The following is a 57,671-nucleotide window of genomic DNA, read 5'->3' on the forward strand; positions in this document are numbered from 1 at the left end:
CAGATAAAATAACTCAAACTCTAGAAAGCCTGTTGCAAAACAGTGCCTCTTCTACGGATTCAATGCAAGGCAGTGTTGCACTTATAGAACAATTGACCGCAATTAGTTCGCAAATGAAACAACAGATTAGTGTTATGACAGAGCAAGTAAGCTTAGCTGCTACGAGCTCAGAATCAGTTGCTCATGTAGTACAAAGCCAAGCGGCAAACACGCGTGCAATTGCACAAAACTCTCAAACATTGATTGAAAACCAAGCCAATGACAATGAAATGATTGAAAAATTAACTGAGCGCGTACAGTTAATTGACGTGAGTATCGATGTATTGGAGCAAGGTATTGCCAAATTTAAATAATGCCAAGTTAGGGGTTGTAATTGCAGCGATAGGGTGGGTATTCGCGGTGGTATTCGCTTTGTACCTTGCTTATCAGCAACAAACACAGGTTTTTGATCCTGATAACAAAATGGCTCAAACTGATTGGTTGCAATCTTTTCACGCTACGATGGGTATAAAATCAAAGGGTATCGAGTTAACCCATGCCGATACACTCTATATTGTTGATGAGAACAGCTGTGTATGTTCAACCCGTTCACAGCCTCATATTCAGAGCTTGTCAGAATATGCTCTAAATAATGGCATTCATGTTGTTAATTTAACGCCTACCCCAGCCCTTGCCAGACTCTTACCAGCACAACCTGCAGCTATCCTAGTATCAAAAGAGCAACAGCTTGTTTACGCCGGCCCATTATCAAAAGGTTTAGCATGCTCAAGCCAAAACGGCTTTGTGGAGCTAGTAATTGCAAACTTACGCGCAGGATTTAATAGTCGTTTTATTAACTCTGATGCCAAAGGCTGTTATTGCCAGATTAGTTGAGATAATCCGATAGTGAGTAATGCTTAGACAGTATTGAGCTAATTTATATGCAGGCACGATACTATGATCCAGTTATCGGGCGTTTTTATTCGAATGATCCTGTTGGATTCCGTGATGTGCATAGCTTTAATCGGTATGCTTATGCGAATAACAACCCTTATAAGTATACAGTTCCTGATGGCCAAGCAGCAGAAAGCTACTTAAATAGACCCGGCGGTGTATCCGTTGGTCAGCACAGAGCTGTGATGAGTAAAGCTGGTAGTATGGCAGTTTCTCGGCATTCAGGGGTAATGCTTTCTAAGGTTGCTGTCGAAATTGCTAGTGTTTTGAATGAATCGGCTAATTCACCAGATATTAATCCTGCTGATGTAGCAGGTAAGACACCAGATGAAATTGAAGGAGTTGCGAAAGAGCATGGTTTAGAGGCTAAAGGGCCAGATCCAAAAAATGGTAAAGGTGCTTATGTTGACCCATTAACAGGAAAACAAAGAATATTGATACATCCAAACGCAGACTGTGGTTCACACTGCCATGTTAACGATGCAGATGGGAATAGACTGGATATAGACGGGAATGTTGTCCCTCCAGAGTCACCTTCCACTAGATGATAAGAAAGTAGGTAGAGATTGATGCATGATTGGACATTTTTAGATATTAAATACTGTTGGTTAGAAAAAAAGTGTGTTCTTAGGTTTAAAAATCGGAATTCAGAGATAGAAGAAGTTTGTGGAAATGGTGTTACGCTTTTAAATATACCACATCAGGAAGAGTGGGGACCAAGTGTGAGTGTAAATGAAATAACCCTCTCAACAATTAATAATAAAGTTAATAAGCTTAGAGTAGAAATGCAATCTGGAGATATTATTACTATTCAAGCTATAAATTTTAGTGGGATTAAGAATAATTAATTACGTGGACAGTCACTCAAACTTGAAACCTTGAGTGGCTTTTCTAAGCTTTTAGTTCTTCAAAATCATTTCAAATTCTCAGCTCAAGGAGTGAACAATGCGGTTAGCAAGGAAGTAGCAAATCAGCTTGTCAGAAATGCGATTTTTTGACAATTTATTTTAAGTCCAATGCCTCACAACTCGCGGGGCTTTATTTTTTCTGGCTGTGGTGGCTTGGGATTTTGTTTTCAATGATCAGTGTTTCAATGAAAAAATCCGTTTGATGCCAAATTCAATTGGGTGATTTGCTCAGGACTGAAGCCGTGCCGAAGGAGTTGGAGGTCAATTATTTGCACTTGAGATTTTTGGCCTTCGCCAATAACTTGATAGAGATTGCCACTCACTGTAATGATTAACCTTTTATTAGGGAAAATCTTTTCAATCTTTGACAAATTACTTAACTCTTTAATTTATATTAAATTAATTATAAAGATGTACTTTAATTTGATGATTTAGGTTAATGGTTCAAAGTGATTGGAATGAGTTGGTCCAGTAACAGTGGATTCTTGACCTTCTCTAATTAGAATCCTTTCACAAAAAAGCTGTAATCTCCAATTATAGCTGGTAGGTTTGGAGGTCACGTTTCGTTTGATAATGAAAATAATTGGAGTGGTCTTGGCATTAAAATGGGGTGAGGTATTAATATGGGAGTTACTGTGGAGTTACCTCTTTTGGGTGTAGCTTATCAAGAGAGTAATGGTTGGATGTTTATCGGTGAGATGAAATGATAGATTATTTACTTAGTATTCTTATGATACTTTCATCGATTTTATTTTTAATTTTAATGGTTTTGTTTATTTTAGCTCCAAAATACGCAAAGAAAGAGCTTTTCACTAGTTATTACAGTGGAACAGGTGCTATTTATCATGGTTTTAAGCTGTTCAGAGTTAAATACTATCAGGAAGATAAAGTTTGGGCTTGTAAAGCCATTAAATACTCATCTTTAGCAGTCGTAGTAATATTTTTACTTATGGTTTTTTTAATTAAATTAAATTGAATTTTTATCAGCAAAGCTATAAGACAGGTTTTGATTATGCTTCGCGAATAATGATTAGCAATTCGGTCATTAGACAAGCCCAAATAACAAAATTGCCCAATTTGGGCTGAAGGGCGCTTTGGTTCTATAAGATTTGTTAGGTTAAACAGTAGTTGGTTATCCTTACAACTTTGAATCTAAAGCCTCGCACTCATGGATGAAGTGACCCCCAATAGTTGAACTATCCAATTACTGGGGTCTTTTTATGTTTAGATCTAGTACAGAATTAAAATTTTAGTATTTAACAAAATTTGGGCTCGATTGAACCCACCTTAACCATCTTGCACCTCTGGCCTATGCTGAGTGGCAAAGCATTAAATCTGGAGGAGTTCCATAAGATTCTGCACTTAGCGGTAGTGACTCTTCTCTGATTAGAATCCTTTCTCTAAATTCCTTAGCACTTTCTAAAAGAAAGGCCAAGCTATGCTTGGCCTTAATAGTAAGGAATGTAAAGGTAAAGCCTTATTGAATTTGACCTCTTAACTCACCGCTTGAGTTTGCGGGAGTATGCACATTTACATAGTGTCCACCCATGGCGAGTACTGAGAAAATATCAGCATTTATCATCGTGCCAGTGCTGGTCATCCAACGGTTCATATCGTTTTCATCTTGCTCTAGGGCAACAAGAACAGGGCCATTTTCACCTGCAACCCCTGTATGGATATGCGCGGCTGAGGCATCGCTCACACCGGAGGTTAAAACCTGCAGTTCTACGCTGTAATCAGTGGTGTTTATTAATGCATAGCCATCACCAAATGCGTCAGTCGTGACCGCTGGGACTTCTTGGGCTCCACTTAATGGGAAGGTAACAAATACATAGTTATCCGTTAAAATTTGACCACGTAGTTCACCGCTTGGGTGTGCTGGGGTATGAATATTAACGTAATGGCCGCCCGACGCGAGAATTGCGAATATATCTGCATTAATCATGGTGTTTTCAGGTGTTTCCCACAGGTTAACGTTATCTGCAGATTGCGCCAGTGCTGCAAGCACCTCACCATTCATGCCAATACGGCCTGTATGAATATGGGCTGCTGTGGCATCGCTCACGCCTTGGGTGAGTGCTCTTAATTCAAGGTGATAGTTATCCATATTGACAAGAGCATAACCGCTGCCCGATGCTGTAGTATCAACAGCGGGCACTTCTTGCATACCGCTTAAAGGAAAGGTCACAAGTTGGTAATTATCGGTTAGGATTTGTCCTCTAATTTCGCCACTTGCATTTGCTGGTGTATGAACATTGACATAGTGACCACCAGACGCAAGCACTGCGAATATATCTGCGTTAATCTGGGTGTTTTCAGGTGTCATCCATTTACTTGAATCGGTTGGTGATTGTTCAAGTGCAACAAGTACTTCGCCGTTTGTTCCAATTCGGCCTGTGTGAATGTGAGCACCAGTCGCGTCATCAACACCGGTCGTGTTAACACGCAGCTCTAGATTATAATCATTCATGTTGACGAGTGCATACGCTTCGCCGCTGGCATCGCTGTCAACCGCTGGTACTTCTTGAGCACCATTTAATTTAAAGCTGGTAAATGCATAGTTACTAGTAAGAATTTGACCACGCAATTCGCCACCTGTGTTTGTTGGTGTGTGAACATTCACATAATGGCCGCCTGATGCTAGTACGGTAAAAATATCAGCGTTGATCATGGTGTTGCTGGGTGTCATCCATACATTTGGATCATCCATTGATTGTTCTAACGCGACTAACACATCGCCATTTTCACCAATTCGACCGGTGTGAATGTGCGCCGCGCTTGCGTCATCTAAACCAGAAGTTATCACCGTGAGTTCCACACTGTAGTCAGTTGTGTCGACGAGGGCATAGCCATCACCTTCTGCTGTGGTGGTCACCATTGGGACTTCTTGAGAGCCGCTTAAATCAAAGGTAGCAACAGCGTAGTTATCTGTTAGTATTTGACCACGAATTTCACCGCCTGCAAATTCAGGTGTGTGTACATTGACATAATGCCCACCATCAAGCAGGACTGCTAACGTGTCACTGTCGATAGTGGTATCTTCTGGTACAACCCAATCAGTCATCACTTCATCGTCTTGTTCTAATGTGACAAACACATCACCATTAGAGCCTAACTTACCAGTGTGAATGTGAGCTGCTGTGGCGTCGTCTACACCCATGGTGACTGCTCGCAAGCGTAACTCTGTGCTCGCACTGTCGTACGAGGCGTATCCGTATCCCATGGCATCAGTGTCATTCATAGGTACTTGTTGGCTGCCGTTTAAGGCGAAAGTAATGATACTTGTTGTATCAGGAACGATTTGGGCGCGTAACTCGCCATTTGCAAATTCTTCGGTGTGAACATTGATATACCAATCACCATCCATTAAATCGGCTATTAAAGCTTCGTCAAGATCAGTAATAGCAACCTCGTACATGCCCTCACTTGTGGATTCAAAAGTGAATGCAACGTCGCCATTAGCACCTAAATCACCGTCATGAATATGAGCAGCACTAAACCCTTCGACTGCACTCGCATCAAGAGTTGCGCGGAACTGCATTAAGCTTTCATCTAGCTCTACGGTTGCTGTTGCTGTCTGCATAGAGGTATTCATAGGAACTTCTTGTTTACCGCTCAGCGTCACGGAATACGTTTTACTGGGGCTAAATTCCTGAACAGGAGGGGGAGTGATAATTTCTACGTTGTTGTCGTCGTTATCATCGCTGCATGCGCTGATGAACAATATACTGCTTAATAAGAGTAAATATCTCATCGTTGTTCCTTATATATTTTTTTATGTTCGGACGTTACGACGTGTCCATTTCAATTAGGAATACGGCGAGTAAATATAGAAGGATCAAAATAGTACAATAAAGTAAAAATAATAATGCTTTTTACTTAATTTTCATCAATGTCACACACTCACTTTATGAACGAGATGCTGGCTTATCTCGGCGGATATAAAATTGTTTGCGTTAATGAACATATTGCTGGCATTGGATGATGAGCGGTACATAAATAATCATCGCCACAACGAACAAAAAAGATAAAAATTTTCACTGTTCAAAGTTGCAGCTAACCTAGTAAAACATAAAGGGAAAATGGCAGCTGCATTTATTTCAATGTGGCTATGGCTAAAATTACAGCAAATATTGCTCATAATACTATTGCGAACTATTACCGTTTAGATTAATATGCATTTATTAAATGTAATTGAGAGTGGTTTGCATTCATGTATATTTGTTTATGCCATGGTGTAACGGATAAAAAAATCGAACAAACGATTGATAACGGCGCAATGACAATGCGTGAGCTATCAAAAGAGTTGCAGGTAGGTAGCCAGTGCGGCAAGTGCTGTGGTTGCTGTAAAAAAATCCTTAATCGTAAACTTATCGAAATCGCTGACATTACAGAGCAAGTCGCTTAATGTACTTGCTCTTCATTTAATTACTTCTTTTCTTTGCCCCTTACCCCTTGATTCCAGTTTTTATTTGCTTTTAAGCCTTTCATTTATTACGTTATATCTAAGTGTTATGTGTGTATCGTACGTGTTATTTGTTCGGTTTGGCGGATAAACCCGATGCGTGCAGCGTTAAAAGTTGCTGCTTGTAGCTGTACGGGAATATGCAATTGCACAATCAGACTAAATAACGAAACGTGTGCTTTGTTACAAACAAGGCTTTTTTGTCTCAAAACACATCATGTAATGTAGCGAACTGGTATCACCTGGTCATCATTGGTAGGGAACCATGATAATAAACTCTTTTAAAGCAACTTTTTGTGCAGTACTTATCTTTACTATAACGGGCTGTGCGCAGCTGCCTTCAAGGGAATCTATTCAACCAAGTTACGCTATTTCTGCTGATACACCGAGTACAATAGGAGAGGCTGTGGGTAGTAATCATCCTGGTTTGTCAGGGTTTTATCCTTTGGTAGATGGTGTCGATGCCTTCGTCGCAAGGCTTGCACTGATTGATTCTGCAGAGCACACCATTGATGTGCAGTATTATTTATACCATAGACAACAAACCACCATTTTATTTACCGCGTTTTTGCTGAAAGCGGCAGAGAGAGGTGTAAGGGTTCGCTTACTGCTTGATGACTTATCGCAAGCCGACAGTGAGCTTGATTTAGTAGCACTGGCTGTTCATCCTAATGTTGAGGTTAGGCTGTTTAACCCGTTCCCAAATCGACGGTTTAGGGCTCTTGGATTTATAACTAACTACAGCCAACTTTCTAGACGCATGCATAACAAGAGCTTTATCGTCGATAACCGTATTTTTATTACGGGGGGGCGTAATATTGGTAATGCTTACTTTTCAGCAGAAGATCATTCTGAATTTATCGATTTAGATGTCATGAGCGTGGGTGATATTGTGCCAGAAGCCTCAGATGCATTTGATTTATATTGGAATCACACACTTTCATACCCTGTTCAAGATTTACATGGTGAGCGTGATGAACAATCACTTATCGAGATAACCAAGACACTAGAAAATTATGTAGCAGACAATCAGCAAAGCAATTATGTTGAACAATTACGTGAAAGTGCCTTTGTAAATCGTTTGCTTAACGATGAAATAGAGTTTGACTGGCAGGAGTCGACCTTATTTTACGATCACCCAGATAAAGTAATGAATGATGTCGATGAAAAGTCGGCAAATATGTCGCCTTCATTGTTTAAAAAGATGGGAGAGCCAAAGCGCAAGGCTATTATTGTATCGCCGTATTTTATTCCTCGCGAGCAAGGTACGCAGTTATTAACCAGCTGGGTTAAAAAGGGCGTTGATGTTACTGTGCTGACTAATTCGCTGGCTGCTACGGATGTGTCTGCTGTGCATGCGGGCTATAAAAAATACCGTGCTGACTTAGTGCGTGGCGGTGTTAAATTGTGGGAACTAAAACCAAGTGACCTAGTGGCAATTAAACGAAAAGCAGGCCGAAAGGTTACCGGATCATCACAGGCAAGTCTGCACGCAAAAACGATGACATTTGATGATGAAAAAATCTTCGTTGGTACCATGAATCTTGACCCGCGATCACTTGATTTAAATACCGAAATGGGCGTACTAATAGACAGTGAAAAGTTGAGCGGCTTTTTAGCCCACTGGGTTGATAAAAAGATGCCTGAGTATGCGTGGAAAGTTGAGTTAAAAAGCCCAGATGATGACGAACTAATTTGGCTTGATACCATAAGTAATCAGCAATTTGATGAAGAGCCACAAACCTCGTCTTGGCGGCGTTTTCAAGTATGGTTTATCTCTTTATTTCCTATCGAAGACGAGCTTTAACGTTATTTATTCCTAAGCCCAACTTTTTAGTTGGGCTTTTTATTTTAATCCTTTAGGTTTAACTATTTTGCTATAAAAAATCGAAATTGAGCGTACACGTGTAAGTTCAATATATTCAAGTGCTTAGCGTGCAAGGAAAAAATAAATATAAAAAAATGTTAAAAAAACTGGTTGGACCAATTGATCTATTGTGCAATTTATGACGTAATGTAGGTATTACTGTCTGGTCGGATGAGTTTATTATGAGCTTACGTACAAAATTAAAAAAAGTATTACCTAGTATTTCAATTACAGAACAAGAAGCGTTAGATGCAGGTGATGTTTGGTTAGAAGGTTCAATCTACCAAGGTAAACCTGACTTCGATGCACTTCGTGATGTACCCGCTGCAAAGCTGAGCGCCGAAGAGCAAGCGTTTTTAGATGGCCCTGTTAAAGAATTATTATCGATGATTGATGATTCTGAAATCCAAAATGGCGTTCATCTTCCTGATTACATTCTTGATTTCTTGAAAAAAGAGCGTTTTTTCTCGCTTATTATTCCTAAGTCATTTGGTGGTTTAGAGTTCAGCCCTTATGCAAACTCAACAATTGTTGGCACGATTGCAACGAAGAGTTCTGCGGTCGCGGTTACGGTTATGGTGCCTAATTCATTAGGCCCAGGTGAGCTATTACTGCACTTTGGTACTAAAGAGCAACAAGATCATTACTTACCTCGCCTTGCGAATGGTCGTGATATTCCATGCTTTGCGTTAACGAGCCCTGAAGCGGGTTCTGATGCCGGTGGCATTCCAGATATTGGTGTTGTTAAACGTGGTCAATTTAATGGTGAAGAAGTTTTAGGCTTAGAGATCACATGGGACAAACGTTACATTACGCTTGCACCCATTGCGACTGTATTAGGCTTAGCGTTTAAAGTTGTTGACCCTGATGGTTTACTAGGTGGCAAAGAAAACCTAGGTATTACCTGTGCGCTTATTCCTAAAGATCACCCAGGTGTTGAACTTGGTAATCGTCATGACCCAATGGGCATCCGTTTTTATAACGGGACTACTCGTGGCGAAAAAGTATTCGTGCCAATGGATTTCATCATTGGTGGTCAAAAGAATATTGGTCGTGGTTGGCAGATGCTGGTGAGCTGTTTAGGTGCTGGCCGTGGTATTTCGCTTCCAGCGCTAGGTGTTAGCTCGTCACAAGTGGCATTTAAAGGGGCTTCTGAATACGCTGCTGTTCGTGAACAGTTTGGTTTAGCGATTGGTCAATTTGAAGGTATCCAAGAGAAACTAGCTGATATTGCAGGTAAAACATACCTACAAGAAGCTATGCGCGTACTAACAACTGAAGGTTTAGGCATGGGCTTAAAACCATCGGTTGTGACTGCAATTGCAAAGTACCACATGACTGAAATTGGCCGTGATGTGCTCGATTCAGCAATGGATATTCAAGCAGGTAAAGCGATTCAAAATGGTCCGCAAAATACATTAGCTAGTGGCTATGTTGCTCAACCGATTGCTATTACGGTTGAAGGTGCGAACATTCTTACCCGTAACCTAATGATTTTTGGACAAGGTGTAATGCGTTGTCACCCATATCTGCAATCTATGGTTGAGTCTATTCATAGTGAAGACAAAAACGCAGATAAAGAATTTAACCGTATTTTACGTAAAACAGTGGGCTACAGTGTCGCGAACAGCTTACGTGCATTCCGCTTAGGTGTATTACCATTTACAGCAGGTGCTAAGTCGTCGTTACCAGAAGTTCGTGATTACGAAAAAGCGGCACAAAAGCTGTCGGCTAAGTTAGCTGTTTATGCTGATTTCTCGTTACTTGTGTTAGGTGGCAAGCTTAAACAAGCAGAAATGCTATCTGCACGCTTAGGTGATGTAATGAGTTTCTTATACGCTGCCATGGCATCAATTAAGTACTACGAGCAAAAAGTAGCAAGCAGTGAACGCGAGCAAGCTGCGCCGTATTTCCACTATGCAACACGCTTTGCACTGCAAAGTGCTGAAGAAGCACTGCACAAGTTCTTAGATAACTTCCCTGCAAGTGGTACGCGTAAGTTCATGCGTTTCATCACCATGAATTATTCGATGAAAATGCCGAAAATTAGCGATGATCTAATTCGTGAGCTAGCAACACAAGCACAAATGGATACTGCGTTTAAGGCACAAATCACGCACTTAGTAACGCCAATTGAAGGTGATGGTCATTACATCAACGAGCAGGCTTACAAAGCGAAAATGGCATGTCTTGAACTACTTGCAAAAGTGAAGAAAGCATTGCGTGCTAAAACAATCAAACCGGGCGTTCGTTTTGCAGAAACACTTGATAACGCACTTGTTGCTAACGTGATTAATGAGCAAGAATATGCGCAATTAATCGATTACAACAAGAAACGCGAAAAAGCTATTCGCGTTGACGAGTTCGATTTTGATATGAACTTGCTAGACGATAATGCAAAGCCAGTTAACCCACTTAAAAGTGTGGTAAACGAGTAAGTCATTCAACAATGCAAGTCCTCAGCAGTTTTAGGACTTTATCTTTAAAAACCCGTGTTTAACACGGGTTTTTTATTGCCTAAAAATAGACCGTAATTAAGCGAATGGAATAACTCAACATAGCCATAGTACAAAATGTACAACAGACCTTCATTATGAACCCCAAGCAGATATACTTTGGATTGGATGAATATTTTCAGTTGCATCAGTCTTAAGTAAGTACGATTGTGGAAAAAGACCTCAACCCGTGATGTGTTGTGTTTATCTTCATTACTAGCTTTACCTAAAAACATTAAAACCTATAAATGATATGACATTAAAACCTATAAATGATATGACATTAAAACCTATAAATGATATAACTCTAAAACCTAGCGGTGAAGTTAATAACGGGTAAGTATTGTATGTAATGGTTGGAGCGAACATGAATGACATATCACACAAACTGGCAGCTTCGCTTGAGCAATTACAACAGCTTCAGGAGTCAGGAGTTGTAGCCATTCAGTCAAAGCAACTTAGTCGAGTGCATCGAGAGCGGCTCTTGAAGCATGGGTTTATTCGCGAAGTTATTCGAGGCTGGTACATACCGGCTATGCCAGATGAAAAGCCGGGCGACAGTACATCTTGGTATACTTCTTTCTGGGATTTTTGCGGTGCATATTTATCGGAACGTTTCGATAATGCCTGGTGTCTGTCACCTGAGCAGTCGATCAGCCTACATATCGGCGATAGAACCGTGCCTCAGCAATTGCTGGTACGTTCGCCTAAAGGCAACAATAAACCCACCGCTTTTTTACACAATACCTCTATTTTCGATGTTAGGTTAAATTTACCTGATGTTGAGTATATTAAAAACGTAGCAGGACTAAACGTATACAGCTTGGCTTCAGCACTGGTTTATTGCTCGGCTAACCAATTTAAAAATGCACCCATCTTAATGCGTACAGCCTTATCAATGGTGACAGATGCATCAGACGTATTGTCTGTTTTACTTGCCGGTAATCACAGCGTGATTGCAGGCAGATTAGTGGGGGCTTTTAGAAATATTGGCCGCGACCTAATTGCTGACAATATCTTAAAAGGTATGCAGGCAGCCGATTTGAAAGTGCAAGAAGAAGACCCATTCGCCGAGAATTTACAGGTGAGTTTTGGTCGTCGTGATGTATCGCCCTATGTTAATCGCATGCGGTTAATGTGGGCGCAAATGCGTGAAAGTGTTATTGCGCACTTCCCTGAACAACCACACCGAACCATCGACATCGAAACCTACATGGCAGAAGTAGAAGACAAGTACGTTACCGACGCCTACCACTCACTGTCTATTGAAGGCTATCGAGTGACGCGTGAACTAATTGAACTTGTTCGTTCAGGTTACTGGCAAATTGATGGTTCAGACGAGAGTAAAAAGCACCTAGATACCATGGCTGCTAAAGGTTACTGGGATGCGTTCCAAGAAGTTAAAAAAGCCGTTTTAGCAGTATTAGAAGGTAAGAACTCTGGTGACGTATTGGAACAGACGCACAGTGATTGGTACCTTGCCTTATTTGGCCCAAGTGTTGCGGCCGGTATTATTAAACAATCGGACTTAGCTGGTTACCGATCAGGGCCTGTTTATATTCGCCAGTCTATGCATACTCCCCCTAATCGAGATGCGGTACGCGATATGATGCCGACATTTTTCGATTTACTCGCAGAGGAGGGTAATGCAGCAGTCAGAGTTGTAATGGGGCACTTCATTTTCGTTTACATCCACCCTTACTTTGATGGTAACGGCAGAATGGGCAGGTTCATTATGAATTTAATGATGGCCTCTGGTGGTTACCCATGGACTGTTGTACCTATGGAGCGACGAGACGAGTATCTGCAAGTATTAGAAGCTGCTAGCGTTGGTGAAGATATTGTACCATTTACCAAATTTTTAGCCTCGTTACTATAAATCTATTAAGTACATTAAAGGTCAGATGTTTTCCACTCTTAAAGGTTCGTAAAGCTGCACTATCCATATGAACGGTCGGGTGTACGATTATAACCTTGGGCGTTGATTCTTTTGTAGATGAAGGCTCACAGAGAGTTAATCCGCGTTCCTATATTGCGTACAATCCGCTATCCGGAACTAACCCAACCGATCGTGTTCCATAAAAAGAAACAATAGAAGTCACTAAAGGTAAACAAGTTTTCTAAGATAATGACGATAACAATCATGTTAGTGCTGGAGATTCATAAGCCGACCCTCGCTTTATGCTTAATGACTTATGGTAGAAAAATATGTATTAAAAACATATCAAATGCGTGGATCTAATCCTGAGTTTTTCAGGTCAAATACGCTTATTTTTTTAATGAGTGTGATCAGTGTAAAAAGTTCAGCTTAGGGATGCAATATTGTGCCCGAAAGGGATATCACCTACCATTGCCCATAGATTTTTCGTTAAAATATGACTGTATGAACGTAAGGCAATTTGTTAAAAAGCACTTTCCTGATATTAAAGACATAGAGCACGCAGCCTCTGTATGGAGTGATTGTGGCGAAATTATTCGCTGTAAACTTAACGGTGAGGCATGTGTCATAAAAGCCATAGAAGTCCCTAAGCAAATTAATCATAGTCGAATCACGCAAAGTGAGTTTGCATTAGCAAGAAAGCGGCAATCATATTTAGTCGAATTTAATTGGTATCAGCAGTTTAGTGGACAGTTACCGCTTGAGGCTGCAGCCATTCCCTGCTTAAACGCGGTGCAAGAAAATAACCAGCAAGCACTCTTATTTGCTGATTTTACTGCGTGTGGTTATCAACAAGCCCAAGCAAGCTCTGCTCATATTGATGCGATTCTTAGATGGTTAGCGCATTTTCATGCTGTTAATTTAAGTAGCACTGCTGAGGGGCTTTGGCCGCAAGGTAGCTATTGGCACTTAGCGACTCGTCCAGATGAGTATGCGCGAATGACACATTCAAGCCTAAAAGTTGAAGCAGAAAATATCGATACAGCACTTAAGCATTGTGTATATCAAACGCTCATACATGGCGATGCGAAACTTGCTAATTTTGCCATAAAGCCACACACTAATTGTGTATATGGCTATGACTTTCAATACGTTGGAAAGGGTGTCGGTATTATTGATGTTATGTACTTTTTAGGTAGTTGCTTAAGTGATAAGGCGCTCCATACCGATGCCAGCGCATATTTAGACCAGTATTACGATGAGCTCGCCTTAGCTCTAAAACGTTATAAACCGAATATCAGTGCGGCAGATGTGATTGCTAGCTGGGATGAACTCTGGGCATATGCTTGGGCTGATTTTTACCGCTTTTTAGCTGGGTGGAGTCCCGAGCATTTAAAAATTAATCGCTATATGCAAAGTCAGTTTAACTATTATCTCACTAAAAAAGGAATGTAATGAATAAGCCAATTCGTTTTGCCATAATTGGGTGTGGCGCAGTAACCGAAGTTAAAAGTGGTCCCGCGTATCAACAAACCGATGGCATTGAGCTGGTGGGCGTGACGCGTCGAGATTTAAACAAAGCTCGCGACTATGCACAGCGTCATCATGTGCCCAAGGTGTTTGCAAGCCCCAGTGAGTTAATAAACGATGCACAGGTTGATGCCGTATACATTGCAACGCCGCCCGACAGCCATAAAACGTTTGCACTTGAAGTGGCGGCGGCTGGCAAACCCTGTTGTATCGAAAAACCCTTAGCGCCTAGCTATGAAGACAGTTTAGCCATTGTTGAAGCATTCAAAGAGGCAAAACAGCCTTTATTTGTTGCTTATTATCGTCGTTCGTTGCCACGTTTTAATAAAGTGAAATCGCTTATTGAAAGTGGCGCAATTGGTAAAGTGCGTCATGTAAGTTGGCATTTGAGCAAACCAGCAAGTGCTTTGGACTTATCTAGAGAATATAACTGGCGAACTGATAAACAGATTGCACGTGGCGGTTACTTTGATGACTTAGCAAGCCATGGTCTTGATTTGTTAGCGTATTTATTAGGTGATTTTGAAAAAGTACACGGTTTTTGTGCTAATCAACAAGGGCTTTATTCCGCTTTTGATGCTATTACCGCGCACTGGTATCATAAATCGGGTATTACGGGCTCTGGCAGTTGGAACTTTGCGTGTGCGAACCGCTTTGACGACGTTATTATTTATGGCAGTGAGGGTGAAATATGTTTTAGTGTGTTTGACGAAAAACCTATCGAGCTAAACAACACACAGGGTATACGCCAACTATCTATTGAAAACCCAACTCATATACAGCAATTTCATGTAGAAAATATGGCTCAATTTTTTGATTTGGGCGCGCCTCATCCCTCAACCGGTGTAACCGCTTTACACACCAGCTGGGTAATGGAACAAATTTTAATGTCTTAATTTTTATAGGCGGCATTAAAAGCATCAACAATCAACGTATTGTCGGGTGCAGGAAATAATTCCATGAGCCTTGTACTAATGAGAGTCTTTATTTTCTCTGTTTGCAATGCGTGTTCAAATAATGCAATGGCCTGTTTACCTTGCGGCGAGGGCGAACAGGCTATGTAACCAAATGCAGCAGGCTCAGAGGGTTCAATCGTTAAGTAACGGATTTTATCAATACCATGAGCGCGTTGATAACGGTGAATGAACATTGATTTATATTCAAAAATAGCGTCAATTTTATTTTCAAAAAGCATGTAGCCAAGCTGAATTGCATTGGCAGCCCCATCTACTTTAAAAAAATGTTCTTCGTGTCGTTTTATAAAATCATCGATTTTAGCAGAGTAAGACCGCCGACTCGTCACGCCAATGGTGAGGTCATAATAATTTACGGCGTCGGTTAATGAAATCGAGTTGGGTAAGGTTGGTTTGTTGAATACAATCAGTTTGTTTTCGGGAAAGGCCATCAGAGGATACCGAGTAAAAATGGCACTCGCTTCTCGTTCAGGTGTTTTAAGCTTGTTGAGTAAACAGACATCGGGAAGTTGACTAAGTTGTTTCCAGTCTTGTAATTGGCTGCCAGGTACAAACTGTAAGCTGATTTTATTGCCCAACTCAGTGGCCGCCGCTAACACGAATTCAGTTGCCTCATTCTCGGGACTGCCGTCTGCTTGTGGAATAAAGTCAGTCATTATTTTTACATGCAATGGCTCAGAATTAACCGGCACAGCATAAATACATAATAAAAGAATCGTTGCGTATAGTTTCATGCCATTCTGATGCCCAATTTTATTAAATGAATTGTTAAGCGGAAGTAGCCGATGTTGTTGCAAAGCGCTTAATAGACCCTGCCTACTGTTTAATATTAGACCAGTTAAAGAAATTAATGCAATGAAGGGGGATTTTTTGCAGTCGAGTTGTCTATTATGCGCTAAAATAGGCGTAATTTATTTCTTTTAGGTTCTACTTATGTCTATCCATGTAATTACTCACCCGTTAGTTCAACACAAACTTGGCCTTATGCGCGCAGAAGGTATTAGTACTAAAAGTTTTCGTGAATTAGCGTCTGAAGTGGGGACCCTGCTTACCTACGAAGCGACTAAAAATTTACCACTAGAAAATGTGCAAATCACGGGGTGGGATGGCTCTCCCTTAGAAGTTGAGCATATCAAAGGTAAAAAAATTACAGTTGTGCCTATTTTGCGTGCTGGGCTTGGTATGATGGATGGTGTTATGCAGTTATTACCTGCTGCAAAAGTGAGTGTTGTTGGCTTGCAACGCAACGAAGAAACCTTAGAACCCGTTCCGTACTTTGAAAAATTAGTTGGCAAGATTGATGAGCGTTTAAGTCTCGTAATTGATCCAATGCTTGCGACAGGTGGTTCAATGATTGCCACTATCGATATGCTTAAAAAAGCAGGTTGTAAAGATATTAAAGTCATTGTTCTCGTTGCAGCACCCGAAGGTGTTGAGAAAACATTGGCAGCTCACCCAGATGTTGAAATCTTTACGGCTTCATTAGACAGTCACTTAAATGAAAAAGGATATATCATTCCAGGCTTAGGAGATGCCGGCGACAAAATTTTTGGCACAGTTTAGGTAAATAGCGTGGAAAATCATCAAACATTTTCGTTAAAAACTATTTTAACGGGGGCGCAAATGCTATTTGTCGCATTTGGCGCGTTGGTACTTGTCCCTTTACTGACGGGGCTTGACCCTAATGTTGCGCTATTCACCGCAGGCTTAGGCACTTTGTTGTTCCATTTTGTGACTAAAGGCCAAGTTCCCATTTTTTTAGCTTCGTCATTTGCGTTTATTGCTCCTATTATCGCTTCAGTGCAAATGTGGGGTATTCCAGCCACAATGGGTGGCTTGATGGTAGCAGGGTTCTGCTATTTAATTTTAAGCTTAGTTGTTAAGTTTAAAGGTGTTAGCGCCTTAGAAAAAGTGTTGCCGCCAGTGGTGGTTGGTCCTGTCATCATGGTGATAGGGTTAGCACTTGCGCCTGTGGCTGTAAACATGGCCATGGGCAAGGCTGGTGATGGCAGTGCGCAGTTAGTGCCTTACGAGCAAGCTATTTGGGTGTCGGGTTTATCTTTGCTCGTCACACTTATTTTTGCTGTGTGGGGCAAAGGTGTTTTTAAGCTTATTCCTATTCTGGCTGGGGTTGTTGCTGGTTATGTTGCGTCTTTATACATTGGTATTGTGCAGTTTAATGCAGTAATAGAAGCCAATTGGTTTGCTGTGCCTGCGTTCACGTATCCAGAGTTTAAATGGCAAGCTATTTTGTTTATGGTGCCAGTTGCTATTGCGCCTGCAATAGAACACATTGGCGACATGATGGCTATTAGCCAAGTAACGGGTAAAGATTACTTAAAAAAACCGGGGTTACACCGCACCTTATTAGGTGATGGTTTGGCAACGTCTGCGGCATCCATTTTCGGTGGACCACCGAATACCACTTACTCTGAAGTGACAGGGGCAGTGATGCTGACACGAAACTTTAATCCGCGTGTGATGTTGTGGACAGCGATTATTGCTATTGTGCTGGCCTTTGTAGCAAAAATGGGCGCGGGTTTGCAGACCATTCCTGTGCCAGTGATGGGCGGTATTATGATCTTGCTGTTTGGCTCTATTGCGGTAGTTGGTTTGAATACCTTGGTTAAATCGGGAGAAGATCTGACAGCCCCACGCAACCTAACGATTATCGCACTTATATTAGTGTTTGGTATTGGTGGTATGCATATTGGTGGTAATGAGTTTAGCCTACAAGGTGTAAGCTTATGTGCCATTCTCGGTATTATTTTAAATGCCGTGCTCCCCAAAGCAGTGCAGACTGAGCAATAGCATGTAAAAAATGATGTGAATTTGCACCAAAAAAGCGCATTTAATATGCGCTTTTTTTGTAACCTCATAAAAAGTAAGGAATTATAAAACTGGTCTACTAACTGCATTTATCTCTATGTCATACTGGTAGGAGCGATTATGCAAGAGGCAAATGTTGTGGATATAACCCCGTTTTTAGCGAAACATCAGTTACCACTTAAATATCAATATTTAAGTGAACAATTCTTTATACCCCTCGCGCACGATGTGTTAAGCGCAAAAATGGCTGGGCAGCCGATGCTGGTGGCGATTAATGGCTGTCAGGGCTCTGGTAAAACAACCCTTGCTGATTTTCTTGTGACGTGGGTCAACAGCAATACAGAGTTTAATAGTGTTTCCTTGTCTATTGATGACTTTTATCTTAGTCATGCAGCACGAGCCGAGTTGGCCGAAGACGTACACCCACTCTTTGCAACGAGAGGGGTCCCCGGTACTCACGATATAAAGTTAATGGAACAAACCTTATCGGCGTTAATGGCTGGCAAAAAGAATGTGCCTTTACCACAATTCGACAAGCTCACTGATGACCCTGTCGCAAAAGAACACTGGCCAACTAACCAAAAGCCGGTCGATATCATATTTTTTGAAGGATGGTGCGTTGCCAGTACTGCGCAGCAGCCATATCAGCTGCAAACACCTATCAATGACTTAGAACAACACGAGGATGCTGATGGCGTTTGGCGGCGTTGTGTGAACAGCTGTTTAGCGAATGAATATCAGAATGTATTTGCTATGGCTGATTACACCATTATGTTAAAAGCACCATCGTTTGAAGATGTGTATGCATGGCGTTTAGAGCAAGAACACAAGTTAATTGCTAAAAATGGATTAGGTAAAGGCACATTTGATGAAATAACACTGAGGCGCTTTATATCTCATTTTGAACGAATCACCCGTGAAAACTTAGCGACGCTCGCACATGATGTTGATGCCTTATTATTACTTGATAGCCAACGCGATATTACAAAAATGCAGTTGTTGGCAGATAAAATTTCACAACCACTTATTTTTACCGATTTAGACGGCACTTTGCTTGATCACGATAGTTACGAATGTGACGTTATAAAACCTTTTTTAGCTGAGCTGAACGACACGGGTATTAACGTTATTTTTAATACGAGTAAAACATTTGCTGAGGTTATAGATATTCAAGCGGGCCTTGAACATCACCAGCCCTTTATTGTTGAGAATGGGGCGGCAGTGTATATTCCCAAAAACTACTTTGCAGTAAAACCAATTGGTTGTGACGAATATCACGGGTTTTGGCGGTATGCTCTCACACAAAGCTGCGATAAATTACACGATGACCTTAATCAGCATGCAAGCCAGTTTAGTCATTGTGTGCGTTTATTTAGTCAGTTTTCAGCCCAAGAAATTGCTGAACTTACTGGTTTACCCCTCGATAAAAGCGAACTGGCTTTACAGCGTCAATATTCAGATCCTATTTGTTTTTCAGGCAGTGATACACAGCGACAACAATTTATAGACATTATGTCGTCACTCGATTACGAGGTGTTGGTTGGCGGTCGTTTTATTCATATTACGAAAGGGACAAATAAGGGATTAGCGCAAAAGTGGTTATTAAATCAATTTAAAAAAGCATATCGCAACCCCTTTACCGTTATTGCTTTGGGCGACAGTCAAAATGATGTTGCCATGCTAAAAGCGGCAGATACCGCCGTTCTTATCAAGAACCCGGGCAGTCAAGTGCAAGCACACATATTACAAAAAGCGTGGCAGCTCAGTGATAAACCCGCCCCTGAGGGCTGGGTTCAAGAAGTCTCGGCATTAAGCATTATTAAAGCGCATTTAGCAGCAAAAAAGGAGCAATCTCATGGCTGATTTTTATCAAAATGGCATCATAACTACGCTACACAATATTGCTGATCGACCAGTAGAAGAACTAGAAAAAGAGTTAATTAGCTTTTCAAAGCAACGGCCTATGGGGCTTATTTTACCCTCGTTATACAGTGAGCTTGAAGGACCCGCGCTGCAAAACATCATTGCTGAACTAAAGCATGTACCTTACCTTTCACAAATCACCATTGGTTTAGACCGTGCCGATGAAAGCCAATATCGCCATGCTTTACAATTTTTTGCTGAGCTTGACCAACACCACAAGGTGCTTTGGAACGATGGTCCGCGTTTACAAGCGCTCGATAAAGAGTTGCAAAAATTGGGCGTCGCGCCAAGAGAACTCGGTAAAGGTCGCAATGTTTGGTACTGCATGGGATATAAACTTGCAACGGCAAAAGTTGAATCTATCGCGTTACACGACTGTGATATTTTAACTTACGACAGAGCATTACTGGCTCGACTTATTTACCCCGTTGCACACCCGCGCTTTAACTATGAGTTCTGTAAAGGATTTTATCCGCGCACTGCTGAGGGGAAAATAAACGGCCGAGTGTCACGATTATTGGTCACGCCACTGCTGCGCTCGTTTAAAACTATTTTAGGTAGCAGTGACTATCTTGAATACATGGACTCGTTTCGTTACCCACTTGCTGGTGAATTCTCGTTTCGCCGTGATGTACTGAACGACATTCGTATTCCAAGTGATTGGGGTCTTGAAATTGGTGTGTTATCAGAAATGTATCGTAACTACTCACATAATCGGTTATGTCAGGTTGATATTGCTGATAATTACGACCATAAACACCAAGATTTATCGTTGGGTAATCAAGCTGCTGGCTTGTCAAAAATGTCGATTGATATCACTAAAGCTTTGTTTAGAAAGCTAGCAACGCAAGGCGTAACGTTTACCTCTGAGACTATTCGCTCTCTAAAAGCGACCTATTATCGCATTGCGCTGGATTTTATCGAAACGTATCACAACGATGCGCTAATGAATGGCCTAACGCTTGATATTCACCAAGAAGAAAAAGCCGTTGAGATGTTTGCGCAAAATATAATGAATGCGGGACAACACTTCTTAGAAAATCCAATGGAAGCCCCCTTTGTGCCAAGCTGGAACCGGGTTGCATCGGCGATGCCCGATGTATTTGCGCGCTTAGAAGAAGCCGTAGAGCTTGATAATAAAGACTATATTTAACGGAGAAGACACGTGACATTAGAGCTACTCCAACAACGAGTTATACAGCATTTAACGTGTATCTACGGCGAAGTTGATCTTAATACAACCCTAGAACAACTCGCTGATAGATTGATTAACACCATGCAATGCGATGATCCTGTTCGAGACCCAACGCCACACAAAAACCGTTGGGACGAACAAGATATGATTTTAATTGCGTACGGTGATTCGATTATTCGCCATGCAAACACGGAGGAAGCAGTGGCAAAACCAGAAGAGCCGCCATTGCATACGTTACATCGCTTTGTTAAAAATCAATGCTTACCAGAACTTAACGCATTGCATATTCTGCCATTTTACCCTTACAGCTCCGATGAAGGGTTTGCGGTGATGAACTATGTGCAAGTGAATGAAGCGCTCGGTAACTGGCAGCATATCCGCGATATTTCAGCCGATGTCAGGCTGATGGCTGATTTAGTTATTAACCACTGTTCTAGTCGTAGCGTGTGGTTTGAAAACTTTATTCAAGGCAAAGAGCCGGGCAGGGAGTATTTTAAAACAGCAAACCCCACCGATGAGTTAATTCAAGTTGTTCGTCCGCGAACATCGCCACTTTTACAAGCAGTAGAAACGAAAGATGGTTTGCAGCATGTGTGGTGTACGTTTAGCCACGATCAAGTTGACTTTGATTTTGCTAATCCCGATGTTTTAAATGAATTTGTCGCTATAATTCGCCATTATTTAGACAATGGTGTGCGTATTTTTCGCCTTGATGCGGTGGCTTTTTTATGGAAAAAGCTCAATACCCGCTGTATTAATTTACCTGAAACGCATGAAGTGATCAGGTTACTTCGTACCCTTGTAGAGCATGTTGAACCTAATGTGATTATTATCACCGAAACCAACATTCCTAACCGCGAAAATCTGTCGTACTTTGGTAATGCCAACGAAGCACATTGTATTTATAACTTTTCATTGCCACCTTTGTTATTGCACACATTACTCAGTGGTAATAGCACCGCATTAAAACACTGGATGATGAGTATGCCACCGGCGCAGCAAGGCACGGCTTATTTTAATTTTATTGCGTCACACGATGGCATAGGGCTGCGGCCTGTCGAAGGCTTGCTCGATCAAACCCAAATAGCTGAAATGGTCAGTACAACAGCAAAATACGGTGGCAAGGTGTCTTTGCGAACGGCTCCAGATGGTACAAATACGCCGTACGAGTTAAATATTGCGTTGTTTGATGCTTTGCAAGGAACGCATCGAGGGCCAGATAAATGGGGCATTGCACGGTTTCTATGTGCTCACGCAATTATGTTCGCTCTTGAAGGCATACCAGGGCTTTATATTCATAGCTTACTCGGGACAACCAATGACTATGAACGCTTTGAAAACAGCCAACATAATAGAGCTATTAATCGTCACCGTTGGCAAGAGTCAGATTTACTAGCAAAACTGAGTAATGAAAATGCCCATCATCGTACTGTGTTTAAAGCGATGAAAAACTTGATGGCTATTCGTAAGGCGCAAAGCGCATTTCACCCTAATGCGACGCAATATACGTTACATTTAAGTGAGGGGTTATTTGGTTTTTGGCGACAAAGTATTAACCGTTCACAAAGCATGTTTTGTGTTTATAACATTAGTGATGAGACGCAAACTCTCACTCTTGCAGACTTAAATTTGATAGGTACCGAGCAGTGGCGAGATTTAATAAGCGGGGAGCAAATTACTGAGCAAACACAAACATTGTCGCTGACTCCATATCAAGCAGTTTGGCTCAGCAATAAATAATCCTATCATCAAGATAATACAAGTCTTATCGTTAACAAGTAAGCCCATCAGGTGGGGTTGCTTGTTAACAAGTAACTTACAGTTATCGTAAATTACTCCCTTATTGCACACCAGATTATCATTCCAGCTTAATTTTCAATGAAATAGTCTTAGAAATTAAATCTTATTTAATCTAATTTACCGTTTTTAGCAAAAAGTAAAGTTAACAATATTTACAATATAAAAGATAACTATTATCATTTGGTTTTATTTTTAGGTGCACTTTACGATGAACAAAGCAGTACTTTCTCTCGCGGTGTCATTGGCTTTGACTCCACTTTATAGTGTTGCGAATGATGACATTCAAGCCCAACTCGAAAAACTTCAACAACAACTCCTTGAACAACAAAAAGCGATTGATTACTTAAAAAGTCAATTAGATGCGAAAAACACCCAGCAAGTTGCAGTGCAGCAAAAAGCCCCAGTTGTTACTGAGCAAGCAACCCCAATTGCTTCAGTCGCAAGCAAAAAAGACTCAAAACTTACTTTTAAAAGCTATGGTACTTTGCTTTACAAAAGTGACGAAGTGTTTGCCAACGTTCAAGATACTTCACCAGAGCGCCGCGCCACTACAGACTTAGAGCGAGTTGTCACTGAGTTTGAATATGAAATTGATGATAAGTGGAAAGTCGAATTTGAACTTGAGTATGAGCATGGCGGTACAGGTACCACGCTTGAATACGATGGCTTTGAAGAATTTGGCGAATTTGAATCAGAAGTTGAAGCGGGTGGTGAAGTCATTGTCGAAAAGCTGCAACTAGAATATGAATATAACCCTAACTTTACTGTCAAGTTTGGTCATATATATGTTCCGGTAGGCTTAGGCACAGACTTAAACAAGCCTGATCAATACTTTACCACGACTCGCCACTGGGGTGAGGCAACCATGATCCCGCAAGTTTGGCACGAAACTGGAGTTAACTTAATTTCTCGTTGGTCTGACTTTACACTGCAAACATTGGTGACGACAGGTCTTAACTCTGAATACTTCCGTTCGACTAATTGGGTCGCGGGTGGTGCACAGCAACGCTTTGAAGAAAATACCGCAGATGATTTAGCGCTCACATTACGCCTTGATTATGGCAATGTTAAAGCTGGTAAAGGTTTTGGTGTTAGTTACTATACGGCAAACACATCAGATAACCGTCGCAATCAGGGCAAACTCGATGAGGATGGAAACGTATCTATCCTCGGGTTACATGGTGCATGGACGTTAGATGATCTTGTGTTTCGTGGTCAGTACTTATATGGCGAGTTAGAAGACTCAGTTGCTATCACTGCTGCGAATAAAACAACACCGGGCCTGCGTCCGGGAAGCTTTGCACAGCTTGGTAGCAAAGCAGAATCTGCATTTGTAGAAGCCGCTTATAATATGCAGGGGCTGTTTGATTTATCTTCGCCGCTTTATGTATTTACCTCGTTTGATTATGCCAACCCAATGCTTGAAGTGGCCAGTGGTGCGGCTATCCATCGTTACGACATTCGTGAGCTTAACTTTGGTTTAAATTACCTTCCAAACAAAAACTTAATTCTAAAACTTCAGGGCGGTCAACGTTATTACGCACAAGACGATATCGATGACACTACTCACTTTAGCGCCTCTCTTGGCTATAAATTTTCTACAGAACTATAAAGGAATCTTGGGATGAAAACTGTATTAAACAGCATTACAGCTGTCATTTTAGCGTCAACACTTGTTGCATGTGGTTCGTCTTCTTCGGACGATTCTTCAGATACAAGCACACCTGTTACTGAAGTAACAGGCTTTAGCTATGACGCAACAGATTTAATTGAAAACATAACTGAGCAAGTGATTGTAGATGGTTATGAAATGCTAAACAGCAAGGCGGCTGTTTTACATAATGCGACACTGACATTATTAGAAAACAAAAACGAAGCCGCGCTGCTTGCTGCTCAACAAGCATGGAAAGATGCACGTGTATTCTGGGAGCAAGGTGAGTCGCATATCTTTGGTCCTGTTGATAGCTTATCAATTGATCCACACCTTGATACTTGGCCACTGAATACAGCTGATTTAGAAGCACTACTTGCAAGTAACACAACGTTCTCGGCTGATAATGTAAAGAACTTTGAAGATGGTGTACAAGGTTTCCACACTATGGAGTTCTTATTATTCGGTAATGGCGTTGAAGATAACGATAAGTCAATTGATGAAATGACTGTGCGTGAAATGGAATACCTAATTGCATGTGCTGAAGTATTCAATATTCATACACAAAGCCTTGTTGATGCATGGGGTATATCAGCAAATGCGGATGATGAACCTGCTTATAAAGATTATTTATTAACGCCGGGTAATGATAAATACTCATCTGAGTTAGGTGTTATTGAAGAGTTAGTCAATGGTGTTATCGGTATTGTTGATGAGGTAGGTAACGGTAAAATTGCAGAACCATTTGGTACTAGCAAAGACACAGCTGACACATCATTGGTTGAATCACAATATAGCTGGAACTCATTAACCGACTTTAGCAACAACATTGTTGGTGTACAAAATGTGTTTTTAGGCACATTCAGCGATGAAAACGACAGCCCAGGCCTAAAAGCATTCATTACTGCCGGTGACGCTGAGCTAGCAGCGAAAGTTGAAACTCAAATTACAGCAGCGATTGCAGCGATTGATGCCATTGCAGGTGCAGATGATATGCCATTTAGACAAGCGATTAAGGATGATGCAGGTCGCGTTCGAATTCAAACAGCGATTGATGCGTTAGGTGAATTACAAGCGACCCTTGAAGAAGAAGTAGTGCCACTTATCAAAGAGTGGAATTTATAATCGCTGGGGAAGCATTTGCTTCCCCTCTTTGCAAGATACCGTCATGAATGTAAAAGCAATTAAACCAATTCTATTTGCTTTCACAGCCTTATCTTTAGTGGCATGTGGAAGTAAAACCAGCGATAAAAGCGCGACCGAAACGACCACACCACCACCGACAAGTAGCGAAACGGATCCAAATTATATTGATGTCGTTGCGTTGGCAGGTGATGCGACAGCCCTCGATACCAATAATTCAGGCCATGGTTTCTCTACACCTATGCCTAATTTAAGTGATTCAGAACGCGATATTCACTTAACTGGCGATGCTAATTTTGAAACATCCTTTACGACAGCCCCGAATGATGCACACCCGGAACTCGATGGTTTAGGGCCAGTTTTTAATAACAATAACTGTAATGCTTGTCACCAACGAGATGGTCGCCCAAGTACTATTGTTCCAACCGGTGAACAGCAAACTGTGAAGTTAGCGAATGATGCTGGGATCTTTTTACGCGTTAGCTTAGCCGATGGCGTGTGTGAAATGCCAAGTAATATCAATGATTTTTGTCAGGTTACAGGCGTTGAAGGGTTTGGGGATCAACTCTTTCACCGGGGGATTTTACAAGCCCGTGAAGACTGGCAAACGCATAATTTTGGTGGCCAAGCTGATGTATATCTAAGCTATGATTACACGGAGTTTAGCTACCCAGATGGCAGTACTGTCACGTTGAAAAAGCCGATATTTACTATCGATAATGCATGGGACTCACCTGAAAACTTCAGTTTAAGTGCCCTTGCCAATGAAGATGTACGTTTTAGTGCCCGTAATGGTATGCCTGTCTTTGGTCTTGGATTGCTTGAAGCGATTGAAGAGCAAGATATTCTAGCGCTTGAAGATGTCGATGATGCCGACAACGATGGAATTTCTGGTAAAGCAAACTGGGTATTTGATGCTGTTAAGGCTCAAGCGGGTGATGAAAACCCTGTATCACTTGGACGATTTGGTTGGAAAGCCAGTACACCATCAGTCAGACAGCAATCTCTGGGTGCACTGCGTGGTGACATGGGGGTAACGAACTCATTGTTCCCTGAAGAAAGCATTGCCAATACATTAATGCACGAAAGTTATTTATCTCGTACTAACTATCAAGATACTGGTTCTGATGAGCAAGGATTGCCAGAAGCCAGTGATGAGTTTGCTGATACGGTCGTGTTTTACGCAGAAACACTTGCTGTGCCAGCACGTCGTAATGTAGCAGACGAAGGTGTTAAAGCCGGTGCACGTTTATTCGATGATTTAAACTGTACTGGTTGCCATACGCCTCGTTTTGTAACCGCAAATGGTGCCGCTTTATTACTGGGCGGTGTTGCAGCGCCTGCGGCAGTAAAAGGGCAAGAAATTTGGCCATTTACCGACATGTTGTTGCATGACATGGGTGAAGAGCTCGCAGACAAACGTCGTGATTTTATGGCAACAGGCCGTGAGTGGAAAACGCGTCCGCTTTGGGGGATTGGTTTAACGAAAACAGTTAACCCTGCCGCTGGTTTCTTACATGATGGCCGTGCAGCAACGCTTGAAGAAGCTATTTTATGGCATGGCGGCGAAGCTGAAAAAAGTAAGCGTGAATTTACTGAGCTTTCAAGTGTTAAACGTCAGCAATTAATCAGTTTTTTACAATCACTATAGCTTTTAACCTCTTTTAAAAATGCACTGTAAATGCCCTTTACAGTGCATTTTCGCTTGCTTCATTCATTAATGATTCAATGCTGAATAAAAGGGGGGTCTTGTGCTCTTTACTAAATACTTTAAAGTTAATTGCTAGGGTGTTGCTATGAATTTGCTCAACTAACTTCAAGGTTTTTTGTGTGTGAGGTCTAAAAATAGCAATTTTTTGATGTAAAACCTTGTGCTCATAATTTGCCAAAATAGCATGAATATTGATCATTGCCAGTGCACCAAGTGTTACATGCCCACCGATGCACACATCTATTTTTTCAGCTGCGGCTCTGAGTGGCCAGTTTATTGCGCCAACGAGCACATCGGTGCGTCGTTTTTTTTCATTTAATGCGCGAATGGCTCCTAATGCCATCGCATCATTAGCGCTCCAAATAACCTGAATATCTGGATGATGAGTTAATAGACCTAAGCTTTGTCGGTATGCTTGTGGCGATGACCAATTAGCAACACCTTGTGCTGCAATGTTTACTTGTGCATGTTGAGCAGTAAACGCTTCAAGCCCTGTTTTACGATCCAGAGCGGCAGGGGTCGTGTGATCACCATTAATAGCATAAATACTGGCAGGTAGTTGGGCTTTAGAAATGAGCTGTTTTGCCAGTAAGTGTCCCGCTTGAACGTTATCTGGCACAACACTGCCAGCAATGTTAATCCCTTTGTTTTTGAGAGCGCGTAGTTCGTTGTCAGTTGGACGATTAAGTAAAAAGTAAATAGGGGTACTAAAAGCCGGTAAATTTAAAAGTTGCTTTGTCAATACGCCTTTTTCATCTACAAGAACAAGCATATCGGGTGATTGTTTTACTGCATCAGCCACTAATTCTTTCATCAGTATATGATTTCTATTTGCATAATGAATGGTCAAGTTCAGATCAAAATCTTCGGCTGCATCGCGCATTAACTGTGAAACTTCATACCAAAACGGACCGGTAACATTGGTGTTTGCATGCCCCGGATTGATAAATATAACGTTGTATTGTGCATAGGTGCTCGGTAAGAAAGTCAGCAAAGCAATGAATAGCACGGTTTTTAACATAATATTTTATAAATTAAAGAGTGAGAGTTAATCGATTATACAGTTAATACCAGAGGGTTACGACCCACTCTTTGGCTTAAATGGAGGCTAGGTTTCACTCTTTTTAAAGCGTATAATTGGCACATTATTCTTAAATAGGGCTCAACATGAAAACGCTTTTTGTGTGCTTTTTGACACTTTTTTCTCTTAGTAGCATGGCAGATGCACCACTGGATCTTGAAGCTAATATGAAAAATATGGGGCTGGCTTATAAAAACTCAGTGCGCGCTACTGATCTAGACTCTTTTAATACAGCCCTCGATGAGTTTATTCATCTACTAGAGAAAGCAAAAAAGGCTGATTTTAAACAGCATGAAAGTGAATCTTTAGAGGGACTTGATAAAGTTATTCAGCAAGCAATATCCGCGAAGCAGCTTGCAGAAGTACAGGGGTTAGAAGCTGCAAAAGCCCCCCTTAAGTCAATTGATCAATTACGAAAAAAATACCATGAACTTCATGAGCCACCAGGTTTTTGGGAGTTATTATTTGGTAAATAAAAAGGTGCTAAAGCACCTTTTTTAACGTTTCTTTTTACCCTGAACGGCTTTAAAACGCGGGTTTTCTTTATTGATCACATAAAGACGCCCTTTGCGTTTTACTATTTGACATCCAGAACGAGTTTTAGCGCTTTTTAAAGAACTCAGTACTTTCATTTTTGGTCCGTATTAGGCGGTTATTTGCTTGCTAGGTTTTTGAAGCGACGGTTAAATGCGGCGACACGACCATCACTTGCCACCGCTTTTTGTTTACCGGTGTAAAATGGGTGCGAGTCACTTGATACATCAATTGGTACATAAGGATATGTTTTACCTTCTAGCGCGATTGTCCGTGATGTTTTAATTGTTGAACCAATTATAAAGTAGCTGTCTGCGGCTGTATCGTGAAAAGCCACTTGTTGGTAATCCGGGTGAATGTTAGGTTTCATCTCTTTAACTTATGTTATGTGATAATGTATCAATTATAATAAAGTAAATATAGGGAATGTTCAAGATAAAAACAATTCTTATTTATGTATGCTAAATAGCATTAAAAATAAGCAGTGTGAGCAATCCTTAAGCAGTTGAATTCAAAAAACTGGCTATTGTCTTGAAGGCTGTTATAACTAGGTATACGCGCTTATACAAAGAGAAGGAGTAAGGCAGTGAACGATGAAATTCAAACTGAGCAGTTAGACCAAAATGTAATGAATACGCTTCGTGATAAGGATCATTCTACACTTGCACACCGCGTCGATACGTTATTATTTAGCCATAACGATATCATTGAACTGTTAGCGCAGTATCTTGCTTTGAGTGAACAAGAAGACGATGAACGTTTTGATACTTGGTTTGATAACTTAACGAAAGAACAGCATACGGTAGTGAAAACCTTTGAAGTGTATCGTGGTCAATATGAGCACCTAGATTAGACTTTTAATCACATTTTAATGTATGACTTAAAATATAAAATGCATTGCTAGCCCAGCTTAAAAACTGTTTGTTTTCCTCACTCTCATGGTGATAGGCATGTTTAGTAATGCTTAGTTACTACTCATTATCTCGCCCAAAAAGTTGACTAATTTTAAAACCCACCTTGAAACTTTATATTTTGGCCTCAGTGAAGTAAGTAAGCTCATCATACCAATTTGCAGTAATACTTAATCATTTTGAGCTGCTAAATCTGAGATTAGCTGCGTCAAAATAGCGCTCTTAATTAAGCAAATTGGTATAACCAATACTTCAAAAGGAGAGGTTATGTCACACCATGTTATTGAAATGCCTGATTTAGGTATCGGTACGTTTCGCCTAGAAGGAAAAACAGCTTACAATTCAGTGAAAATGGCACTCGATATCGGTTTTAGACACATCGACACGGCGCAAATTTATGGTAATGAGGAGCACGTCGGTAAAGCGATAAAAGACAGCTCTGTGCCTCGTAGTGAGATTTTTATTACAACCAAGGTTTGGAATGACAAACTTAACAGCGCTCAGTTTATTGAGAGCGTAAAGCAGAGTTTAGAAAAGCTTCAACTCGATTATGTTGATTTATTACTTATTCACTGGCCTTCTGCGTCTAACGGAGAAAAAATGAGTGAATACTTAACCGAGCTCAAAAAAGTAAAAGAGCTGGGTTTAGCAAAACACATTGGTGTTTCAAACTTCACAATTGCTAATCTAAAAGAGGCCATGCAGACCCTTGACGCGAGGGAAATATTTACTAATCAAATTGAAGTACACCCTTATCTGACGAACACGAAGTTACGCGCTTTTTGTCAGCAACAGGGTATTCATGTTACGGCTTATATGCCATTTGCCGTGGGTGAAGTGCTAAAAGACGACGTGATTGTTGATATAGCTAAAAAGCATGATGCGAGCCCTGCTCAAGTTGTCCTTGCGTGGATAAATGCACATAAGATGACGACGATTCCATCATCAACGAAGCGAGAAAATTTAGCGGACAATTTTGATGATTCCGTAAAACTTGATCACGAGGATTTAGACAGAATTGATGCGCTTGACAAACATAAGCGCCTAGCCAATCCTGATTTTGCACCTGATTGGGATTATTAAAGTAAAAAAGCCGCCTTAATGGCGGCTTTACTCTTCTAGCACTTACTATTTCAACATGTAGGCACGCATGGTAATTTGCTCTGCTGAGCTTGAACCATAGTCTGAGATCACTGTTCGAATGTGAACAAACTCACCTGTATTCCCTGTATTTGGAATTGTGGCTGTCCATTCACCATCCACTTGTTCTACTTTCGCATCTTGCCAGTTCTCTGTTGAGAATTTTTCTGACACAGGGCAGTAGATGTAAGCAGGCACCGATTCAATGGTACATTCTTTACCGTATGCATATTGGAATTGCACATTCGCTAATGCAACGTCGCCGACGCCATCAAGTAGCCCTGTGAGCTTCACTTTTGCTTCTTCACCTACTGACATTGTGTTGTTGATGTCAACAGGTAAATCAATCATAGGTACAAGTACGGGTTGCACACCTTGTTGGTACTCGTTAGCAGTAAAGGTGTAATAACCTAGGTACAGTGAACCAAGGCTATCATTTACAGGTGAACGCTCGCCAACACCACGTGCATATGAACGCATTCCTAGAGTAATTTGATGATCGCCCGGCTCAAGTGTTAATGCCCCTTCTGTAGGAGATGCAGGCTCACCATTTAAAGTTAAGCCAAACGCTGAGCTGCCAATATAACCAAAAATACCATCGTGATTAGCTGCATCGCCAAACGAGGCAAGGTTAAAATGAAGCACGTTGGTATCACGCGTGATAATAGGCGCGCCACTGCTACCTAAAGCACCGCCACGTGGACCTTTGAACCATGAGGTCGTCTCTTGTGCACCTTCAGTCATTGCTCTTGGCCCATCAAAATAAGCCCCAGCGCTTTCAATTTTATGGTTAGGCATGACAATATTTGTCCAGCCATTTTTGGCTGTCGCGGTGTAATACTCGTCACGTACTTGTGGAAGCATGATCAATTGTGTGCTGCCCGTTGAGTAAAACTCTCCCGTACTGTTGGTCATTGCCATGACATCGGTCCATGCAGGACGCTCATCATTTTGTGAGTGATACGTCGCCGTAATCTTATGCATTTTGTGTTCGGCAATATTAATTTGACCAGACTGAATATGGCCATCAGTAATGTGGTTGATTGAATAAGCATAAGGTGAACGCTCAGCAGCAACACCTGACCAAGTAATAATATTATTACCCGCTTCAATCTCGGCCATTAGCGCTTCGCCTTCTTCAGAGCTAATACCAATAACAGGCACTTTTGGTGTGCCAGTCACGGTGCCTTTGTATCGGCCTTCACGCCCCGGACGATAAAAAATAACACCCGTAGCGCCATGCTTCATTGCATTCCCGACCATGTAATTGGTTAGGTAGTTAGGGTTTGCGATTAAAGCAATTTTGCCATCAAGATCAAATTGGCTCCAGTCGGTACTATAACCGGCATCACCAACAGGTAATACTTCTGCTGAACCTTCACCATGGAACGATAATGCAAGGCCTTGTTTGATGTAATCAAACTCGACACCATTTTGCATTTTTACAGTGGTTTCTGGTGCAACTGCACGGGTTGTAATAAATGAGCGAAAACGACTGTCATGACCTTGTGACCAAGCATACATATCATTTACATAGTCAGGCGCCATCTCGATAGCTGCTAACTTGGCTGATTTTTCATCATCAAGTGCGTATGTAAAACCGAATGAGTAACCTTGTGGATCAAGGGGTTGTTCTGCTTTAAAGGTCACTTGTTGTGCATTACGCGCATCAAAGTTAATTTCAGTCGCGCCATCTACTTTTTTGTTAAGCACTGCCATTTGTGCCGCTGACTCAACAAGTCCCGAGTTAGAGTCAGGGTTATCAAACGTCATGATATTTGCGATTAAAGTATAATAACCCGCAGGTACATTGATATCGGCTTTACCGTTATTTAATCTAACGATACTGCCCCAATCATCTTCTTCATTAATTAAATAAAGTTTTGATGGTGACGTTGCATTGTGCCCCCAGCGGTCTGTTAGGTTAACGGTTAAATTAACCTGAGGCTGGTCAATCCAGAATGATACAGGCACAGTAACTTGTTGGTCTAAATTACTGACCGTTGTACCAGTGATACGGCCTGTAATGGCACCGTAAGCACCGTTATTAAGTGCAACACTTGGGTCAATCCACATAGGTACTTGTGCTTCGCCATTCGCTGGAACAGTCACTGATTTTGCATCTAAGCCAGCAAGTGTTGCTGGAAGTTGCGTTTTACCGTCTTCGCCAAGTAGGTCTAATTTTAGTTTCAGCGTAATGTCGGTATCAGACGTGTTTGTTAAGGTTACGTGTGTATGCGTAAGCTCATCATTGATAGCGTTTTGGAAAAAGCCAAGCTCTCTATTTGCGGGTGCTACAATAGCTTGTGAAATTGCGCGGTCAACGTTCATTGCGCCGGCACCTTGCTCAAGCACGTGTGAATCACCGCTAAATACGGATGATGTAAGCACGTCTTTTAACTCTTTTGGTGTTAAGTCACCGCGCGCCTGCATAACCAGAGCTGCACCGCCAGCAACATGTGGTGCAGCCATAGAGGTACCCGAATAAACACGATAGGCTGTTTCGCCTAATCCACCTGATGCTGCAGCAACAACAGATACGCCTTGCGAAGCGATATCAGGCTTTGCTGAATGACCATCAGGTGACGGGCCGCGTGATGAAAACGACGCTGTATTGCCTTCACGGTCTATTGCACCAACAGTCAGTGCGCTTGGGGCACAACCGGGTGAACCGATCGTTTCGCGCGTAAAGCTGTTACCAGCAGAAATAACAAATAATGCTTTGTCGCTAAGTGCCTCAACCATGTCTACAAGTGGGCCACTACACGTTGTAGCTGTACCACCTAAAGACATATTAACGATGTCGGCATTTTCAGAAAGCACAGCCCACTGCATACCACTTAATATACCGTATGTTGAACCAGAACCCACATTACTAAGTACTTTGCCTATGATGAGATCCGAAGCGGGTGCAACACCCACCCATTTACCATCTGATTCATGACCATTCCCCGCAACCGTTGAAGCAGTGTGAGTTCCGTGACCATTAATATCATCAACGCCATTGCTTGAATAAGTAAAATCGCGAGATGCAATTACGCGACCCTGTAGGTCTGGGTGTTCAATGTCGTAACCCGTATCAAGCACTGCGACTTTAATGCCTGCACCATTATAATTAATAGCTGATTGACCATAAGCGCCCGTTAATGGCACCGTTGGGGTCAGCGTATTGGCGCTGCTTACTTTGTGAGCATGGACAACGGCATCTAGCCAAATACCTTCAACATTTGCTTCAGCAATAAGAGACTGCCATGTTTTAGCGGCGTTTTCTTTTGTGATGGCAAAGGCAGCACTGTCGATTAGTTCAATTTCACCTGTTAATGACATGCCAGACAATGCTTTAGGCACGGCGCTGCCGGCTAACGTCCCGTCTCGGTATTCAACAATAACGGGTAAAGCATTAGTAGACGCATCGTCGTAACCCGATTCATACAATTTGTTGATGTTGAAAAGTTCTAAATCAATTGCCTGTGAATCAACAAATGCTTGCGCATGAGCAGGGACTACATACGTATTATTTCCCCGTTTAAAAATACTGGTGAAGGCATCAGAGCCATCAGCATTTAGCAGACGAATACCGCCTAATTGGCCATCTTTATTAACAATGGCAGACACTTTATCGCCTGTTATTAACGTAAATGTTAGGGCATCAGCGGATGTTTTATTTGTAAAAGCAGTGTTTTGTGCCGCTACTGGTTGCGCTAAGCTCAAACCGAGCATAGCCAAGTAGGTCGCTTTTAATCGACCCAGCCTTGGAAAAGGTTTCATCTATTTATCCTTTATTATGATGTGATTAGTTTGAATAGAGGAGTTATTACAAGGGTGTCAAAACTGCAAAAATGACAAAAGAAATAACTCAACTACATCAATCTAACGACTAAAAAGATGAAAACCTACAAAACAAATGTACCAAAGTGTATTAACCAAAATGTAACAATGTATACATTGTTGCAACCTTGTTCAGGTGTTCAGTTACCCTTCATTTTCAGAAGAGGAAAGGGAGTGTTTGTCTCTATTTTACCGATAAATCGTATTTAGCAACCACGCTATCAATGTAACGATAGCGAAGCGTATTTTTACCTTCGTTGCCTGTACCATGACTCAATGCGCGGTTCATTAGCTTTAATGCTTTATGAAGAGCTTGGCGTTCATCAGCAGATAAGCCCGTTTTAGTGCGTAGTTCGGTGATATCATCAATAAGTAATTTGGCGACATCAAGCTGAACAGCTTCCTCTACTAAGCCATTTTGGGTCAAGACACCATATTTACTGCACAAGAATTGTTGCCACACTTGTTGTAAATGCTCGTCAATTTCAGCGCCAAATAATTCTTCATCTATTGCAAAGCCTTGCTCAGTGAGCTTACTTAATTGTGCCGAATAATGTTGGGCAAAATAATTAAAAGCTTGGCATGATGAGTTAATATCATGTTTGATGATTAGCTGACCCCAACTTGCGGCACCGCGAGGGTAGTAGTCTTGGTATTCTTCGCATTGGTAAATGCCAGAATAAGAGCTGCACTCTAATTGGCTTTGCAAGCAATAACTCGGCTTTGGAAATAGACTACTTTGCTGCCATGCTCCCAGTGTATCTTCATCAATCGAGAGGGTTTGACACAGCTCTTCTGTGGTATAAAAGTAGGTTGCCAAGAATTTAGAAAGTTGCATTATCAGTCACTCACAATAAATACTGTTTATTTGTACAGTATTTAATTTTGTCTTAACTTTGTCCATTTCACAAGTTTTTTATTTATTACGTTACATTACTCGGAAATTGCCTGTGTTTATGATACAACTAGCGCAAATTTTCCAAACATTAAAATAGTTATGCGTAGCCTAGAAACAATTAAACAAGCAAGCTTGATCACTGCAATTAAAACGCCTTACCTAAGCAACGGTGAAATTGATCTTGCCTGCTATGATGACCTTGTTGAACAACAAATCGCAGCGGGTGTTGACGGTATTATTGTAGGTGGTACAACCGGCGAAGGCCAACTAATGAATTGGGAAGAGCACTTGATGCTTATTGCACACAGTGTCAGTAAATTCTCATCTCGTTTACTTATTGTGGGTAACACAGGTAGCAATAACACGCGCGAAGCTATCAAAGCGACAGAATATGGTTTTGCAACGGGAATGGACGCAGCATTGCAAATTAACCCGTATTATGGACGTACTTCATTGGCTGGAGTAAAAGAGCACTTTAAGCGTTTACTTGATATTGGCCCAGCATTTATCTACAACGTAGCAGGGCGCACAGGGCAAGATTTAACCCCAGATATTATTGAACCGTTAGCGCAGCACGAAAACTTTATTGGTGTTAAAGAGTGTGGTGGCAATGAGCGTATTGCACATTACGAAAAACAAGGTATTGCATGCTGGTCAGGTAATGATGATGAAAGCCATGATGCGCGTCATATTTATAACGCACACGGTGTTATTTCAGTGACATCTAACTTGATCCCAGGTTTGTTTCGTCAATTAATGGACGAAAAAAATGATGCATTAAACACCAAGCTACAGCCATTAATGAACTGGTTGTTTTGTGAGCCAAACCCAATCGCAATAAACACAGCATTAATGATGACGGGAGCCGTCAATCCGGTATTCCGCTTACCCTACGTACCGTTATCACCTGCACAACAAGAAGTGGGTTTAGGCTATATTAATGAACTAAATGTTGCTGACATTGTGGGAGATAAAGCTCAACTTTTAGCCGAAAAGGATGTTATTTTACGCTAAAAATGAATTGGCGCTTAATTTTGGATACATTTAAGCGCCAACGTTTTACTTTTTTGTTGCTAATGGGTAAAATTAGCAATCGTTTGGCGTTATAAGAATAAAAGTTGTGAAATTTGTTGTTAATAATTTGTGTTTATGGGTTGCACCCGAGCAGCAAATAGCAGAACTAGGCCAACATACATACTGCGACCTCGACCTCAGTTGGGTTGCACCTATGCAACGGCGAAGACTCAGCCCTTTTATGAAAATGGCCTTGCATACTTTGCAACAAGCACAAGCTGAACATTCACACATTGCTATCAATTTTTCTTCTCGTCATGGTGATCTGCCAAAGACGGCCCATTTGTTACATGCGCTTGTTGAAGAAGAGCCGCTGTCACCTACAGCGTTTGGGCTCAGTGTGCATAATGCTGCGACCGGTATTTTTTCAATTATTAAAAATAACACCGCGCCTATGAATGCGATTGCCGGTGGTCAAGACAGTGTAATAAGCAATCTGATCGATGGGTACGCCCGTATTCAATCTGGTATCGAAAATTGTATTTTAGTAGCGCACACTGAAAGTGTGCTGCCTGAAGAGTATTTACCTTTTGCAGATGAGAAGCAAATCGATCACAGTGTGGCTTTTGTATTATCTCCTTACGTTGAAGGCGAATCTTATTTTGAGTTAACTAAATTATCGGGCAGCACTGATGCCGGTAATACGGACTCAGTTTTACCTTTCAGCATCCAATTAGCACAGGCTTTATCAAGCAAGGAATCCAGTGCACTACTTTCACATCAACAATCAGCTTGGATGCTTCAACATTATGGTGGCTAAACTTTTTCAGCGACTCAATCAAATTTGGCGCATTATCGCAACAGGGTTTTGTTTTGCTGTGTTTGGTGTCGGTGGTGTCGTTTTAACGTTGTTGGTGTTGCCACTTCAGCGAGTGCTAGAACCGTGTAAGCACAAGCAAAAACAAAAAGCGCGTATCACCGTACATTATAGTTTTAAATTTTTTGTTGCTCTGATGCACTACATGGGCGTTATCCATTTTTCTGTTGAAGATAAACAGCGCTTTAGTCAGTTAAAAGGCCAGCTAGTATTGGCAAATCACCCCTCTTTAATTGATGTTGTTGTGCTTATTTCGGTGATTAAACATGCCGATTGTGTGGTGAAGGCGCATTTATTTAAAAACCCATTTATGCGCGGTGTTATAAAAGGGACTGGGTACATTAGCAACGAAGATCCTCAGGAGTTATTAAATGAGTGCGAAGCATCATTGGCTGCGGGCAATAACCTGATAATATTTCCAGAAGGCACGCGAACAACGCCAGGTGATCCCCTTAAGTTTAAACGAGGAGCGGCAAACATAGCTGCGCGCTGCAAAGCACCGATTACATCTGTCATGATCAATATGAAACCAAGTACGTTAACGAAAGACACACCTTGGTATCGTGTTGCTCCTACAAAAGCTCATTTTACTATGCGCTTTGCAAAGCACGCCTTTACAGGCGATAAATTTTATAATAACGAACAACCTGCAATGCAAGCACGCCAACTAACCCGTGATTTACAGCATTACTTTTCAGAGGAACTCAGGCACCTATGACTGAACTAAAGAACCAAATAAAACAACTAATCATTAGCAGCTTAGATCTTGAAGATATTACCGTGGATGATATTGAAAATGATCAACCTCTTTTTGTTGATGGTTTAGGCTTAGACAGCATTGATGCTCTTGAACTTGGTCTTGCAATTAAGAAAGAGTTCAACGTAAAAATTGATGCCAACTCAGAACAAACAAAAGCACATTTTGCATCTGTTGATGCACTCGCTAATTTTATAAACCAACACACATCATAATACAGACTTAGAAGTAGGAAAAAGCATGAAAACCGCTGCTGATATTTACAACGTTTTACAGGGCATTTTAGTTGATGAATTTGAAATTGACGCTGATGACATCAGTTTAGATGCACACCTTTATCAAGATTTAGATCTTGATAGTATTGATGCCGTTGATTTAGTAGTGAAATTGCGTGAAATCACGGGCAAGAAAATTGAACCTGATGCGTTTAAGCAAGTGCGTACAGTTCAAGATGTTGTAAATGAAGTAGAAAAGCTCGTTTCTTAAGCTATAAAGTACACCATATGCTTAAAGCAATCGCCACAACATTGGTCTTAGTGTGCTTATCGTTATACCCATTTATTGTGTATTTTGGATTACAGCATGTTTCGATTAAGCAGGTAAGCTTAATTTTAATCGCATTACTTGCGATAAGGTTAATGTTGAGCCAAAAATTGACAAGCACAATGCCTTGGCTCAAACCTGCGTCATTTTTGGCAATTGTGGCGCTTGCGACTACGCCGTTTTTTAATAGCGAATTAGGCTTAAGATTATACCCTGTGATCATTAACACCGTGATGGCGATTACATTTATCTACTCATTGCGACAGGGGCCAACAGTGATTGAAAGTTTCGCCCGTTTAAAAGAGCCCGATCTAGATAGTAAGGGAGTAAGGTACACGCGCCAAGTGACTAAAATTTGGAGCGTTTTCTTTCTTTTAAACGGCACGGTTGCGCTCTACACCAGTCTATTCGCGTCATTATCAGTGTGGACACTTTACAATGGCTTGGTTGCCTATCTCTTGATAGCTATTTTGATGCTAGTGGAATGGCTAGTTAGACAAAAGGTAAAAAATAATGGTGGCGAGTAACCTACAGTTTCACCCAGATTCAGCGTTTGTTGTTGCAGAAAAACACATAACCCGTGAGCAGTTTTTTGCTGATATCAGTGCGTTTCAACATAAATTAGCTGGATTAAAACCTACCAGCCATGTGGTGTTGTTTCACCCAGATACGTATCAATTTGCTGTGCGTCTATTTGCTCTCGCCTGCAGCGGGCACAATGTTATTTTGCCGCCAAATGGTCAGCCGGAAACGTTGCGCCTCCTGTTAGCGCAGTCGCCTATTTTTGCGGGTGATGCACGTGAATTAGACACCCGCATTGTGTTTAATAATCTTGAGTTAAGCCAACAGCACACTCACAGCCGTTTGCCACGCTTACAGTGGCCAACGAAAACCGCCGTTATTTTTTATACTTCGGGCTCTTCAGGGCAATCTAAGCCAGTAGTGAAGCCATGGCGGGTACTCAACCGTGAGTTATCGGTTCTGTCTATGGCGTTTGATTTGCCAAGCCAGTTTACATTTTTGGCGACAGTTTCTCATCAGCATATTTATGGTCTGTTATTTCGTTTACTCTGGCCACTTGTAAAAGGGCAGGTTATTGACAGTGAACAAATTCAATATCCAGAACACATAGCGCAAAAGTTGCAGCATATTCAGCATGCTGTGCTTGTATCAAGCCCCGCGCAGTTAGGCAGATTGTGCATGGATAATGTACTGATACCAGAGCGCGCAAGGTTGACATGGTTATTTTCATCGGGTGGTCCTTTAAATAACGAACAAGCCGAAATGTTGTGTGAGCAACTTGCACGACCGGTAACACAAGTGTTTGGCAGTACTGAAACGGGGGGAATTGCTTATCGGCAAGTCACTCAAGCCGCTGTTGATGTACCTTGGCAGCCTTTTAATGGTAACCATTTGTCAGTTAACCATGAAGGACGCTTAATGCTTGACTCATCTATTCTAGAACATGCGAACTACCCATTAGATGACAGAGCTATTGTGCATAGTAATGGGCAATTTAAGCTCCTTGGGCGTATTGATAGAACCATTAAAATAGAAGAAAAACGCTTAAACCTTGATGAGCTAGAATGCTTTTTACTCAGTCACGAGTGGGTGAAAGAGGCTAAGCTGGTTGTTCTGCCAAGCAAACGAGTTCAAATTGGGGCTGTCGTTGTGCTCACGGATAAGGCCAGTCATGAACTTGAAGAACATGGTAAATTAGTCATAAATCGTACCCTGCAAGCGTATTTGTCAAACCGATTTGAGCGTGTTTGTTTACCTCGCAAGTGGCGCTATATCGATGCATTACCTTTTAACAGTCAAGCAAAGTTGAGTTTAAAAACACTGGAGCAGTATTTTGCCAAGCCTGAATAAAGTCACCCCACAGGTGGCGGTTTTATCGCAAACAGAGCACCGCGTTAGTCTAGCGTTAACGATTACGGCTGATTTAGATTATTTTCGAGGGCACTTCCCTGATGCTCCCATTTTAGCTGGGGTTGTGCAGTTAGATTGGGCTGTGAAATATGCGCAGCAGTACCTTGGGTTTGGTCCACAGGTGCAAGATTTAGAAGTGTTAAAGTTTCAGGTCGTCACCACGCCAAATATGACCGTAAATTTAACCCTTGAGCGCAACGCTAAAGGCAAATGTGTATTTAGTTATCAATCAGATAAAGGCCAGCATGCGTCTGGTCGAATTGTGTTTTGCGAATAAACAATGAATCAATTTTGTATTGTCATTCCTAATTATAACCACACCCATGCTATCGCAACCGTGATTTTAGAACTCAATGCATTAAAACTACCGATTATTATGGTGAATGATGGGAGTTGCGATGATGCAAAACAAGTGTTTGCGTCTTTACAGCAACAATATGACGATTTAACGGTACTTACACACGCAGAAAATCAGGGCAAAGGCGGCGCCGTACAAACTGGGTTGTTATATGCGCATGAACACGGCTTTAGTCATGCAATTCAGGTGGATGCTGATGGTCAGCATTCACTAGACGATATTGCTAAACTCATTGAGTTAAGTAATAACGAGCCAAACAATGTAATCAGTGGTTGTCCAATATATGACAGCTCAGTACCAAAACATCGTTACTTGAGTCGATACATCACTCACTTTTGGGTGTGGGTTGAAACATTGAGCTTTGATATTGTCGATTCAATGTGTGGTTTTAGGGTGTACCCACTCACCGCAGTAAAGCAATTAATGGCAAAGCAAGCGCTTGGCAAACGCATGGACTTTGATATTGAAATATTGGTCAGACTTTACTGGCAAGGTGTCAAGGTTACCTTCTTACCCACTCAAGTTATTTACCCCGAAAACGGCGTTTCTCACTTTCGCGCTTTACATGATAATTTGGGGATTTCATGGCTTCACACGCGTTTGTTCTTTGGCATGCTGTTACGTTCGCCCCTACTTATTTGGCGAAAGGTGGTGGGTTAATGGCTGCAAAGCACTGGTCAAAAATGCAAGAGCGCGGCAATCGACTGGGTATGCAAATATTGTTATTTAGCTACCGTATACTGGGTCGAAAAGGGCTCTGGGTTATCCTTTTTCCTGTGGTGTTTTATTTATTTTTAACAGGTAAAACCGCGCGCCGCGCATCCTATGCCTTTTTAACGCAAGTACGCAAAGTTAATGGTAATGACAAAGTAGTGACGTGGCGAGACAGCTTTCGACACTTTCGTTGTTTTGCGGACAGCGCCTTTGACAAAATCGATGCGTGGCTTGCGCGTATACCCCAAAGTAATATTTCTTATACCAATGAGGCGTTGTTCATAGAGCTTGATGAACACGCGCAAGGTGCCATTTTTATTGGTTCACACTTGGGTAATTTAGAGGTGTGCCGCGCTTTAAGTCAGCACCGCTCAAGTAAAGTGATTAATGTATTGGTATTTACGCATCATGCCGTGGAATTTAATAAACTTTTAAAAAGTATCAATCCAGATGTCGCAATTAACCTAATTCAAGTGACAGACTTAGGCCCTGATATGGCAATAATGCTTAAAGATAAAGTTGAGCAAGGCGAAATAGTTGTTATTGTGGGCGATAGAACCAGTACGACAACAGCGGGGCGTGTCATCGAGGCCGATTTTTTAGAAAAACCAGCTCCTTTTTCTCAAGGTCCATTTATTCTAGCTGCGTTATTAGATTGCCCTGTTTTTCATTTGTTTTGTTTAAAAGATAAGACGGCCGATGGCAAAGTATTTTATCGTGTTATTTTTGAAAAATACGCTGATAAACTTGTTCTACCGCGTAAAACAAGGCAACAGACATTACACAAGATTGTCAGCGATTATGCTCAAAGGCTAAGCTATTACGCTGCCGCATACCCATATCAATGGTTTAATTTTTATGACTTTTGGCAAAATGACGAGCACGTGTCTCGCGACCAAAACAAGGAGAACTAAGGTGCCAGAGCACTCTACTACAACATTTGGCAAGCAACGTTTATCTATCGAAGATATTGTTCATATTGCGTTAGAGCAAGGAGCTGTCGCGTTAACTTCAGACAATCAATTTGCCAAGAAAATCGACAGTGCTGTAGCATTTTTAGACAAGCTTTTGGAAGATGATGGCGTTATATATGGCGTAACTACGGGCTACGGCGATTCTGTGACCGTTAAAGTGCCGCTTGATTTGGTGAATGAATTACCTCTTCATCTTACTCGTTTTCATGGTTGCGGTATGGGAAGTATGTTTACCCCTGAGCAAGGACGTGCCATTTTAGCCACGCGATTAGCGTCACTTTCACAAGGGTATTCAGGTGTTAGCTGGGACATGCTTAACCTGCTAAAAGACTTTTTAAATCACAATATCGTACCGGTTATTCCACAAGAAGGCTCAGTGGGAGCAAGTGGCGATTTAACGCCATTGTCATACGTTGCTGGTGCGATGGTCGGTGAGCGCGACGTATACTATCAAGGCGAAATTAAAAACAGCTTAGAAGTGATGAAATCATTGGATTTAACCCCATTGAAACTGCGCCCTAAAGAAGGGTTGGCAGTGATGAATGGCACTGCAGTTATGACTGCGCTGGCGTGTTTAGCCTTCGACAGAGCGGCGTATTTAGCGCAATTAACTAGCCGTATTACGGCGCTTGCCAGCCTTGCTTTGAAAGGGAATAGCCACCACTTTGATGACATACTATTTTCTGTAAAACCTCACCCCGGGCAACAGCAGGTTGCAGCGTGGATCAGAGGGGATTTAAATCATGTTGAACACCCTCGAAATGCTGATCGCTTACAAGACCGTTATTCAATTCGCTGTGCGCCTCATGTGATTGGTGTACTGCAAGATAGCCTGCCATGGTTCAGGCAAATGATTGAAAATGAACTTAATTCGGCAAATGATAATCCCATTATCGATGGTGAGGGAGAGCATGTGCTCCATGGTGGTCATTTCTACGGCGGCCATATAGCAATGGTAATGGATACAATGAAAACGGCGGTTGCTAATTTAGCTGATTTAGCCGATCGTCAAATTGCGTCGTTAGTTGATACGCGTTACAACAACGGTTTGCCATCGAACTTATCGGGCAGTAACGACGAACGTCGTTATATTAACCACGGCTTTAAAGCTGTGCAAATTGGTGCCAGTGCTTATACGGCTGAAGCATTAAAGCTGACTATGCCAGCGAGTGTCTTTTCACGTTCAACCGAGTGTCATAACCAAGATAAAGTGAGCATGGGTACGATTGCAGCGCGCGATTGTTTGCGTATTTTACAGCTAACAGAACAAGTGATTGCAAGCACGCTGTTAGCAAGTATTCAGGGTTTACGTTTGCGTATTGCACAAGGCGAGCTTGAATTTACTAGTTTAACGGCCGATGTGCAGGCCATGTATCAAGATATTAGTGAGTTTTTCCCACTGCTTGATGAAGACCGCCCTTTAGAAGCCGTATTACGTTTTACTGTTGATGCGATTCAAACCAAACGATGGAGTTTATATGCATAGTCGTGGCGCATTATTAAGCACCCATGTAGAGATTGAAATTCCTTTTCATGATTGCGATCCAATGAATGTGGTATGGCATGGTAATTACCCGCGTTACTTGGAAGTAGCGCGGTGTGAATTACTGCGTTTATTTGATTATGACTATTTGCAAATGCAGGCGTCGGGTTATGCATGGCCGATCATTGATATGCACATTAAGTATGTGGGCTCAGCATTGTTTACTCAAAAAATTAGGGTTGATGCGTATTTAAAAGAGTACGAAACTCGCTTACGTATTGATTATGTTATTAGCGATGTCGAAACAGGGAAAAAGCTAACCAAAGCAACGACGATTCAGGTGGCGGTTGATATCGAGTCTAAAGACATGCAATTTGTGTCTCCCCCCGTGTTGCATGACAAGCTGCAAAAGGTGATGTAATGCGAAATAGCCTATTAATGTTACTGTGTTTTATGATGGCTTGGCCACTTATGGCAAACCAAGTTGGTCTGAAGCAAGGCACCTTTAGCCAAGAAAAACATTTCAAAGGTTTCACTAAGCCGTTTATATCTGAAGGGCTATTCAAACTTACTGAGCAAGGACTTATTTGGCAAGTAGAGTCACCTATAAAAAGTAAACTAGTCATAAAACAAGGCCAAGTTTATACCTATAATGAGCGTGGGGAAGCGCAATTACAAAAAGGTGCCGAGCCATATGTAGCCCTTTTACAAGCGATTATAAAGCACGATAAAGCGGCGCTGGCTTTACAGTTTGATACCCGTGAACACGCTGACAATGATTGCCAATTATTACTTCCTAACGATGAAATGCTCCAGCAGATTTTTAGCCAGTTTACAGTGTGCGCTGATGAAAAAAACGTTAACAGCGTGCGTTTACAAGAGATAAATGGCAATGTTACGTTACTGCGCTTTTCATACCCACAAGATGGAAGCCCACAGTGAAAGTTTGGGGGGTAACACTGGGTTGGTTAACAGTAATGGCGAGCTTATTGGTTGCTGTTTTTGTCATAAAACAGCCCGCCTTAAATAATGATATATTGGCATTACTTCCCCAGTCAGAACCTAGACTCCAACAGCTCGAAACGCACTTTTTTGCCAGTAACAAACAGCAATTAAGCTTTTCATTTTCGGGTGAAAATAAAGAGCAAGCTTACGATGAAATGGTTGCATGGTTAGCTAAAAAAAATATCACACCGCGCTTTAGCGTCCCCAAGGTCGAACAGCTTGCCACGTTCTATAGTCAATATGCGGGCAACTTGTTGACTCCAAGCTATCAACACGCATTAACTGATGCGAGTCGTTTTCAGGACTACTATTTTAGTCAATTGAGTAAAGTGGCCGATCCTTTTGTATCGAGTACGATTAATCTGGATCCGAGTTTAAGTACCGCAGAATTTTTAACCTCGGTAATCACACAATTACAGCAATTTGAAATGTCAGATGGCCGCATTAGTATTCGCCATTTAGATAATGACTATTTGATGTTGTTTGTACACGCAGCCGATAATGCATTTTCGATAGACCAAGCAGTGGCATTAAATGATGATGTGCTCGCTCAACTTGCCCAACTACATACGAATTACCCACACACCAGTGTACATTATTCAGGTGCTTTATTTCATACCGCAGAAAATGCACAACAAGCAAAATTTGAAATGACCTTGTTCGGGACTTTGAGCTTAATCGCGCTGATTATTATGGTGGTTTGGGTTTTCAGGTCGTTTAACGCATTATGGCTTGCTTCTGTGACGGTTATCAGCGCAGCGCTTGGTGGCAGCATAGCCTTGGCTATCTTTTTTGCTGAGATTCATGTGTTAACGCTTGTTTTTGCGGTGACCTTAATTGGTATTGCAATTGATTACGCATTTCATAGCATGCTGGACTTAACAACGCATAAAAATGGCTTTAGTCGGGGCCTTAAACTTGCTCTTTTGTTGTCTTTAGTGACGACAACATTAGGCTATGCGAGTTTATTTTTCTCGCCTGTGCAGTTATTAACTCAGGTTGGGGTTTTTGTTGTAGCAGGACTGATAACCGCGTGGCTCACTACACTGCTTTTACTCCCTAGTTGGCAAGCAAGACTCACAATCAGTGTTGAGGCAGGAAAATTTGCGGAAAAATTAAGTGCCCTGCTTAAGTCTATTCATCGGCAAAAAGTCGCGATCATCTTGCTACTGCTCGTTAGCCTCAGTGTGTTTTCGCTGTTAAAACCTCCCGTATTAAATGATGATGTGAAGCTGCTCAATGCAAGTCCTCAAGTGCTTATGAACAACGAAGCCTTGCACATGTCTTTATTAGGTAAAGATAATGGGCAAATAATGATCATGTTTGCCGAAAATGCTGAGCAGCTTTTACTTAAACAAGAAGCACTAAAAGTTAAAATTAAGCAGCAAGGTGGTCAGGCATTGATGCTCAGTGACCTTGTGCCGAGTGCAAGTACACAACAAAAAAATAACAATGAGATGCGTGTGCATCACGCATCACTCGATGTTGTCACACAATTGACAGGCAGTCCTTTAGTGTTGTCAGATTCAATCCTTACTCTGGACGCTGCACTAGACTCACCGTTAGGTCCTCTTATTGCTAATCAAGTGATTTTAAACAACGAATTTGCTGCAAGCTGGTTTATGGTTACGGGTATCGATAAAACGCAATTAGCTGAGTGGGCTCGCGTTGAAAGCGAGCTGCTAGTGTACGATAAAGTGGCCATGATAACTGCGGGGCTAGAGGATTACTCACACTCGTTATTGGTAACCATTGCAATCGCTATCACGTTTGCCATGTTATTGTTTACCTTTAAGTTTGGTTTTAAAGTCGCTTACCAGCAAGGGTTAATATTGGGGTTAACATTAGCAGCCGTTTTACTGCTTTGTAGTGCAATTCAAACACAATTATCAATATTTAACTTATTGGGATGCTTGCTTATTTTAGCGCTCGCAATCGACTATTTAGTGTTTTATCAAATCAATAAGTTAACCCCGAGCAATGTATTAGCGATTAGCTTATCTGCCGCCTCTTCTATGTGGGTATTTGGTATGCTAGCGGTATCAAAAACGCCCGCTATTTTTAGTTTTGGTTTAACCGTGTTAGTGGGGCTGATTTGCATTTATTTGTTAGCGCCGCTCTGTGTCGCATTACCTAATAATAAGGAAAAATAATAGGTGAATAATCAGATTCAACAGGCAGATGTCGTCATTATTGGCGCAGGGCCTTCGGGTGCCGTTGCAGCCAGTTTACTGGTGAATAAAGGCTGGCGTGTCGTGGTGCTAGAACAACAAGTATTCCCTCGATTTTCAATTGGTGAAAGCTTACTGCCACAGTGTATGCACTTTCTTGCAGAAGCAAACTTAGCTGAGAGTGTCAAAGAGCAAGCTGACACGTTGGGCTTCCAATTTAAAAATGGTGCTGCATTTCAACGTCGAGGCGAGCATACGGCGATTGACTTTACCGAAAAATTTACTCAAGGCCCTGGTACGACATTTCAAGTAAAACGGGCTGATTTTGATAAGTGTTTAGCAGATGGCGCAATGGAACAAGGGGCTGAAATTCGTTATCAGCACAGCGTCATAGAGTACACAGACCATGGCGATGGTGCTTTACTCACCGTTGATAATGAAAAAAATCAACGCTACCAAATAAAAGGGCGGTTTGTATTAGACGCCAGTGGTTTTGGCCGCGTATTACCACGTTTACTTGATTTAGAAACGCCATCAAATTTTCCTGTACGCTGGGCGTATTTCAGTCATTTTGAAGACAATATTACTGATGATAAATTTGATCGCGAAAAAATCCTGATCAATGTGCATCCAAAACATAACGATATTTGGTATTGGCTTATTCCATTCAGTGATGGGACTGCCAGTATCGGTGTGGTTGGGAAACCTAGCCAATTTGAAGACACAGCGCCTTTAGCTTGTTTAAATGAGTTTATTGAGCAAGATACGTATTTAAGTGAATTACTTGCACGTAGAGTTGCAATTGGCGAAGCACGAACAATTAAAGGATACTCAGCCAATGTAGCCTCGCTTCATGGGGAACACTTTGCGTTACTGGGCAATGCGGGTGAGTTTTTAGATCCGGTGTTTTCATCGGGAGTCACAATTGCGTTAAAATCGGCATCATTAGTTGCGCCACTAGTCGATGACTACTTACAGGGCAAACAGGTTGATTTTCAAGCACAGTACAGTGAGCCATTGCAGCAGGGTGTAAACTGTTTTCGAACTTATGTGGCTGCTTGGTATGATACTTCGTTTCAAGATGTGATTTTTTACAGTGAACAAAACCAGCAAGTACGAGAAATGATCAGTGCTATTTTGGCAGGGTACGCGTGGGACCTTGATAATCCATTTGTAAAACAAAGCGAGCGACGCTTGAATACCTTGGTTGAGCTATGTCGAGATTAAAAACGTTAGTCATTGCAGCAATGGTCCTGTTATTAGCGAGCTGTGCAAGTGAGTTTGCAGTTAAAGCAGGGGTGGATCTTGCTCCCAATGCGGGGATTTATTTAATGGATCCGCCTGCTTCATTTGTTGCAGATAATTGGCAGCAGGTGTTAGAAGTCAGTCACAACGATGAAAGCCACACGTTACTAGCACAGCTCGATATTAACAGTCTTAGTGGAATTAACCTCGTGGTGATGACCGCACAAGGAGTGCCTGTTTTTCAATTGGAAAAAGCGATTTCAGGACCCGTTAAAAGTAAAAAAATGCTGCCAATTGAGCGTCTTGACCCGCGCTATATTTTGGCCGATATAATGCTTGTGCATTGGCCTGTGGAAGTACTCAGTTCGCAGCTTTATGGTTTAAAAATAGTTGCAAAAGACTCAAAGCGTTTGCTTTATAAAGGTGATGAGTTGATTAGTGAGATCCGTTTTTTAGAAGAAAAAACAGAGCTCGTAAATTATCAGCGAAACTACAAAATAATATTTCAAAGGGTTAATTGATTATGCCATTTTGGCTCAATGATTTAGGAATTGTGAGTGCATTAGGGATTGGGCAAAAGCACACCATGGCGCGCATCAGTCAAGCGCCAACTCAAACACTTACAAACGTGTCTTCACTTGTTTTTGAACAGCGCCCAACATTTGTGGGGTTAGTGGATGTGTTACCGTTAACAGAATCAATGCGATTCTATAAGCTTATTGACTTAGCCTTGGCACAACTGACCGACACGCTAGCAAAAGTAACATGTTCACGCGATCGTATTGCGGTGGTTATGGGCACAAGCACGGCTGCTATTCAAGAGGGGGAGAGGGCACGTAAAGTACACGCTAAAGAAGGAAAATGGCCGGCTCAGTTTAATTATTACGACCAAGCTCTCATCGCACCCGCGGCTTACATTGCAAAGACACTTGATGCAACGGGTCCCTGTTACAGCATTTCGACAGCATGCAGCTCAAGTGCCAAGGCAATGATCAGTGCACGTGCCTTGCTCAGTGCAGACTTAGCCGATGTGGTTATTTGTGGTGGAGTTGATAGCTTGTGCCAGCTGACAGTGAACGGTTTTGATTCACTCTCTTCAATTAGCGATGAAATTTGTAAGCCATTTAGTAAGGATAGAAAAGGCATTAATATCGGTGAAGCAGCAGCCGTGTTTGTGATGAGTAAAGAGCAACTCAATGATCACGCAGTGGCATTTTTAGGAGGGGGGGAAAGCTCCGATGCTCACCATATTTCAGCGCCAATTAGTGATGGTTCGGGTGCAATAAGTGCAATGCAAAAAGCACTTAATGATGCCAATCTACTCGCAACAGATATTGACTATATCAATGCTCATGGAACTGCAACAGTGCAAAATGATGCCATGGAGTCACTTGCAATCAGTAAGGTGTTTGGCAACAATACGCCCGTTAGCTCATCAAAACATTTAACGGGTCACACTTTAGGTGCTGCAGGTGCACTAGAAGCAGGCCTATGTTGGTTATATTTAGCTTACCCTGAGTTTACGCGCTTGGTGTTTAATAACGCAGAAGTAGATGAATCCCTGAGTGACATTAACCTAATAACTCAGCCCAGAGACGCATCTGTTAGCTATTGTTTATCGAATTCTTTTGCCTTCGGGGGCAATAATGTCAGTGTAATATTAGGACATCTGCATGAATAACTATAAAATTGAGCACGTCGTCCCTCATAGTGACCCAATGATTTTGCTCAATCGCCTTAACGGTTACACCGATGAATCTGGCTGCTGTGAAGTAGATATCAGCCCTGACAGCCCTTTTTACGATGAGAGTTTGCGCGGCGTTGCCAGCTATATTGGTTGTGAGTATATGGCACAAGCCATTGCTGCGTATGCGGGGGCGTTGGCAAAAGACAGAGGCGATGCTGTCCAAATTGGCTTTTTAATCGGGACGCGTAAGTATAAAACGTATGCGCCTGTATTTAATAACGGCAGTACGTTAACAGTATCCGTTGCAAGGTTATATCAAGAAGAATCCGGGTTGAGTGTGTTTGAGTGTCAAATTCATGATGCTGAAACATTATTAGCAGAAGCAAAAATAAATGTGTTTCAGCCTCAGGACCCCATGCAGTTTATAAGAGAAAATCAATGACAAAACGAATTTTAGTCACAGGTTCGAGCCGTGGAATAGGTAAAGCAATCGCATTACGATTAGCAAAAGATGGCTTTGATATTGCGGTTCATTGTCGAAGTGGTGTGACTGAGGCTGAGCAAACTTGTAAAGAAATCAGGGAGCGTGGTTGTCATGCAAGCTTGTTACAGTTTGATGTGTGTGATCGGGCGCTGGCAAAACAACAAATTGAAGCAGATATTGCAGCACATGGGGCATATTACGGCGTGATCTGTAATGCGGGTATTACTAACGATATGGCCTTTCCTGCGATGCAAGGTGATGATTGGGATAAAGTTATTCGCACTGGTCTTGATGGATTCTACAATGTGGTTCATCCCACGGTAATGCCAATGGTTCAAACCCGTAAAGGGGGCCGCATTGTTACTATGGCATCAGTGTCTGGTATTGCGGGTAACCGTGGTCAAGTAAACTACAGTGCTGCAAAAGCGGGGATCATTGGTGCAACCAAAGCATTGTCGCTAGAACTCGCAAAACGCAAAATTACGGTGAACTGTGTTGCCCCTGGACTTATTGAAACAGCAATGACCGATGATTTACCCGTCGATGACATGCTAAAAATGATCCCATTAAAACGTATGGGCTCAGTAAACGAAGTTGCAGGAACCGTTTCATTCCTATGCTCTGAAGATGCGGCTTACATTACGCGTCAGGTTATCTCGGTTAATGGCGGAATGGTGTAATGAAACGTGTTGTTGTTACAGGTATGTCGGCTATTACTGCGCTGGGCGATACTTGGGAGGAATTTAAAGCCGCTTTGCAAAAAGGTGAAAACGCAGTTCAGTACATGACCGACTGGGATAGCGCACCAGAGCTTAACACGCGCTTAGCTGCGCCGGTTACTCATTTTACAAAACCCAGCCATTACAAGCGTAAACAAGTGCGTTCAATGGGGCGAGTTGCCTTAATGTCGACCTGTGCGACCGAGCATGCTTTACAAGATGCGGGACTGTTAGAGCACCCAAGTTTAACCGATGGCTCTACAGGGATTGCGTTTGGCTCATCAACTGGCTCAACGCCGCCGTTGCTTGCCTTTGCCAAAATGATGGAAACGGGGGAAATGACTGGGGTGACAGCAACCAGCTATATTCAAATGATGGCACATACGGCCCCTGTCAATGTGGGCGTGTTTTTCAAAATAAAGGGCAGAGTAATCACGACAAGCTCCGCATGTACCTCAGGCTCACAGGGAATCGGTTACGCGTATGAGGCCATTAAGTTTGGGCGTCAAAAAGTGATGGTTGCGGGTGGTGCCGAAGAGTTATGCATTACCGAAGCGGCGGTTTTCGATACGTTATATGCAACCAGCACAAAAAATGATGCAGCAAAACAGACGCCACGTCCGTTTGATCAACATCGAGATGGTCTTGTTATTGGTGAAGGGGCTGGTACGTTAATTTTAGAAGAGTATGAACATGCCGTCGCTCGTGGAGCGACAATTTTTGCAGAGCTAGTAGGTTTTGGCTGTAATTCAGATGGTCAACATGTGACCCAACCTACAGCCGAAACTATGCAAGTTGCTATTGAATTGGCACTGGCAGATGCCCAGTTAAGTGCCGATGATATTGGCTATGTTAACGCTCATGGCACCTCGACTGATAGAGGTGACATTGCTGAATCTCATGCGACCTTTAATGCTTTAGGTAAAAAGCCAATTAGTTCATTAAAAAGTTACTTAGGGCATACACTCGGTGCCTGCGGTGCAATTGAAGCATGGGCAAGTATTAATATGATGAATGATAGCTGGTTTGCACCGACTATTAATTTGACCCACGTTGATGCTGAATGTGCTGACCTTGATTACATAACTGGACAAGGCCGCGAAATGCGTACGGACTATATTATGTCTAACAATTTTGCATTTGGTGGTATTAATACATCGTTAATTTTTAAGAAGTGGCAAGCATGATCTGGCGCTGCGTTGTTGTTATTTTAGTTCTGGTTAGCGTTAAGGCGTACAGCGCAGCAAAAATGGAGTTGGGGGCTGGGGTATTTTATGCCGATATTCCCCATTATTTAGGCTCAGATGAGAGCGAAAAATATTTACTTCCAGTGCCTTATTTCCGCTATCAAAGTGAGAAAATGGCCATTGACCGTAATAACTTCACCGGTTACCTGTGGCAACATGAAAACCTGCATTTAGATTTATCGGCGGGTGTTGGTTTAGCCGTTGATAGTAAAGATAACAAAGCACGCGAGGGCATGGACGACCTTGATTGGGTGTTTGAATTAGGGCCATCCTTAAATTATTACGTTATCGGTGAACCAAATAGCAAAGAGCACATGTATTTTAGTCTCTTTGTACGTAAAGCCATTGCGACTGATTTTGGTGATGTAGATGATATAGGTTGGCGTTATGGTCCCAGTATTTATTACACCATACCGCTTTTAGAGCAAGCACACTCACAGTTTTCAGTCGCATTTCGTGGTAATGTAAATTTTGCGACAGAGCGTTATTTAAACTATTACTACGCGGTTAACGAAATAGAAAGTAATGCAACACGGCAAATATACGCAAGCCGTTCAGGTTTTTCAGGTGCTGATGTGTCAATTGGGCTCCATTTCGATACACCTAACTACTGGCTAGGTGGCTTTGTTAAATATCACCATCTTGCTAATAGTCAGCAACATGCAAGCCCGCTCGTTAAGCAAGACTATAATGTGTCTATTGGCTTTGGTGTTGCGTGGAAATTCTACCGTAAGCATTTTTAATGAGTGCGGCACATATTAAACGACGATCACCCTTACTTGTTTTATTAAAAGGCACTTTAGTGAAGTAATAACTAACTAAAGTCATTTTTTTTCTGTATAATTTGCGACCCTTGATATGATGGCCGCAGGTTATACAGCATGAACTTTAAATCGTTTAGTTTTTCTTCTGAGCTCTTACAGGCATTAGAAGAACTTAATTTCCATACGCTTACTCCCGTTCAACGCAGTGCAATTCCTGCGGTACGAAAAGGGAAAGATGTACTTGCTAGCGCACAAACAGGCACCGGTAAAACCGCTGCGTTTGCGCTGCCACTTATTCAAAAATTATCTGAATCAACCTTAAGTGATAACAATGCGCCGAGCGCACTTGTGCTTGCTCCGACGCGTGAACTTGCTGAGCAAATCGCCAATAACGTTAAAGCGTTTGCTAAATACACGGCACTAAAAACAGTGTGTTTATTTGGCGGTGTTAATTTAGCCGGACAAGCAAACGATCTTAAAGCGGGTGTTGATATCGTTGTGGCGACACCTGGTCGTTTATTAGATCATCTTCGTTTGGGTAATATCAGCTTAGCAAATGTAAAGCATTTGGTTCTTGATGAAGCAGACCGTATGCTCGATATGGGTTTTATAACTGATATGCAAACGGTTATAAACGGCTGTGATGAAACACGTCAAATTTTACTCTTTTCAGCAACGTACCCCGCGGCGATAAAACAGTTTGCAAGCAAAGTTCTTAAGCAACCTGAAATTATTCGTGTCGATCAAACAAACAGTACAGCAGAAACCGTACAGCACGTTGTTTATCCTGTTGAAGAGCGCCGTAAACAAGAGCTTCTTTCAGAACTGATCGGTAAGAAAAATTGGCAGCAAGTGTTAGTGTTCGTCAACATGAAAGAAACAGCCGATGAGCTCGTTAAAGAATTGAACCTTGATGGTATTCCTGCGGCTGTGTGCCATGGTGATAAAACCCAAGGTAACCGACGTCGTGCACTACGTGAATTTAAAGAAGGTAAAGTACGTGTGCTTGTTGCAACTGAAGTTGCAGCTCGTGGTATTGATATTGAAGGCCTTCCACGAGTGATCAATATTGATTTACCTTGGCTTGCTGAAGACTATGTACACCGTATTGGTCGTACAGGTCGTGCTGGTAAACCGGGAGAGGCAATCTCATTTGTAAGTCGCGAAGAAGAGAATACGTTATTCGATATTGAAAAGTTAATTGGTCAACGCATTAACCGTATAGTGCTGCCGGGTTATGAAGTAAGTAATCGTGAAGTCCTGATCGACAAAATTGGTAAAAAGCCATCTCATTTACGTCGTAGCCGAAGCAATAAGCCATCAGGGCAGGCAACGGGCGAAGCCAGAGCCAAGAACCGCTCGCGTATTGCTAAAGTGAGAAAATCACTTAAAGGCAATAAACTTAGCTTAAAAAAATAGCGTTTATTGGTCGTAATTAGCCCCATCGCCTTTCGGCCATGGGGCTTTTTTTGAACCTAAAACTAGTCCAAAAGGAGTGTTTTTGTTAATTTTTATGGTTAAAAGAGTGGTTTGTTATTAACAAGTGTACCTTGTTGAATTACAATTGCTTTTTTAATCAATGAAGTCGTGTAATTTGTGCGCACGTGTCTAAATGGATGTTTATGCTGTACTTAAAAAAAATAATAACCCGTGTTGTAAAATCCTGCCTAATTTTCAGTTGCGTCAGTATTTCTTCGCTAGCAACGGCTAGCGACAAAGTGGAGTTTGCTTTAGCGCATATTAAAGAATCAATCAGTGTTGATGGCGTTATGGATGAAGCTCATTGGCAACAAGCAACAAAAGTACCGCTAAAATATCAGAATGAGCCTAATGAAAAGGGCACGCCACCGGTACACACCGATGCCTACCTGTATGAAGATGGCCAATACTTGTACGTTGGCTTTATTGCTAAAGACCCAGACCCGTCACAAATACGTGCAGCACTTCGTGACAGAGATACACTGTGGCAAGACGATAATGTTGCCCTGATGATCGATACCTTTAACGACGAACGAACGGGTTATGAGTTTTACGTAAACCCACTAGGTGCGCAAGGCGATATGCGCATGACCGATATCGACGATTGGGTGGAAGACCCATCATGGGATGCAATCTGGGATAGTGCAGGTCAAATTACCGATGAGGGTTATGTGGTTGAGATGCGCATTCCCTTTACGGCACTGCGTTTTCCAAAAGGTAAAGAACAACTTACTTGGAGCTTGGCTGTTTGGCGTAATTATCCGCGTGATGTGTTTTATCAAATGTCTAACGTAGGCTTTGACCGTGATGTAAAGTGCAGTTTTTGCCAGTTTGATAAACTAACGGGGTTTGCTGACATGACACAAAGTATGAATATTCAGCTTACCCCGACTTTAACTGCGCTTCGTAATGATACAAAAAATACGCTGCCAGGTGATTGGCAAAATGGAGATGTTGATACAGAAGCGGGCCTTGATTTACGCTGGGGCGTTACACAAGATGCAGTGATTAATGCAACGATTAACCCTGACTTTTCGCAAGTTGAAGCGGACTCTCTTGAACTTGATGTTAACACCACTTACTCGATTTATTATGCTGAAAAACGCCCATTCTTTTTAGATGGAGCATCCTATTTTAAAACCAGTCAGTTCGAGTTGTTGTATACACGCACAATAGCCGAGCCTGACGTAGGCGTTAAGTTAACAGGCAAGACCGGTAACCACAGCTATGGGTTTATATATGCAGATGATGACAACACCAGTGTGTTATTACCAACCAACCAAGGCTCATATTTTGCAAATCTAGGCGATAAAACTCATGCCGCTGTGGGGCGCTATCAATTTGATATTGGTCAAAAAGGCACTATTGGGGTTATGAGTACACACCGGGAAAATGATGATTATCATAACTCGGTATTATCACTCGATGGCAGTTATTGGTTTAACCAAACAGACAGCTTGCAATACCAAGTTGCAACAACCGATACAAAAAACTCTGATTTTTTAGTTGATGTTTATGGCTTAGAAGAAACGCAATCAGATCAGGCCTATAAAGTAGAGTTTAGTCGTACCAAACGTGATTATGAACTGTATGCAAGCTATGAAAACATTGGTGAGGAGTATCGCTCTGACTTAGGTTATCAAGCAAAAGTTGACTATAAACAAGCTCAACTCGGAGGCGGTCAAACCTGGTATCGTGATGCCGATGATATTGTCACTGAGTACAGCTATAATGCTGAGTGGGATAAAACCTGGGCACAAAATGGTGACCTACTCGAAGAAGAATACGATGGCTTCTTTACCTTTAAAGGTAAAATGCAGTCACAGACTGAAATCGGCTTTATTCACCGCAATGAATTTTACGCAGGGCAGTTCTTTAATCAAAACATCGCTTATATTTATGGCGGTTTTAGGCCCATCCGCGATATCCGCTTTTTACTGTATGCTCAGTATGGCAGCAAAATAGATTACAGCAATGCGCAACTTGGCACGATGGTGCGTGTCGAGCCTGAAATGACTTGGGATATTAATGACCACTGGCAAGTTCAGTTAGAGCACAGTTATAGCTACCTTGATAACGAGCAAAATGAACGCGTTTATACTGCAAACCTCACTGATTTACGTGTGTATTATAAATTTAATATGCGCTCAATGCTCAAGCTGGTATTGCAATTTAAAGACATAGATCGTGATAGAGATGCCTATTTTTCTAACGTGAGTGAAATTAACCGTGATTTCGCCAGCCAATTAGTGTATTCATACAAAATAAATTCACAAACCCTGTTCTATTTAGGTTATTCGGATAAAGGCTATCAGGATGACTCTTTAAAAGAGCTAGAACGTGATCAACGAACATTTTTCACAAAACTAAGCTATGCATGGCAGCTTTAGTTATAATTATAAGTAAGGAAAACAATGAAGTTATTAAAGTTATCAGTCGTTACTGCGGTAGCAACAGTGCTTGCTGGGTGTGCAGCAAAACAAGACGTCTCACATTTTGAAGCCGAAGTACCAAAAACAGTGT

General features: G+C 41.8%; 53 protein-coding genes (2 of these 53 running past the window's edge). 46 read left to right on the forward strand and 7 right to left on the reverse strand.

All coding sequences use genetic code 11. From position 1 onward, the window contains the following. From BWD47_RS01425 to BWD47_RS01450, 5 genes are all read left to right on the forward strand, one after another. A protein-coding gene (locus tag BWD47_RS01425) for a methyl-accepting chemotaxis protein (protein ID WP_074988743.1) crosses the window boundary here: on the forward strand, window positions 1–353 show its 3' portion. 1,114 nt of this gene lie to the left of the window's left edge; the window shows 353 of its 1,467 coding nt (coding positions 1,115–1,467); its start codon lies off the left edge, out of view; it ends in the stop codon at window positions 351–353. Beyond that, window positions 337–873, forward strand: coding sequence for a DUF6436 domain-containing protein (locus tag BWD47_RS01430; RefSeq protein WP_075593216.1), 537 nt, complete (start codon window positions 337–339; stop codon window positions 871–873). The genes BWD47_RS01425 and BWD47_RS01430 overlap by 17 nt, the downstream gene beginning before the upstream one ends. 47 nt (window positions 874–920) lie before the next feature. Further along, the gene (locus BWD47_RS20240) at window positions 921–1,481 is read left to right on the forward strand and encodes an RHS repeat-associated core domain-containing protein (RefSeq protein WP_065978994.1); all 561 of its coding nucleotides are present in this window, start codon (window positions 921–923) and stop codon (window positions 1,479–1,481) included. Between the two features lie 21 nt (window positions 1,482–1,502). Then, on the forward strand, window positions 1,503–1,781 hold the full coding sequence (locus BWD47_RS01440) for a hypothetical protein (protein ID WP_075593217.1): 279 nt from the start codon (window positions 1,503–1,505) through the stop codon (window positions 1,779–1,781). A 763-nt stretch (window positions 1,782–2,544) separates the two neighbouring features. After that, entirely contained in the window at window positions 2,545–2,817 is a 273-nt protein-coding gene (locus BWD47_RS01450) for a hypothetical protein (RefSeq protein ID WP_065978995.1), read from the forward strand. 501 nt (window positions 2,818–3,318) lie between these two features. Here BWD47_RS01450 and BWD47_RS01460 read toward each other — a convergent pair. Further along, window positions 3,319–5,595 carry a CHRD domain-containing protein gene (locus BWD47_RS01460; RefSeq protein ID WP_083633606.1) on the reverse strand — a complete coding sequence of 759 codons (2,277 nt, stop codon included), beginning with the start codon at window positions 5,593–5,595 and terminating at the stop codon, window positions 3,319–3,321. 459 nt (window positions 5,596–6,054) lie between these two features. Between BWD47_RS01460 and BWD47_RS01465 the strand changes: the two genes are divergently transcribed. The 6 genes from BWD47_RS01465 to BWD47_RS01495 all read left to right on the forward strand — a co-directional run bounded on the left by BWD47_RS01465 (window position 6,055) and on the right by BWD47_RS01495 (window position 14,973). Then, on the forward strand, window positions 6,055–6,249 hold the full coding sequence (locus BWD47_RS01465; RefSeq protein WP_036972167.1) for a (2Fe-2S)-binding protein: 195 nt from the start codon (window positions 6,055–6,057) through the stop codon (window positions 6,247–6,249). Window positions 6,250–6,571: 322 nt separating this feature from the next. Next, entirely contained in the window at window positions 6,572–8,113 is a 1,542-nt protein-coding gene (locus BWD47_RS01470) for a phospholipase D family protein (RefSeq protein WP_083633607.1), read from the forward strand. A 242-nt stretch (window positions 8,114–8,355) separates the two neighbouring features. Then, on the forward strand, window positions 8,356–10,611 hold the full coding sequence (locus BWD47_RS01475) for an acyl-CoA dehydrogenase (protein WP_036972165.1): 2,256 nt from the start codon (window positions 8,356–8,358) through the stop codon (window positions 10,609–10,611). 424 nt (window positions 10,612–11,035) lie between these two features. After that, entirely contained in the window at window positions 11,036–12,547 is a 1,512-nt protein-coding gene (locus tag BWD47_RS01485) for a Fic family protein (protein WP_075593219.1), read from the forward strand. A gap of 504 nt (window positions 12,548–13,051) precedes the next feature. Then, window positions 13,052–14,002: a phosphotransferase gene (locus tag BWD47_RS01490; protein WP_075593220.1), complete on the forward strand. Its 951-nt coding sequence runs from the start codon at window positions 13,052–13,054 to the stop codon at window positions 14,000–14,002. Next, the gene (locus BWD47_RS01495; protein ID WP_065979002.1) at window positions 14,002–14,973 is read left to right on the forward strand and encodes a Gfo/Idh/MocA family protein; all 972 of its coding nucleotides are present in this window, start codon (window positions 14,002–14,004) and stop codon (window positions 14,971–14,973) included. Before BWD47_RS01490 ends, BWD47_RS01495 begins: the two co-directional genes overlap by 1 nt. Here BWD47_RS01495 and BWD47_RS01500 read toward each other — a convergent pair. Then, on the reverse strand, window positions 14,970–15,785 hold the full coding sequence (locus BWD47_RS01500) for a hypothetical protein (RefSeq protein WP_065979003.1): 816 nt from the start codon (window positions 15,783–15,785) through the stop codon (window positions 14,970–14,972). The two genes, BWD47_RS01495 and BWD47_RS01500, sit on opposite strands and share 4 nt — an antisense overlap. Window positions 15,786–15,984: 199 nt before the next feature. On the opposite strand from BWD47_RS01500, the gene upp reads away from it, so the two are divergent. From upp to BWD47_RS01540, 8 genes are all read left to right on the forward strand, one after another. Continuing rightward, window positions 15,985–16,614: a uracil phosphoribosyltransferase gene (upp, locus tag BWD47_RS01505; RefSeq protein ID WP_036972148.1), complete on the forward strand. Its 630-nt coding sequence runs from the start codon at window positions 15,985–15,987 to the stop codon at window positions 16,612–16,614. Window positions 16,615–16,623: 9 nt separating this feature from the next. Next, window positions 16,624–17,862 carry a uracil-xanthine permease family protein gene (locus BWD47_RS01510; protein ID WP_065979004.1) on the forward strand — a complete coding sequence of 413 codons (1,239 nt, stop codon included), beginning with the start codon at window positions 16,624–16,626 and terminating at the stop codon, window positions 17,860–17,862. A 138-nt stretch (window positions 17,863–18,000) separates the two neighbouring features. Beyond that, on the forward strand, window positions 18,001–19,743 hold the full coding sequence (locus tag BWD47_RS01515) for an HAD-IIB family hydrolase (protein ID WP_065979005.1): 1,743 nt from the start codon (window positions 18,001–18,003) through the stop codon (window positions 19,741–19,743). Beyond that, window positions 19,736–20,956: a glycosyl transferase gene (locus BWD47_RS01520; RefSeq protein ID WP_036972141.1), complete on the forward strand. Its 1,221-nt coding sequence runs from the start codon at window positions 19,736–19,738 to the stop codon at window positions 20,954–20,956. Before BWD47_RS01515 ends, BWD47_RS01520 begins: the two co-directional genes overlap by 8 nt. 12 nt (window positions 20,957–20,968) lie before the next feature. Then, complete coding sequence (locus tag BWD47_RS01525; protein WP_075593221.1) at window positions 20,969–22,738, forward strand: sugar phosphorylase; 1,770 nt, start codon at window positions 20,969–20,971, stop codon at window positions 22,736–22,738. Window positions 22,739–23,006: 268 nt separating this feature from the next. Then, window positions 23,007–24,410, forward strand: coding sequence for a hypothetical protein (locus BWD47_RS01530; RefSeq protein WP_075593222.1), 1,404 nt, complete (start codon window positions 23,007–23,009; stop codon window positions 24,408–24,410). A 12-nt stretch (window positions 24,411–24,422) separates the two neighbouring features. Then, on the forward strand, window positions 24,423–25,574 hold the full coding sequence (locus BWD47_RS01535) for an imelysin family protein (RefSeq protein ID WP_075593223.1): 1,152 nt from the start codon (window positions 24,423–24,425) through the stop codon (window positions 25,572–25,574). A gap of 43 nt (window positions 25,575–25,617) precedes the next feature. Continuing rightward, window positions 25,618–27,243: a di-heme oxidoredictase family protein gene (locus BWD47_RS01540; protein WP_075593224.1), complete on the forward strand. Its 1,626-nt coding sequence runs from the start codon at window positions 25,618–25,620 to the stop codon at window positions 27,241–27,243. A 37-nt stretch (window positions 27,244–27,280) separates the two neighbouring features. On the opposite strand, the gene BWD47_RS01545 is transcribed toward BWD47_RS01540, so the two are convergent. Beyond that, window positions 27,281–28,324 carry an ABC transporter substrate-binding protein gene (locus BWD47_RS01545; protein ID WP_075593225.1) on the reverse strand — a complete coding sequence of 348 codons (1,044 nt, stop codon included), beginning with the start codon at window positions 28,322–28,324 and terminating at the stop codon, window positions 27,281–27,283. Window positions 28,325–28,470: 146 nt separating this feature from the next. On the opposite strand from BWD47_RS01545, the gene BWD47_RS01550 reads away from it, so the two are divergent. Further along, entirely contained in the window at window positions 28,471–28,860 is a 390-nt protein-coding gene (locus tag BWD47_RS01550) for a cytochrome b562 (protein WP_075593226.1), read from the forward strand. 21 nt (window positions 28,861–28,881) lie between these two features. On the opposite strand, the gene ykgO is transcribed toward BWD47_RS01550, so the two are convergent. Further along, on the reverse strand, window positions 28,882–29,016 hold the full coding sequence (gene ykgO, locus BWD47_RS01555) for a type B 50S ribosomal protein L36 (protein WP_065979009.1): 135 nt from the start codon (window positions 29,014–29,016) through the stop codon (window positions 28,882–28,884). 20 nt (window positions 29,017–29,036) lie between these two features. Next, the gene (locus BWD47_RS01560) at window positions 29,037–29,288 is read right to left on the reverse strand and encodes a type B 50S ribosomal protein L31 (protein WP_036972134.1); all 252 of its coding nucleotides are present in this window, start codon (window positions 29,286–29,288) and stop codon (window positions 29,037–29,039) included. A gap of 258 nt (window positions 29,289–29,546) precedes the next feature. Between BWD47_RS01560 and BWD47_RS01565 the strand changes: the two genes are divergently transcribed. Together BWD47_RS01565 and dkgB are read left to right on the forward strand one after the other, a co-directional pair. Beyond that, on the forward strand, window positions 29,547–29,771 hold the full coding sequence (locus BWD47_RS01565; RefSeq protein WP_206770714.1) for a hypothetical protein: 225 nt from the start codon (window positions 29,547–29,549) through the stop codon (window positions 29,769–29,771). A 325-nt stretch (window positions 29,772–30,096) separates the two neighbouring features. Further along, window positions 30,097–30,912: a 2,5-didehydrogluconate reductase DkgB gene (gene dkgB, locus BWD47_RS01570; protein ID WP_036972132.1), complete on the forward strand. Its 816-nt coding sequence runs from the start codon at window positions 30,097–30,099 to the stop codon at window positions 30,910–30,912. Window positions 30,913–30,957: 45 nt separating this feature from the next. On the opposite strand, the gene BWD47_RS01575 is transcribed toward dkgB, so the two are convergent. Together BWD47_RS01575 and BWD47_RS01580 are read right to left on the reverse strand one after the other, a co-directional pair. Then, window positions 30,958–34,737 (reverse strand): S8 family serine peptidase, encoded by a 3,780-nt coding sequence (locus BWD47_RS01575; RefSeq protein ID WP_075593227.1) that lies wholly within the window; start codon window positions 34,735–34,737, stop codon window positions 30,958–30,960. A 244-nt stretch (window positions 34,738–34,981) separates the two neighbouring features. After that, window positions 34,982–35,635, reverse strand: a complete 654-nt coding sequence (locus BWD47_RS01580) for a DUF6058 family natural product biosynthesis protein (protein ID WP_036972129.1) — start codon at window positions 35,633–35,635, stop codon at window positions 34,982–34,984. A 159-nt stretch (window positions 35,636–35,794) separates the two neighbouring features. Here BWD47_RS01580 and dapA point away from each other — a divergent pair, with 159 nt between their 5' ends. The 24 genes from dapA to BWD47_RS01700 all read left to right on the forward strand — a co-directional run. Further along, window positions 35,795–36,709, forward strand: coding sequence for a 4-hydroxy-tetrahydrodipicolinate synthase (gene dapA / locus BWD47_RS01585; RefSeq protein ID WP_036972127.1), 915 nt, complete (start codon window positions 35,795–35,797; stop codon window positions 36,707–36,709). 106 nt (window positions 36,710–36,815) lie between these two features. Then, window positions 36,816–37,529 (forward strand): beta-ketoacyl synthase chain length factor, encoded by a 714-nt coding sequence (locus BWD47_RS01590; RefSeq protein WP_075593228.1) that lies wholly within the window; start codon window positions 36,816–36,818, stop codon window positions 37,527–37,529. Beyond that, window positions 37,519–38,304 carry a 1-acyl-sn-glycerol-3-phosphate acyltransferase gene (locus BWD47_RS01595; protein ID WP_036972125.1) on the forward strand — a complete coding sequence of 262 codons (786 nt, stop codon included), beginning with the start codon at window positions 37,519–37,521 and terminating at the stop codon, window positions 38,302–38,304. The genes BWD47_RS01590 and BWD47_RS01595 overlap by 11 nt, the downstream gene beginning before the upstream one ends. Next, the gene (locus BWD47_RS01600) at window positions 38,301–38,558 is read left to right on the forward strand and encodes a phosphopantetheine-binding protein (protein WP_036972123.1); all 258 of its coding nucleotides are present in this window, start codon (window positions 38,301–38,303) and stop codon (window positions 38,556–38,558) included. Before BWD47_RS01595 ends, BWD47_RS01600 begins: the two co-directional genes overlap by 4 nt. A gap of 25 nt (window positions 38,559–38,583) precedes the next feature. Further along, the gene (locus BWD47_RS01605) at window positions 38,584–38,829 is read left to right on the forward strand and encodes an acyl carrier protein (protein ID WP_054554554.1); all 246 of its coding nucleotides are present in this window, start codon (window positions 38,584–38,586) and stop codon (window positions 38,827–38,829) included. 17 nt (window positions 38,830–38,846) lie between these two features. Continuing rightward, window positions 38,847–39,413: a hypothetical protein gene (locus BWD47_RS01610; RefSeq protein ID WP_036972119.1), complete on the forward strand. Its 567-nt coding sequence runs from the start codon at window positions 38,847–38,849 to the stop codon at window positions 39,411–39,413. Beyond that, complete coding sequence (locus tag BWD47_RS01615) at window positions 39,400–40,758, forward strand: class I adenylate-forming enzyme family protein (RefSeq protein WP_065979011.1); 1,359 nt, start codon at window positions 39,400–39,402, stop codon at window positions 40,756–40,758. Before BWD47_RS01610 ends, BWD47_RS01615 begins: the two co-directional genes overlap by 14 nt. Further along, window positions 40,742–41,095, forward strand: a complete 354-nt coding sequence (locus tag BWD47_RS01620; protein ID WP_051501863.1) for a thioester dehydrase — start codon at window positions 40,742–40,744, stop codon at window positions 41,093–41,095. Before BWD47_RS01615 ends, BWD47_RS01620 begins: the two co-directional genes overlap by 17 nt. Window positions 41,096–41,098: 3 nt before the next feature. After that, entirely contained in the window at window positions 41,099–41,836 is a 738-nt protein-coding gene (locus BWD47_RS01625) for a glycosyltransferase family 2 protein (RefSeq protein WP_075593229.1), read from the forward strand. After that, on the forward strand, window positions 41,836–42,804 hold the full coding sequence (locus BWD47_RS01630) for an acyltransferase (RefSeq protein WP_075593230.1): 969 nt from the start codon (window positions 41,836–41,838) through the stop codon (window positions 42,802–42,804). Before BWD47_RS01625 ends, BWD47_RS01630 begins: the two co-directional genes overlap by 1 nt. A 1-nt stretch (window position 42,805) precedes the next feature. Then, on the forward strand, window positions 42,806–44,350 hold the full coding sequence (gene hutH / locus BWD47_RS01635; RefSeq protein WP_256719149.1) for a histidine ammonia-lyase: 1,545 nt from the start codon (window positions 42,806–42,808) through the stop codon (window positions 44,348–44,350). After that, window positions 44,343–44,768: a thioesterase family protein gene (locus tag BWD47_RS01640; protein WP_075593231.1), complete on the forward strand. Its 426-nt coding sequence runs from the start codon at window positions 44,343–44,345 to the stop codon at window positions 44,766–44,768. Before hutH ends, BWD47_RS01640 begins: the two co-directional genes overlap by 8 nt. Continuing rightward, on the forward strand, window positions 44,768–45,289 hold the full coding sequence (locus BWD47_RS01645; RefSeq protein WP_075593232.1) for an outer membrane lipoprotein carrier protein LolA: 522 nt from the start codon (window positions 44,768–44,770) through the stop codon (window positions 45,287–45,289). Before BWD47_RS01640 ends, BWD47_RS01645 begins: the two co-directional genes overlap by 1 nt. Next, window positions 45,286–47,505 (forward strand): hypothetical protein, encoded by a 2,220-nt coding sequence (locus BWD47_RS01650; RefSeq protein ID WP_036972106.1) that lies wholly within the window; start codon window positions 45,286–45,288, stop codon window positions 47,503–47,505. The genes BWD47_RS01645 and BWD47_RS01650 overlap by 4 nt, the downstream gene beginning before the upstream one ends. A 3-nt stretch (window positions 47,506–47,508) precedes the next feature. Continuing rightward, the gene (locus BWD47_RS01655) at window positions 47,509–48,750 is read left to right on the forward strand and encodes an NAD(P)/FAD-dependent oxidoreductase (protein WP_075593233.1); all 1,242 of its coding nucleotides are present in this window, start codon (window positions 47,509–47,511) and stop codon (window positions 48,748–48,750) included. Then, window positions 48,738–49,289 carry a DUF3261 domain-containing protein gene (locus BWD47_RS01660; protein ID WP_036972104.1) on the forward strand — a complete coding sequence of 184 codons (552 nt, stop codon included), beginning with the start codon at window positions 48,738–48,740 and terminating at the stop codon, window positions 49,287–49,289. The genes BWD47_RS01655 and BWD47_RS01660 overlap by 13 nt, the downstream gene beginning before the upstream one ends. A 2-nt stretch (window positions 49,290–49,291) precedes the next feature. Further along, window positions 49,292–50,449 carry a beta-ketoacyl-ACP synthase gene (locus tag BWD47_RS01665; protein ID WP_075593234.1) on the forward strand — a complete coding sequence of 386 codons (1,158 nt, stop codon included), beginning with the start codon at window positions 49,292–49,294 and terminating at the stop codon, window positions 50,447–50,449. Then, window positions 50,442–50,897 carry a 3-hydroxylacyl-ACP dehydratase gene (locus BWD47_RS01670; RefSeq protein WP_075593235.1) on the forward strand — a complete coding sequence of 152 codons (456 nt, stop codon included), beginning with the start codon at window positions 50,442–50,444 and terminating at the stop codon, window positions 50,895–50,897. The genes BWD47_RS01665 and BWD47_RS01670 overlap by 8 nt, the downstream gene beginning before the upstream one ends. Then, a complete protein-coding gene (gene fabG / locus BWD47_RS01675; protein ID WP_074988764.1) occupies window positions 50,894–51,619 on the forward strand; it encodes a 3-oxoacyl-ACP reductase FabG in 726 nt (241 codons plus the stop codon). The genes BWD47_RS01670 and fabG overlap by 4 nt, the downstream gene beginning before the upstream one ends. Further along, window positions 51,619–52,845 (forward strand): beta-ketoacyl-ACP synthase, encoded by a 1,227-nt coding sequence (locus tag BWD47_RS01680; protein ID WP_065979019.1) that lies wholly within the window; start codon window positions 51,619–51,621, stop codon window positions 52,843–52,845. Before fabG ends, BWD47_RS01680 begins: the two co-directional genes overlap by 1 nt. Further along, window positions 52,842–53,648 carry a MipA/OmpV family protein gene (locus tag BWD47_RS01685; RefSeq protein WP_227006860.1) on the forward strand — a complete coding sequence of 269 codons (807 nt, stop codon included), beginning with the start codon at window positions 52,842–52,844 and terminating at the stop codon, window positions 53,646–53,648. The genes BWD47_RS01680 and BWD47_RS01685 overlap by 4 nt, the downstream gene beginning before the upstream one ends. Window positions 53,649–53,786: 138 nt before the next feature. Then, window positions 53,787–55,088, forward strand: a complete 1,302-nt coding sequence (locus tag BWD47_RS01690) for a DEAD/DEAH box helicase (protein ID WP_075593236.1) — start codon at window positions 53,787–53,789, stop codon at window positions 55,086–55,088. A gap of 197 nt (window positions 55,089–55,285) precedes the next feature. After that, window positions 55,286–57,538 carry a carbohydrate binding family 9 domain-containing protein gene (locus BWD47_RS01695; protein ID WP_143474472.1) on the forward strand — a complete coding sequence of 751 codons (2,253 nt, stop codon included), beginning with the start codon at window positions 55,286–55,288 and terminating at the stop codon, window positions 57,536–57,538. 24 nt (window positions 57,539–57,562) lie between these two features. After that, on the forward strand, window positions 57,563–57,671 hold the start of the coding sequence (locus BWD47_RS01700) for an Sbal_3080 family lipoprotein (protein ID WP_036972093.1). It continues 398 nt past the right edge of the window; 109 of the gene's 507 nt are visible here — the first part of the coding sequence; the start codon lies at window positions 57,563–57,565; its stop codon lies off the right edge, out of view.

Source organism: Pseudoalteromonas sp. PAB 2.2 (assembly GCF_001938575.1).
Lineage (GTDB): Bacteria > Pseudomonadota > Gammaproteobacteria > Enterobacterales > Alteromonadaceae > Pseudoalteromonas > Pseudoalteromonas lipolytica.

Excerpts from the sequence above, each read along its gene's own strand:
- BWD47_RS20240 (WP_065978994.1), top strand. The coding sequence starts at position 921 with ATGCAGGCACGATACTATGATCCAGTTATCGGGCGTTTTTATTCGAAT.
- BWD47_RS01440 (WP_075593217.1), top strand. The coding sequence starts at position 1,503 with ATGCATGATTGGACATTTTTAGATATTAAATACTGTTGGTTAGAAAAA.
- BWD47_RS01450 (WP_065978995.1), top strand. The coding sequence starts at position 2,545 with ATGATAGATTATTTACTTAGTATTCTTATGATACTTTCATCGATTTTA.
- BWD47_RS01460 (WP_083633606.1), bottom strand. The coding sequence starts at position 5,595 with ATGAGATATTTACTCTTATTAAGCAGTATATTGTTCATCAGCGCATGC.
- BWD47_RS01465 (WP_036972167.1), top strand. The coding sequence starts at position 6,055 with ATGTATATTTGTTTATGCCATGGTGTAACGGATAAAAAAATCGAACAA.
- BWD47_RS01470 (WP_083633607.1), top strand. The coding sequence starts at position 6,572 with ATGATAATAAACTCTTTTAAAGCAACTTTTTGTGCAGTACTTATCTTT.
- BWD47_RS01475 (WP_036972165.1), top strand. The coding sequence starts at position 8,356 with ATGAGCTTACGTACAAAATTAAAAAAAGTATTACCTAGTATTTCAATT.
- BWD47_RS01485 (WP_075593219.1), top strand. The coding sequence starts at position 11,036 with ATGAATGACATATCACACAAACTGGCAGCTTCGCTTGAGCAATTACAA.
- BWD47_RS01490 (WP_075593220.1), top strand. The coding sequence starts at position 13,052 with ATGAACGTAAGGCAATTTGTTAAAAAGCACTTTCCTGATATTAAAGAC.
- BWD47_RS01495 (WP_065979002.1), top strand. The coding sequence starts at position 14,002 with ATGAATAAGCCAATTCGTTTTGCCATAATTGGGTGTGGCGCAGTAACC.
- BWD47_RS01500 (WP_065979003.1), bottom strand. The coding sequence starts at position 15,785 with ATGAAACTATACGCAACGATTCTTTTATTATGTATTTATGCTGTGCCG.
- upp (WP_036972148.1), top strand. The coding sequence starts at position 15,985 with ATGTCTATCCATGTAATTACTCACCCGTTAGTTCAACACAAACTTGGC.
- BWD47_RS01515 (WP_065979005.1), top strand. The coding sequence starts at position 18,001 with ATGCAAGAGGCAAATGTTGTGGATATAACCCCGTTTTTAGCGAAACAT.
- BWD47_RS01520 (WP_036972141.1), top strand. The coding sequence starts at position 19,736 with ATGGCTGATTTTTATCAAAATGGCATCATAACTACGCTACACAATATT.
- BWD47_RS01530 (WP_075593222.1), top strand. The coding sequence starts at position 23,007 with ATGAACAAAGCAGTACTTTCTCTCGCGGTGTCATTGGCTTTGACTCCA.
- BWD47_RS01535 (WP_075593223.1), top strand. The coding sequence starts at position 24,423 with ATGAAAACTGTATTAAACAGCATTACAGCTGTCATTTTAGCGTCAACA.
- BWD47_RS01540 (WP_075593224.1), top strand. The coding sequence starts at position 25,618 with ATGAATGTAAAAGCAATTAAACCAATTCTATTTGCTTTCACAGCCTTA.
- BWD47_RS01545 (WP_075593225.1), bottom strand. The coding sequence starts at position 28,324 with ATGTTAAAAACCGTGCTATTCATTGCTTTGCTGACTTTCTTACCGAGC.
- BWD47_RS01550 (WP_075593226.1), top strand. The coding sequence starts at position 28,471 with ATGAAAACGCTTTTTGTGTGCTTTTTGACACTTTTTTCTCTTAGTAGC.
- ykgO (WP_065979009.1), bottom strand. The coding sequence starts at position 29,016 with ATGAAAGTACTGAGTTCTTTAAAAAGCGCTAAAACTCGTTCTGGATGT.
- BWD47_RS01560 (WP_036972134.1), bottom strand. The coding sequence starts at position 29,288 with ATGAAACCTAACATTCACCCGGATTACCAACAAGTGGCTTTTCACGAT.
- BWD47_RS01565 (WP_206770714.1), top strand. The coding sequence starts at position 29,547 with ATGAATACGCTTCGTGATAAGGATCATTCTACACTTGCACACCGCGTC.
- dkgB (WP_036972132.1), top strand. The coding sequence starts at position 30,097 with ATGTCACACCATGTTATTGAAATGCCTGATTTAGGTATCGGTACGTTT.
- BWD47_RS01575 (WP_075593227.1), bottom strand. The coding sequence starts at position 34,737 with ATGAAACCTTTTCCAAGGCTGGGTCGATTAAAAGCGACCTACTTGGCT.
- BWD47_RS01580 (WP_036972129.1), bottom strand. The coding sequence starts at position 35,635 with ATGCAACTTTCTAAATTCTTGGCAACCTACTTTTATACCACAGAAGAG.
- dapA (WP_036972127.1), top strand. The coding sequence starts at position 35,795 with ATGCGTAGCCTAGAAACAATTAAACAAGCAAGCTTGATCACTGCAATT.
- BWD47_RS01595 (WP_036972125.1), top strand. The coding sequence starts at position 37,519 with ATGGTGGCTAAACTTTTTCAGCGACTCAATCAAATTTGGCGCATTATC.
- BWD47_RS01600 (WP_036972123.1), top strand. The coding sequence starts at position 38,301 with ATGACTGAACTAAAGAACCAAATAAAACAACTAATCATTAGCAGCTTA.
- BWD47_RS01605 (WP_054554554.1), top strand. The coding sequence starts at position 38,584 with ATGAAAACCGCTGCTGATATTTACAACGTTTTACAGGGCATTTTAGTT.
- BWD47_RS01610 (WP_036972119.1), top strand. The coding sequence starts at position 38,847 with ATGCTTAAAGCAATCGCCACAACATTGGTCTTAGTGTGCTTATCGTTA.
- BWD47_RS01615 (WP_065979011.1), top strand. The coding sequence starts at position 39,400 with ATGGTGGCGAGTAACCTACAGTTTCACCCAGATTCAGCGTTTGTTGTT.
- BWD47_RS01625 (WP_075593229.1), top strand. The coding sequence starts at position 41,099 with ATGAATCAATTTTGTATTGTCATTCCTAATTATAACCACACCCATGCT.
- BWD47_RS01630 (WP_075593230.1), top strand. The coding sequence starts at position 41,836 with ATGGCTGCAAAGCACTGGTCAAAAATGCAAGAGCGCGGCAATCGACTG.
- BWD47_RS01640 (WP_075593231.1), top strand. The coding sequence starts at position 44,343 with ATGCATAGTCGTGGCGCATTATTAAGCACCCATGTAGAGATTGAAATT.
- BWD47_RS01645 (WP_075593232.1), top strand. The coding sequence starts at position 44,768 with ATGCGAAATAGCCTATTAATGTTACTGTGTTTTATGATGGCTTGGCCA.
- BWD47_RS01660 (WP_036972104.1), top strand. The coding sequence starts at position 48,738 with ATGTCGAGATTAAAAACGTTAGTCATTGCAGCAATGGTCCTGTTATTA.
- BWD47_RS01665 (WP_075593234.1), top strand. The coding sequence starts at position 49,292 with ATGCCATTTTGGCTCAATGATTTAGGAATTGTGAGTGCATTAGGGATT.
- BWD47_RS01670 (WP_075593235.1), top strand. The coding sequence starts at position 50,442 with ATGAATAACTATAAAATTGAGCACGTCGTCCCTCATAGTGACCCAATG.
- fabG (WP_074988764.1), top strand. The coding sequence starts at position 50,894 with ATGACAAAACGAATTTTAGTCACAGGTTCGAGCCGTGGAATAGGTAAA.
- BWD47_RS01680 (WP_065979019.1), top strand. The coding sequence starts at position 51,619 with ATGAAACGTGTTGTTGTTACAGGTATGTCGGCTATTACTGCGCTGGGC.
- BWD47_RS01685 (WP_227006860.1), top strand. The coding sequence starts at position 52,842 with ATGATCTGGCGCTGCGTTGTTGTTATTTTAGTTCTGGTTAGCGTTAAG.
- BWD47_RS01690 (WP_075593236.1), top strand. The coding sequence starts at position 53,787 with ATGAACTTTAAATCGTTTAGTTTTTCTTCTGAGCTCTTACAGGCATTA.
- BWD47_RS01695 (WP_143474472.1), top strand. The coding sequence starts at position 55,286 with ATGTTTATGCTGTACTTAAAAAAAATAATAACCCGTGTTGTAAAATCC.